General features: G+C 67.7%; 56 protein-coding genes and 2 pseudogenes (2 of these 58 running past the window's edge). 33 read left to right on the top strand and 25 right to left on the bottom strand.

Annotated elements, in window-relative coordinates; genetic code table 11:
• Together OG702_RS19465 and OG702_RS19460 are read left to right on the top strand one after the other, a co-directional pair.
• On the top strand, nt 1-577 hold the 3' portion of the coding sequence (locus OG702_RS19465; protein WP_327290171.1) for a hypothetical protein. It extends 401 nt beyond the left edge of the window; 577 of the gene's 978 nt are visible here — the last part of the coding sequence; its start codon lies off the left edge, out of view; the stop codon is at nt 575-577.
• Between the two features lie 385 nt (nt 578-962).
• Nucleotides 963-1691, top strand: a complete 729-nt coding sequence (locus tag OG702_RS19460) for a restriction endonuclease (protein ID WP_327290170.1) — start codon at nt 963-965, stop codon at nt 1689-1691.
• On the opposite strand, the gene OG702_RS19455 is transcribed toward OG702_RS19460, so the two are convergent.
• The 4 genes from OG702_RS19455 to OG702_RS19440 all read right to left on the bottom strand — a co-directional run bounded on the left by OG702_RS19455 (nt 1692) and on the right by OG702_RS19440 (nt 5085).
• Nucleotides 1692-2534 carry a hypothetical protein gene (locus OG702_RS19455; RefSeq protein WP_327290169.1) on the bottom strand — a complete coding sequence of 281 codons (843 nt, stop codon included), beginning with the start codon at nt 2532-2534 and terminating at the stop codon, nt 1692-1694.
• A 579-nt stretch (nt 2535-3113) separates the two neighbouring features.
• A complete protein-coding gene (locus OG702_RS19450) occupies nt 3114-3536 on the bottom strand; it encodes a PIN domain nuclease (protein ID WP_327290168.1) in 423 nt (140 codons plus the stop codon).
• A complete protein-coding gene (locus OG702_RS19445) occupies nt 3533-3748 on the bottom strand; it encodes a type II toxin-antitoxin system VapB family antitoxin (protein WP_327290167.1) in 216 nt (71 codons plus the stop codon). Before OG702_RS19445 ends, OG702_RS19450 begins: the two co-directional genes overlap by 4 nt.
• A 569-nt stretch (nt 3749-4317) precedes the next feature.
• A complete protein-coding gene (locus OG702_RS19440; protein ID WP_327290166.1) occupies nt 4318-5085 on the bottom strand; it encodes an IS5 family transposase in 768 nt (255 codons plus the stop codon).
• A 542-nt stretch (nt 5086-5627) separates the two neighbouring features.
• Here OG702_RS19440 and OG702_RS19435 point away from each other — a divergent pair.
• From OG702_RS19435 to OG702_RS19425, 3 genes are read left to right on the top strand one after another with little or no spacing between them, the layout of a single operon-like run.
• The gene (locus OG702_RS19435) at nt 5628-6002 is read left to right on the top strand and encodes a hypothetical protein (protein ID WP_327290165.1); all 375 of its coding nucleotides are present in this window, start codon (nt 5628-5630) and stop codon (nt 6000-6002) included.
• The gene (locus tag OG702_RS19430; RefSeq protein ID WP_327290164.1) at nt 5999-7276 is read left to right on the top strand and encodes a WXG100-like domain-containing protein; all 1278 of its coding nucleotides are present in this window, start codon (nt 5999-6001) and stop codon (nt 7274-7276) included. Before OG702_RS19435 ends, OG702_RS19430 begins: the two co-directional genes overlap by 4 nt.
• On the top strand, nt 7276-8160 hold the full coding sequence (locus OG702_RS19425; RefSeq protein WP_327290163.1) for a hypothetical protein: 885 nt from the start codon (nt 7276-7278) through the stop codon (nt 8158-8160). The genes OG702_RS19430 and OG702_RS19425 overlap by 1 nt, the downstream gene beginning before the upstream one ends.
• Nucleotides 8161-9029: 869 nt before the next feature.
• On the opposite strand, the gene OG702_RS19420 is transcribed toward OG702_RS19425, so the two are convergent.
• Nucleotides 9030-9527, bottom strand: a complete 498-nt coding sequence (locus tag OG702_RS19420; RefSeq protein ID WP_327290162.1) for a hypothetical protein — start codon at nt 9525-9527, stop codon at nt 9030-9032.
• Between the two features lie 134 nt (nt 9528-9661).
• On the opposite strand from OG702_RS19420, the gene OG702_RS19415 reads away from it, so the two are divergent.
• Together OG702_RS19415 and OG702_RS19410 are read left to right on the top strand one after the other, a co-directional pair.
• Nucleotides 9662-10963: a sensor histidine kinase gene (locus tag OG702_RS19415; RefSeq protein WP_327290161.1), complete on the top strand. Its 1302-nt coding sequence runs from the start codon at nt 9662-9664 to the stop codon at nt 10961-10963.
• On the top strand, nt 10951-11601 hold the full coding sequence (locus OG702_RS19410; RefSeq protein WP_327290160.1) for a response regulator transcription factor: 651 nt from the start codon (nt 10951-10953) through the stop codon (nt 11599-11601). Before OG702_RS19415 ends, OG702_RS19410 begins: the two co-directional genes overlap by 13 nt.
• 354 nt (nt 11602-11955) lie before the next feature.
• Here the strand turns inward: OG702_RS19410 and OG702_RS19405 are convergent, their stop codons facing one another.
• On the bottom strand, nt 11956-12294 hold the full coding sequence (locus OG702_RS19405) for a hypothetical protein (RefSeq protein WP_327290159.1): 339 nt from the start codon (nt 12292-12294) through the stop codon (nt 11956-11958).
• Nucleotides 12291-12449 (bottom strand): hypothetical protein, encoded by a 159-nt coding sequence (locus OG702_RS19400; RefSeq protein WP_327290158.1) that lies wholly within the window; start codon nt 12447-12449, stop codon nt 12291-12293. The genes OG702_RS19405 and OG702_RS19400 overlap by 4 nt, the downstream gene beginning before the upstream one ends.
• 45 nt (nt 12450-12494) lie before the next feature.
• Between OG702_RS19400 and OG702_RS19395 the strand changes: the two genes are divergently transcribed.
• Nucleotides 12495-12728, top strand: a complete 234-nt coding sequence (locus OG702_RS19395) for a (2Fe-2S) ferredoxin domain-containing protein (RefSeq protein ID WP_327290157.1) — start codon at nt 12495-12497, stop codon at nt 12726-12728.
• A gap of 163 nt (nt 12729-12891) precedes the next feature.
• On the opposite strand, the gene OG702_RS19390 is transcribed toward OG702_RS19395, so the two are convergent.
• From OG702_RS19390 to OG702_RS19370, 5 genes are read right to left on the bottom strand one after another with little or no spacing between them, the layout of a single operon-like run.
• Nucleotides 12892-14058 carry a sensor histidine kinase gene (locus tag OG702_RS19390; RefSeq protein ID WP_327290155.1) on the bottom strand — a complete coding sequence of 389 codons (1167 nt, stop codon included), beginning with the start codon at nt 14056-14058 and terminating at the stop codon, nt 12892-12894.
• Nucleotides 14055-14714 carry a response regulator transcription factor gene (locus OG702_RS19385; RefSeq protein WP_327290153.1) on the bottom strand — a complete coding sequence of 220 codons (660 nt, stop codon included), beginning with the start codon at nt 14712-14714 and terminating at the stop codon, nt 14055-14057. Before OG702_RS19385 ends, OG702_RS19390 begins: the two co-directional genes overlap by 4 nt.
• A 4-nt stretch (nt 14715-14718) precedes the next feature.
• On the bottom strand, nt 14719-15555 hold the full coding sequence (locus OG702_RS19380; protein ID WP_327290151.1) for an FAD:protein FMN transferase: 837 nt from the start codon (nt 15553-15555) through the stop codon (nt 14719-14721).
• 5 nt (nt 15556-15560) lie between these two features.
• The gene (locus tag OG702_RS19375) at nt 15561-16025 is read right to left on the bottom strand and encodes an FMN-binding protein (protein ID WP_327290150.1); all 465 of its coding nucleotides are present in this window, start codon (nt 16023-16025) and stop codon (nt 15561-15563) included.
• A 13-nt stretch (nt 16026-16038) separates the two neighbouring features.
• A complete protein-coding gene (locus tag OG702_RS19370) occupies nt 16039-17340 on the bottom strand; it encodes a ferredoxin reductase family protein (RefSeq protein ID WP_327290149.1) in 1302 nt (433 codons plus the stop codon).
• A gap of 391 nt (nt 17341-17731) precedes the next feature.
• Between OG702_RS19370 and OG702_RS19365 the strand changes: the two genes are divergently transcribed.
• The 11 genes from OG702_RS19365 (at nt 17732) to OG702_RS19315 (ending at nt 27724) form a co-directional block, all read left to right on the top strand.
• On the top strand, nt 17732-18676 hold the full coding sequence (locus OG702_RS19365) for an ABC transporter ATP-binding protein (protein WP_327290148.1): 945 nt from the start codon (nt 17732-17734) through the stop codon (nt 18674-18676).
• On the top strand, nt 18657-19610 hold the full coding sequence (locus OG702_RS19360) for a hypothetical protein (RefSeq protein ID WP_327290147.1): 954 nt from the start codon (nt 18657-18659) through the stop codon (nt 19608-19610). The genes OG702_RS19365 and OG702_RS19360 overlap by 20 nt, the downstream gene beginning before the upstream one ends.
• Before the next feature lie 20 nt (nt 19611-19630).
• Complete coding sequence (locus tag OG702_RS19355) at nt 19631-20794, top strand: sensor histidine kinase (protein WP_327290146.1); 1164 nt, start codon at nt 19631-19633, stop codon at nt 20792-20794.
• Nucleotides 20791-21462 carry a response regulator transcription factor gene (locus OG702_RS19350; RefSeq protein ID WP_327290145.1) on the top strand — a complete coding sequence of 224 codons (672 nt, stop codon included), beginning with the start codon at nt 20791-20793 and terminating at the stop codon, nt 21460-21462. The genes OG702_RS19355 and OG702_RS19350 overlap by 4 nt, the downstream gene beginning before the upstream one ends.
• Before the next feature lie 585 nt (nt 21463-22047).
• On the top strand, nt 22048-22422 hold the full coding sequence (locus OG702_RS19345; protein ID WP_327290144.1) for a hypothetical protein: 375 nt from the start codon (nt 22048-22050) through the stop codon (nt 22420-22422).
• Nucleotides 22419-23303, top strand: a complete 885-nt coding sequence (locus OG702_RS19340) for a WXG100-like domain-containing protein (protein ID WP_327290143.1) — start codon at nt 22419-22421, stop codon at nt 23301-23303. Before OG702_RS19345 ends, OG702_RS19340 begins: the two co-directional genes overlap by 4 nt.
• Before the next feature lie 73 nt (nt 23304-23376).
• The gene (locus OG702_RS19335) at nt 23377-23694 is read left to right on the top strand and encodes a hypothetical protein (protein WP_327290142.1); all 318 of its coding nucleotides are present in this window, start codon (nt 23377-23379) and stop codon (nt 23692-23694) included.
• Nucleotides 23694-24587 (top strand): hypothetical protein, encoded by an 894-nt coding sequence (locus tag OG702_RS19330; protein ID WP_327290141.1) that lies wholly within the window; start codon nt 23694-23696, stop codon nt 24585-24587. Before OG702_RS19335 ends, OG702_RS19330 begins: the two co-directional genes overlap by 1 nt.
• A gap of 604 nt (nt 24588-25191) precedes the next feature.
• Nucleotides 25192-25566: a WXG100 family type VII secretion target gene (locus OG702_RS19325; RefSeq protein ID WP_327290140.1), complete on the top strand. Its 375-nt coding sequence runs from the start codon at nt 25192-25194 to the stop codon at nt 25564-25566.
• Nucleotides 25563-26843, top strand: coding sequence for a WXG100-like domain-containing protein (locus OG702_RS19320; RefSeq protein WP_327290139.1), 1281 nt, complete (start codon nt 25563-25565; stop codon nt 26841-26843). Before OG702_RS19325 ends, OG702_RS19320 begins: the two co-directional genes overlap by 4 nt.
• Nucleotides 26843-27724: a hypothetical protein gene (locus OG702_RS19315; protein WP_327290138.1), complete on the top strand. Its 882-nt coding sequence runs from the start codon at nt 26843-26845 to the stop codon at nt 27722-27724. Before OG702_RS19320 ends, OG702_RS19315 begins: the two co-directional genes overlap by 1 nt.
• A 74-nt stretch (nt 27725-27798) precedes the next feature.
• Here the strand turns inward: OG702_RS19315 and OG702_RS35530 are convergent, their stop codons facing one another.
• Together OG702_RS35530 and OG702_RS35525 are read right to left on the bottom strand one after the other, a co-directional pair.
• A complete protein-coding gene (locus OG702_RS35530; RefSeq protein WP_442814722.1) occupies nt 27799-28284 on the bottom strand; it encodes a hypothetical protein in 486 nt (161 codons plus the stop codon).
• Between the two features lie 199 nt (nt 28285-28483).
• Nucleotides 28484-28687, bottom strand: a pseudogene (locus tag OG702_RS35525) (transposase); the annotation flags it as partial.
• Between the two features lie 154 nt (nt 28688-28841).
• Here OG702_RS35525 and OG702_RS19310 point away from each other — a divergent pair.
• From OG702_RS19310 to OG702_RS19290, 4 genes are all read left to right on the top strand, one after another.
• On the top strand, nt 28842-29165 hold the full coding sequence (locus OG702_RS19310; protein ID WP_327290137.1) for a CU044_2847 family protein: 324 nt from the start codon (nt 28842-28844) through the stop codon (nt 29163-29165).
• Between the two features lie 6 nt (nt 29166-29171).
• The gene (locus OG702_RS19305) at nt 29172-32843 is read left to right on the top strand and encodes a hypothetical protein (RefSeq protein WP_327290136.1); all 3672 of its coding nucleotides are present in this window, start codon (nt 29172-29174) and stop codon (nt 32841-32843) included.
• Between the two features lie 77 nt (nt 32844-32920).
• The gene (locus OG702_RS19300) at nt 32921-33790 is read left to right on the top strand and encodes an IS5 family transposase (protein ID WP_327290135.1); all 870 of its coding nucleotides are present in this window, start codon (nt 32921-32923) and stop codon (nt 33788-33790) included.
• Nucleotides 33791-34244: 454 nt separating this feature from the next.
• Nucleotides 34245-35270 carry a hypothetical protein gene (locus tag OG702_RS19290; RefSeq protein WP_327290134.1) on the top strand — a complete coding sequence of 342 codons (1026 nt, stop codon included), beginning with the start codon at nt 34245-34247 and terminating at the stop codon, nt 35268-35270.
• Between the two features lie 130 nt (nt 35271-35400).
• Here the strand turns inward: OG702_RS19290 and OG702_RS19285 are convergent.
• A pseudogene (locus tag OG702_RS19285) lies at nt 35401-35520 on the bottom strand (IS5/IS1182 family transposase); the annotation flags it as partial.
• 274 nt (nt 35521-35794) lie between these two features.
• On the opposite strand from OG702_RS19285, the gene OG702_RS19280 reads away from it, so the two are divergent.
• Complete coding sequence (locus OG702_RS19280) at nt 35795-36979, top strand: hypothetical protein (protein ID WP_327290133.1); 1185 nt, start codon at nt 35795-35797, stop codon at nt 36977-36979.
• A 372-nt stretch (nt 36980-37351) separates the two neighbouring features.
• Here OG702_RS19280 and OG702_RS19275 read toward each other — a convergent pair whose 3' ends face one another.
• Genes OG702_RS19275 through OG702_RS19265 form a run of 3 tightly spaced genes read right to left on the bottom strand, consistent with a single transcriptional unit; the run spans nt 37352 to nt 38925 of the window.
• Nucleotides 37352-37627, bottom strand: coding sequence for a helix-turn-helix transcriptional regulator (locus OG702_RS19275; RefSeq protein ID WP_327290132.1), 276 nt, complete (start codon nt 37625-37627; stop codon nt 37352-37354).
• 1 nt (nt 37628) lies between these two features.
• Nucleotides 37629-38486 (bottom strand): DUF6907 domain-containing protein, encoded by an 858-nt coding sequence (locus OG702_RS35520; RefSeq protein WP_442814471.1) that lies wholly within the window; start codon nt 38484-38486, stop codon nt 37629-37631.
• Nucleotides 38413-38925, bottom strand: coding sequence for an ATP-binding protein (locus OG702_RS19265; RefSeq protein WP_327290130.1), 513 nt, complete (start codon nt 38923-38925; stop codon nt 38413-38415). Before OG702_RS19265 ends, OG702_RS35520 begins: the two co-directional genes overlap by 74 nt.
• 483 nt (nt 38926-39408) lie before the next feature.
• Between OG702_RS19265 and OG702_RS19260 the strand changes: the two genes are divergently transcribed.
• Entirely contained in the window at nt 39409-39912 is a 504-nt protein-coding gene (locus OG702_RS19260; protein ID WP_327286751.1) for a hypothetical protein, read from the top strand.
• On the opposite strand, the gene OG702_RS19255 is transcribed toward OG702_RS19260, so the two are convergent.
• Entirely contained in the window at nt 39863-40819 is a 957-nt protein-coding gene (locus OG702_RS19255; RefSeq protein WP_442814260.1) for an IS5 family transposase, read from the bottom strand. The two genes, OG702_RS19260 and OG702_RS19255, sit on opposite strands and share 50 nt — an antisense overlap.
• 319 nt (nt 40820-41138) lie before the next feature.
• On the opposite strand from OG702_RS19255, the gene OG702_RS19250 reads away from it, so the two are divergent.
• Complete coding sequence (locus OG702_RS19250) at nt 41139-42119, top strand: transcriptional regulator (RefSeq protein ID WP_327290129.1); 981 nt, start codon at nt 41139-41141, stop codon at nt 42117-42119.
• Between the two features lie 75 nt (nt 42120-42194).
• Here OG702_RS19250 and OG702_RS19245 read toward each other — a convergent pair whose 3' ends face one another.
• The 4 genes from OG702_RS19245 to OG702_RS19230 form a co-directional block, all read right to left on the bottom strand.
• Nucleotides 42195-43925 carry a relaxase/mobilization nuclease domain-containing protein gene (locus tag OG702_RS19245; protein WP_327290128.1) on the bottom strand — a complete coding sequence of 577 codons (1731 nt, stop codon included), beginning with the start codon at nt 43923-43925 and terminating at the stop codon, nt 42195-42197.
• 5 nt (nt 43926-43930) lie between these two features.
• Nucleotides 43931-44458, bottom strand: a complete 528-nt coding sequence (locus OG702_RS19240; RefSeq protein WP_327290127.1) for a MobC family plasmid mobilization relaxosome protein — start codon at nt 44456-44458, stop codon at nt 43931-43933.
• A 423-nt stretch (nt 44459-44881) separates the two neighbouring features.
• Nucleotides 44882-45694, bottom strand: a complete 813-nt coding sequence (locus OG702_RS19235) for a DUF2637 domain-containing protein (RefSeq protein ID WP_327290126.1) — start codon at nt 45692-45694, stop codon at nt 44882-44884.
• A gap of 458 nt (nt 45695-46152) precedes the next feature.
• Nucleotides 46153-47424, bottom strand: coding sequence for a DUF3631 domain-containing protein (locus OG702_RS19230; RefSeq protein WP_442814721.1), 1272 nt, complete (start codon nt 47422-47424; stop codon nt 46153-46155).
• 429 nt (nt 47425-47853) lie between these two features.
• On the opposite strand from OG702_RS19230, the gene OG702_RS19225 reads away from it, so the two are divergent.
• From OG702_RS19225 to OG702_RS19215, 3 genes are all read left to right on the top strand, one after another.
• Nucleotides 47854-48372, top strand: a complete 519-nt coding sequence (locus OG702_RS19225) for a helix-turn-helix domain-containing protein (protein ID WP_327290125.1) — start codon at nt 47854-47856, stop codon at nt 48370-48372.
• Nucleotides 48373-48595: 223 nt separating this feature from the next.
• A complete protein-coding gene (locus tag OG702_RS19220) occupies nt 48596-48901 on the top strand; it encodes a helix-turn-helix domain-containing protein (RefSeq protein ID WP_327290124.1) in 306 nt (101 codons plus the stop codon).
• A gap of 10 nt (nt 48902-48911) precedes the next feature.
• Nucleotides 48912-50147: a tyrosine-type recombinase/integrase gene (locus tag OG702_RS19215; protein ID WP_327290123.1), complete on the top strand. Its 1236-nt coding sequence runs from the start codon at nt 48912-48914 to the stop codon at nt 50145-50147.
• A 92-nt stretch (nt 50148-50239) separates the two neighbouring features.
• On the opposite strand, the gene OG702_RS19210 is transcribed toward OG702_RS19215, so the two are convergent.
• Nucleotides 50240-51028 carry an HNH endonuclease gene (locus tag OG702_RS19210; protein WP_327290122.1) on the bottom strand — a complete coding sequence of 263 codons (789 nt, stop codon included), beginning with the start codon at nt 51026-51028 and terminating at the stop codon, nt 50240-50242.
• Between the two features lie 606 nt (nt 51029-51634).
• Here OG702_RS19210 and OG702_RS19205 point away from each other — a divergent pair.
• Complete coding sequence (locus OG702_RS19205; protein ID WP_327290121.1) at nt 51635-53812, top strand: ATP-dependent nuclease; 2178 nt, start codon at nt 51635-51637, stop codon at nt 53810-53812.
• A 92-nt stretch (nt 53813-53904) separates the two neighbouring features.
• Here OG702_RS19205 and OG702_RS19200 read toward each other — a convergent pair whose 3' ends face one another.
• On the bottom strand, nt 53905-54366 hold the full coding sequence (locus OG702_RS19200) for an NUDIX domain-containing protein (protein WP_327290120.1): 462 nt from the start codon (nt 54364-54366) through the stop codon (nt 53905-53907).
• Nucleotides 54367-54382: 16 nt separating this feature from the next.
• Between OG702_RS19200 and OG702_RS19195 the strand changes: the two genes are divergently transcribed.
• The 3 genes from OG702_RS19195 to OG702_RS19185 all read left to right on the top strand — a co-directional run.
• A complete protein-coding gene (locus OG702_RS19195; protein WP_327293289.1) occupies nt 54383-55162 on the top strand; it encodes a GntR family transcriptional regulator in 780 nt (259 codons plus the stop codon).
• A 465-nt stretch (nt 55163-55627) separates the two neighbouring features.
• Entirely contained in the window at nt 55628-55897 is a 270-nt protein-coding gene (locus tag OG702_RS19190; RefSeq protein WP_327290119.1) for a hypothetical protein, read from the top strand.
• Nucleotides 55894-56351, top strand: the 5' portion of a protein-coding gene (locus OG702_RS19185; protein ID WP_327290118.1) for a DUF2637 domain-containing protein. The gene runs 406 nt beyond the window's last position; only the first 458 of its 864 coding nucleotides appear in the window; its start codon is at nt 55894-55896; its stop codon lies off the right edge, out of view. The genes OG702_RS19190 and OG702_RS19185 overlap by 4 nt, the downstream gene beginning before the upstream one ends.

Here is a 56351-nt window from a genome sequence, read left to right as displayed (position 1 = left end):
CTGGGGCCGGGTCTACATGGACCTGGACCACACGCCGCGCTTCTCGATCCAGGTCCCGCACCCGGTCTTCGACGAGGGCACCGAGCAACTGGGCGTACGGGTCCTGCGTGACTCCCCCGGCGGCATCCTGGTGATAGCGGGAGCACATCGAAAAGCCGGGGTCGGGAACTCCGCGGACGTGGCACATCGCCAGGACACCGTCTTCTACGCCATCTGCGCCGAGCTGGTCCGTCGCAAGATGCCCGGGATCCAGTTGCACGGGTTCGCCGCCTCCACCGCCCCCGGCTACGACGTGGTCGCCTCCTCCGGCGCCGGATCGGCCGGCCGCTCGGACGCCGGCAGATTGGCCGACGCCCTGGGCACGCACGGCTTCCATGTGTGCCGAGCCTGGGTGCGGAAGTGCCCGGTGGAGGGTTACACGAACGCCGAAGGCCGGGCCGCCGACGCAGCCGATGTGCCGTTCCTGCACATCGAGTTGGCCCCCGAGGTGCGCCTCGGCGGATCGGCCGCCGAGCGCGCGGCCACCGCCATGAGTGAAATCACGCACCGCTGGGCGACCGCCCCCGTCACAACCTGAGGGCACGGCAGACGAGGCGGACACCTCTCGACGGCCCTGCCCCTGGCACGCCCCCTGCCGCTCCTCGTCGGCGGTGAGGATACGAGATTCGAACTCGTGAGGGGTTGCCCCAACACGCTTTCCAACTGTTCACAAGGCCGTACAGGAGGAAGCAGAGACGTTCTGGCCTGCGGCGGAATAGGTATCCGGGCGGGTGGTGGACGGCTCCGGACGCGGCTGAATGAGACCAGAACTGAGACCAGCGGACCACCCGATCTTGCTGGTCAGAGCGGGTTGGCTCAGGCGGCGCACGGACCCCGCCACCCAAGCGGGACTCCCAGTGAGGCCGTCTTCCCGGCGAGCGGCCTGCCGGACACACTGGGCAGAATCTATCGAGGGGGAGGCGATGGCCCAAAAGCGCACGCGCCGCACCGCTGCCCGCCGACGTCGGAACGCGGCCTTAGCCGGTGGGGCACTACTGCTGATCCTCCTGGTGGCCTTCTGGTCGGCAATCTGGCCCTACCTGCTGGCCGCCCTCGCCGTCGGCGGGCTCAGCGCAGGGGCGTGGCGTCTTTGGCGCACAGACCGGCTCCACCGCGACGCCGACCAACGCTGGCGCCGCGAAGACGCGATCCAAGGCGGCCACCGCACGCTGGCCGAGGTGGACGCGATGTCCGGGACAGAGTTCGAGGATCACGTCGCAGCGCTGTGCCGCCGCGACGGCTGCACCGAAGTCCGACGGGTCGGCGGAGCCGGTGACAACGGTGCCGACGTCCTCGGTCGACTCCCGGACGGTCGCACACTGATCGTCCAGTGCAAGCGCTACACCACGAAGAGCACAATTGCGGCCCGCGACCTGCGAGACCTTCTCGGTTCCAAGGCCCACTTCGGCGCCGACCTCGCCGTCTTCGTCACCACCACGCGCTTCAGCCGTCAGTCACTCGATTTCGCCGTCCAGAACGGCATCCTCGCCATCCACCGCGACTCCCTCGGCCTGTGGAACAATGGTGCCGCGCTGCAGTCCCTGCTGAACATCAACGGAGCAGGCCAGGGCAACGAGCAGCACCGAGCCCGATGGAAGAACACCTACGGCAAGCCCCCGCAGAGCCGGAACCAACCTCGAGACAGCAAATAGCTAGCCGAGCGTCCGGAGCACCTCGTCGATGTTGGCCCGGTACAGCCGCAGCTGCCGCAGGCCGCCGGCGTAGCCGTCGCGGTGCTGTGCGATGTCCGCGGCCTGTTTCTGCGCCGTTACCGTGTGCCAGGTCTCGACCGTGTGGTGGCGGCGCTTGCAGATGACGTCCGCAACGGCCGTGGCCCGCTCCCGCTGCGTGTGCGGGGTGTTGCCGTCGCTACCGCGGTGCCAGGCGGTGTCCGTGTAGGCCGCGACGGGGTCGGGGTAGGGCGTGAACCCCTGCCCGGCCATGCAGCGGGACCACGTGTTCCAGGCAGCGAGCAGGCGCGGGTCACGCCTGACCGCCTTCTGGACCTCGACGACCCGGGTGCTCGCGTAGAACCAGTCCCCCTTGACGTCTACGCCGCGCACCAGCCGGCGGCCCGCCTCGGCCTCGCAGGCCGGATAGTCCGCGAACTCGGCGCTGGTCATCCGGCGCCCCTTCGGCTGCCGGGCCGCGTCCTTGTCGGGGTCCCAGCCGTAGCCCCAGCGGCGGGCACTGTCCATGTCGAGGACCCCGTAGTCGGTGGCGACCATGGTGGCACTGATGGGGTCGACGGGGTCGCGCGGGTCGAGCGGGAAGTCCGGGTGGCCACGGGCCGCCATGCACTGCCGGACCAGCAGCGCCGACGCCTGCAGGGACCGCTGGTAGTCCTGCGACGTGGACATGTAAGGGTCGGCGGGAAGCGGGCCGGGTTTCGCCACCCCTCCCACGGCCGCCCCGCGCTGCGAGCCGGCGACGCCCAGTGCCAGCAGTACCGCCATCCCCACCGCGACGACCCGCCGCGCGCCCAGTCTCACCACGGCGAAGATGCTAGTAGCTCGTCTCACATCGTTGTCCCGGTAATCGACATGCGGCCTCGCGCCGAGGGTGAGGATGGCTTGCACGGGCACTGTGGCGCCCTGAACGAACAAGGTTGCGCCAAGCCTGGGTCGCGCACCGCATTTCGGGCGGCCGACCAGGCCTTCCCGTTTGCGTCGAAGGGCCCCACCGCGAGCTGGGGCCCTTCGACGTCGTGCCCGGTGAGGCACTGGCGGAGGATACGAGATTCGAACTCGTGAGGGGTTGCCCCCAACACGCTTTCCAACGGGTCACGAGGCCGTACGCGTGGAAGCAGATAGGTTCTGACCAGGGGCGGGACCGGTAATCGGGGTGGCCGTGGACGGCCCCGCACACAGCCGAATGAGAGCGGAACTGAGACCGGTGGTCCTCACACAGCACGCGCAGGGAAGTCGGCTGTGAAGGTGCCACCGTCGGCGGGGTGCTGTGCGACGGTTGATGACCTCGGCAGCCCGGGTGAGCATAGGGGGCTGAAACGCGGCTCGGACTGCACGGCGATCCTGCGTGAAGCTCCGAGGGCGGACAGTGTTCGTGCTGTCAGGTTATTTCCCGGGATCGGGCCCGTACCACTGGAGGGGCTGACCAGTGACGGCGGCGATGCAGTCGAAATCCCGGTCGCGATGGAGCAGGGTCAGCCCTTGGAGTTCCGCCGTCGCTGCAACCACCAGGTCCACTGCGCCCGCGCTGCGGTGCTGCCCTTTGCGGGTCAGCAGTTCCTGGACCCGCCAGGCGCGATCGTAAGCCCGGTCATCCACGGGCACCCAGCCGAAGAGCAGGCGCATGTCCTCAATGCCACGTGCCCGGTCCTCGGCAGAACGCGCACTGTAGAAGAACTCCAGCTCGGTCACCGGGCAGGTCGCGATGAGCCCCGCTGCCGCTGCCCGATCCCAGCCGTACTGCCCAGCGTCCCTCCGGAGGAAGCGGGCGAGGGCGCTGGTGTCGATCAGAAACTGTGCCGCACTCACCGACGGTAGTTCCTCTTGTCCTCGAAAAGATCCAGGTCAAAGCCGCCCTCGTCCGTCGCCGTCCGCAGCCGGGTGAGCGCCAAGGCGCGCCGCCGGTTGTCCAGCACCTCGCGGAGGGCCGTGTTGACTGTGTCTTTTTTCGTGCTCGTGCCCAGCGCCTGGGCCACATCGGCCAGCAGCTCGTCATCGAGGTCGATCACCGTTCGACTCATGGGCACCTCCCTTGATATCAATGATGTGGCCGATTATACATCGCTTGATGCATAGAGCGGGAGTCCAGCGCCGAGCCTTTTCCGCAAGATCAGAAAATGCCCAGTTAACTGTCCTGCCTTCTGACCTCGAAGCCGGGAGCCTGAAGGAGTGGAGCCGACAGGACGCGCAGGCCATTCCGCAACGGGCAGCGAGGAGGTACGGGATGTACTGGCTCGCTTCCCTGGTGGGGATGACCACGGCCGTGCTCCTGGCCCGGTTGCTGCTGGTCCAGGTCCGAAAGCTCCTGGAGGAGGTGGCCGGAGTGGTTCGCACGTGGCGTACGATCCGGCAGGCCCTGACCCTGCAATCCGGATCCGCCGAAGGGCGAGTCCGCTGGCCCGAGCCGCAAGCCGCCGCCCAGGAGTGCGGGACTGAGAGCGATCGCACTCCTCCGAGTCCCGAACTCCCGCGAGGCACCGAAGGCACGCATCCATCAGGCCGATGCGTCACTCCGCAACGCGTCGAAGGGCCCCACCGCGAGCGGGGGGGCCATCAACGTCGTGCCCGGTGAGGCACTGAGCCTTTTCCATCATCGGTCTGAGCTGGCCAGATGCAGGGCGAGGACGGCCTGGACGAGGGCGGTGATCCGGGTGGTGGAGCACCGGATTTTGCGCAGGAGCCGCCAGCTCTTGAGGGTCGCCATGGCCTGTTCGACGAGGGCACGGATCTTCGCGTGGGAGCGGTTCACCGCCTTCTGTCCCGGGGAGAGCGTCTCCCATCGGCCCCAGTACGGGATGCGGACCGTGCCGCCGGCGCCGCGGTAGCCCTTGTCGGCCCAGCAGGTGACGTGGGCCCGATCGAGGGCGTCGATGATGCCGTGCTCGCGGGCCGCTCGGATGTCGTGGACGGCTCCGGGCAGGGCCGGCGAGGCCCATAGCAGTCGGCCGGACGGATCGGTGAGAACCTGCGCGTTCATGCCGTGTTTCTTGTGTTTCCCGGAGTAGAAGGGCCGGTCCGCGGCGGTGCGGTCGATCGGCAGGAGCGTGCCGTCCAGGAGCACGAACGCCTTCGTCGAGGCGGTGCGGACGGCATCGGCCAGGGTGGGAGCGAGGACGGCCAGGAGGTCGACGGCCTCGGCGACATAGCGGTATGCCGTCGTGGTCCCCACGCCGAACCCGCTGGCGAGCTGGGCGTAGGTGTGTCCGACGCGCAGGTGGGCGGGGGTGAGAAGGGCTTGGCGGCCGGCGGTCAGCCGTCGCCAGCGGGAGTTGCTGGCACGGCGGTGCCGCCGCAACTGATCTGCAAGGAAGCGGAGAGCGGAACTGGACACGTCCACGCCGGACGGGTAGACAAGCATGCGAAGCCTCTGGTGGACACGGTTCTCTTGGTCGAAAACCCATTTACCAGGGGCTTCACCTCGTTGTCACCCCAAGTGCGCAGCTACTTTGGCAGGTTGGAAAAGGCTCACTGGCGGAGGATACGAGATTCGAACTCGTGAGGGGCTGCCCCCAACACGCTTTCCAACGGGTCACGGGGCCGTACGCAGAGAGGCAAAGGCGTCCTGACGTGCGACGGAGCAGGCATCTGGGCGAGCTCCGGACGCCCCTGGACGCGGCTGGATGAGACCAGAAATGAGACCGAGGACGCGGGGGCGCCGGACTGGCTTCTGCCCTTGACCATGAGCAGGCGGGAAATTGGCGACTGTTGCCACCCTCGGGCTCTGTGTCGGGCTGCGTGTCGGTGAACACCAGCCAGTGAAAGCAGTGTTCAGGCCATGCTTTTCCTTCCGCCGCGGTTCTTGTCCGGAGCCCGCGCGCGCTGGACCAGAGTGGCAGGAGGCACCAGCTGTCGATCAGCTGGCGCCGCGGGAAATCGTTGATTCATGGGGGTGGATGACGTATGGGCGATGCAAGCGACGGCGAGATACTCGACATCAAGCTCACCGACCTGCAGGCGACGGCACCGCAGTTCCTCACGCACAGCTCGGACCTGGCGACAGCCCTGGTCAAGCTCCAGGGGGGCCTTGCCGCGGCCGGCTCCCCGTGGGGGGCGGACGACCAGGGCAAGCAGTTCGAGGACCAGTACGCGCCGAACGTGACCAGCATGACGATGGCGGCCGAGATCCTGGCCCTCGGCCTGGCCAGCATCCACGACGCCATGGCCGACATGGCGGACGGCCACATAGGCAACGAGCAACTGGTCCGGTCGATGTTCAGCAGGAACGGGCCGAAGCCGGAGCCTCCCCCGCACACTGGCGGGGGAGACCTGCAGTGAGCGTCGCCGGCGAGGCGAAGAAGATCGTCATGAAGCTGACCGGAATGTGGTGGCCGGACGCCGACGAAGGCGGCCTGCGGGACGCCGCCACCGCATGGCGGACCTTCGCCGATGACGTCGAGACCCTCACCGCCGCAGCGAACACCTCAGCCCGCACACTCATCGAGAACAACACCGGCAAAGCCATATCGGCCTTCGACGACCCCTTCTGGCGCCGCTACTACTACGGTAATCGCGGCTGGCTCCAGGACATGATCGACAGCGCCCGCGACCTGGCCACCGCCCTCGACCAGTACGCCGACAGCGTCCACAGCGCGGTGACACAACTGGAGCACAAGCTGGAGATCGTCGGCGGAACCATCGTCGCCGGCACAGCCCTGGCGTTCTTCACCGCAGGACTCACCGAAGCCGCCGCTGCCGCCGCCACCGCCGAGGTCCTGGACCTGTCCGCCGCCCTGGGCGTGGCCGTCTCCACCGAGGTAGCCGCGATCATCGGCACCACCCTGGCCACCGCCGCCATCGCCGGCGTCGAATCCATCACCGTCGACCTCGCCGTCACGCAACCCATCGCGATGGCCACCGGCGAGAGCAGCAGCCTCCACCTCGACGAGGCGACCGACGCCGCGCTCTACGGGGCCGTCTTCGGCGGCACCGTAGGCGCAGCCGGCAGCACGATCAGGACTGTTGCCCAGAACGGCGGCCTGCAGGGCCTCCTCGACAGCCTCCACCTGCCGGACTTCCAACCGGGCCTGGCCCTCCCCAGCGGCCCGTCGGCCGGCCTCGACGATCTCGGGATGGTGATGCGAACCGGGGAGGGCGGTAGCGGCCCGGGCAGGGGCCCCTGGCCCACATCCGACTCGGTTGAAGGGACAGCGAAAGGAAAGTCTCTGCTGCCACCGAACGCACGGCACACCGTTTCCGGCGCGGCGTCGGGCGAGGTCAAGCCGAAAAACAGCGTGATCCTGCGTGGTTACGAGCAGCAAGTGAATCAGGACGTCGCCGACATCGCCGCAGGGCAGGCGAAATACGATAAGAAGACCATGCTCTACGAAATCAACGGACGCACCTACAGGGTTGAACCGACGGGCAGGTTATATCCCGTCAATGGCCCGGGTATCGTCGAACTCGATCGGAACGAGTACGCAGCTCTCCAGCAAATATCCAAGGCCAAGGGAAATGCCGAATCCGTGCAGGCTTTCGTAAAAAATCCACGCTTCATCAACAATCCGGAAGCTATCCAGAAAGCCCAGGCAGTTTATGATGGGACGTACTGATGACCTACAACCTGCTCGTCACCGAGTCCCTGAGCGACGGCGCTGTAGCCGCAGCACTTGCCGAGTGCTTCCGAGTGGCCGTCCGTGATGTCGACGTGGCCGACGAGAACGCCGATCAGGACGCGCGGAACTGGGACGCGCCGGTGCTCTGCGGGACGCGCGCGGTCCGGGGCGATGTGAGGACGTCTCTGGATGTCTACGCCCAGGACAGCGTTCAGCCGCAGCCGAGTGAGCCGGAGCTGGCCGCAGCGCTCGCGCGTGTGCTCGGCCGCTCGGTCCTCTACCCGACGGAGTCGATCCGGCCGAGCGCGTACTGGCTCGCGACTGCCGACGGTACAGTCACCCGGGCCCGACTGCTCGACTCGGACGACGAGAAGCCCGTGTACACGGTCGATGCCGTCGAAGCGCCTGTTGCCGACCTCCCGCGTGCCCGGGTCATCCGGATCCCCGAGATCGTGTACGACCAGCGGAAGCCGACACCGGTGAGCGACCGCTTCGCCACATCTCTGAACGCTCTGGGGACGGGCCGAACCGACGAAACCGGCTCCCCGTACTGGAGGGCTGCGACGAACTTGGGCGCATGGGAACAGCTCGTACAGACGATGACGGACGACTGGGCTCCCGCGGGTTGGTACCCGGCGGACCTGTATGTACAAAACCTCACAGCACGGGACGAGTTGGAGCACCTGCAACAGCAGCCTCCAGAGCAGGCGGCCGAGTTGCTGGAGGCCGCGGTGGACCTGGTGGACCGGCAATTCATCAAGATGACCGTGCCCGATCCCGCCTGGTACCTGGACCTCGGCAAGCAACCAGAGCTGGACGTCCCCGGCACGGATGACGCCGGCTGGTGGTGGGACCGCCGCCCCGACCCCCTCCCCTGGTAGCCCCACGACAGCGCCATCCGACACGGCAGAGGCCCGTAGCCGTCGTAGAAGTGGACGGACAACGGCTTGCGCCCCAGTCAGCGGTGGGCTGCGGATCCACACAGGGCGAGACCATACGCGTTGATGGCCCCCGCTGCGAGCAGCGGGGGCCATCGACGTCGTGCCCGGTGAGGCACTGGCGGAGGATACGAGATTCGAACTCGTGAGGGGTTGCCCCCAACACGCTTTCCAACTGTTCGTCCGGGTGTTCGCGCGAGTTCGCCACCGTCCTGACCTGTAGCGTTGCGGCCAACACCGGAGCGCTCGGACACCCCTGAACGGCGCTGAATGCAACCCGAACTGCAACCCTCCAGCGCGTCAGCCACCCTCTATGGGCTCTGGGCCACCTGGCAACACGCGGTGAGCTGAGCCGTACCCACAGTTCGAGGACGGTGCGGCCGCCGGCCTCGCGGCGGCAGGATCCCACCGCCGCCGCAGGGATCCCGGGACGGATCGCAGCGAGGAGACCCACGCAGGTCGAGGGGCCCCACCGTAGGCGGTGGGGCCCCTCGACGTCATGCCCGTCCGCCCGGGTGGCGGCAGCAGTCCGCTGCCCTGGGATGAGGTCCGCCCCCGGCCGCGGTTGCAGTGCGGTGTCCATCCGGTCGGATGTCAGGAACGGCAACGACACGTCGAGAGGCCGCGTTGGGCGTACGGATAGGGTGCCGTGTCCTCCAAGCCACCAGGCGGCGGCCAACGCGGCGCCCGCGCCGGCGGCGACCGCCCAGCGGGTCCGGGCCGGGATCGGGGCGACGGGGCGGTGGTGATGCGGTGCATGGTGTTCTCCGGCGGATCGATTCCGTCCGTGGTACGTGGTCAGGCGGTCGGCGTCACGCGGGCCGGCTCAGCGCCCGCAGCGCCAGTCGGCCGCACAGCGTGGCGAGCGGCAGCTCGGCGCCGAGAGCCATGGCGACCGCGGTGGTGAAGTCGCCGCCCGGGGCCGCGGTCGTGGTGTCGAACCAGGCGTCCACCACAAGCAGCGTCGCGGTCGCGGCGGCTGCCAGGGCGTGCCGCCGGTCACCGCTGGCGGCGAGGAGGCCGGTGGCGATCAGGCCGAGCGCCTCCAGCGCGTCGAGCCCGACCCAAGCGACCGGCCAGTGCGCCGCGGTCGCGGTGGCCGGCAGGCCGGTGGCCAGCACGTACACCCACGGCAGCAGGGCGAGCCCGCAGGCGACCAGCAGCCACCCGGCCCGCCGCATGCCCCGAGCCGGGCGCGGCTCCTCCGCCTCTTCGTGGAGCGGGATGACCTCGGCGCCGGCCACTTCGTCATCGCACAAAACCAGTTGACGCATCTTCTTCTCCCGCTCCCCGCCGGCTGTCCCCTTCATGTGCTCCACTCTCCGCCGCACACCAGGGCGCCGTCAGTCACGCAGGGTTCCGACCCGGGGTGGAGATAAGTGCACCCCCGAACCGGGCGGGAGCGTCATGGCACGGGGATGGCCTGCGGCTTACCGTTTGACGCATGCAACTCACGACGTGGCGGCGGCTGGTGCTGGGCCGGCCGTTCCGCAGGGCGGGACACCGGACCGCGCTCGTCGCCGCCGGCCTGCCGCTCCACCTCGCCGTGGTGCCACTGTGGCTCTGGCTGGCCGGCGCGATGGCCGGGGCGCCGGCCCTGACTGCGCTGCCCGTGCTGCTCGCGCTCGTGGTGACACCCCTCGTGATTGCGCTGCCCGTGCTGTTCGCGCTCGTGGTGACACCCCTGCTGACCGTCGGGCAGCGGCGGCGCTACCGGGCGCTCGTCGGTAGGGACCTCCCGCGCCCCGCCGTACACGGGTCGGGACGCCACTGGATGTCGGCGGTGCGCCGGCTGACCGGCCGGGCCTTGTGGCGGCAGGTCTGCTACCACGCCGTGGCGGGTCCGCTGCTCGCCGTCCTGGACTTCGCCGTCCTCGCCGTCTGGGCCGCCGCTCTCGTGGCCGCCTCCATCTACGTGTGGATCTGGGCGCTGCCCCCGCAGTGGCGGGTCACCGACCTCGGGTACACCACGCAGGCCGCGTACATCACCGCCGGCGGCCTCGCCCTGCTGTTCCTCGGGCCCCGGCTGACCGGCGCTCTGGTGCGGCTGGACACCCGGGCGGCCGAGGTCCTGCTCGGCCCCAGCCGCACGGAGAAGCTCGCCCGCCGGGTCGCCGACCTCGCCGAGAGCCGGACCGGCGTGCTCGACGCCGCCGACGCCGAGCGGCGGCGGATCGAGCGCGACCTGCACGACGGCGCACAGCAGCGCCTCGTCTCACTCGCCGTCAACCTGGGCCTGGCCAGGGCCACCCTCGGCGACCTGCCGGAGGACGCCCGCAAGGTGATCGACGAGGCGCACCGCGGGGCGAAGGAGGCGATCGCCGAGCTGAACACCCTGGTGCGCGGCCTGCATCCGGCCGTCCTTGAGGACCGCGGCCTCGACGCCGCGCTGTCCGGGGTCGCCGCCCCTCTCCCGATCCCGGTGCGCGTGGCGGTGGACCTGCCGCAGCGCCCCTCACCCACGATCGAGGCCGTCGCGTACTTCGTGGTCTCCGAGGCCCTGACGAACGTGGTCAAACACGCCCAGGCGGCCCGGGCGGACGTGACCGTGGAGCGGATCGGGGAGACACTGCTGGTGGTCGTCGCGGACGACGGCGCGGGCGGCGCGGATCTCGCGGCTGCTGGCGGTGGCACCGGGCTCGCCGGGCTCGCCAAGCGCGTCGCGTCCGTCGACGGCACGTTCTCCTGCCGCAGCCCCGCCGGGGGCCCGACCGTCATCACCGTGGAGGTGCCGTGCGCGCCGTGATCGCCGAGGATTCCCTCTTGCTGCGCATCGGCGTGGTCAAGGTGCTGGAGGCGGCCGGCTTCGAGATGTGCGCGCAGGTCGCCGACGCTGAAGGGCTGCTGGCGGCTGTCGAGGAGCACCGGCCCGACATCGCCGTCGTCGACGTGCGTATGCCGCCCGGCTTCACCGACGAGGGAGTACGCGCCGCGCTGGTGATCCGCCGCCAGTATCCGCGTACCGCCGTGCTCCTGCTGTCGCAGTACGTGGAGGAGCGGTACGCCGCCGATCTGCTCGCCGCCAACACCTCGGGCGTCGGCTATCTGCTCAAGCAACGGGTCGCCGACGTCGAGGAGTTCGCCGAGGCGGTACGCCGGGTGGCGGCCGGCGGCACCGCGCTCGACCCGCAGGTCATCGCGCAGCTGCTGGTGCGCCGGCACAGCGATCCGCTCGATCGGCTGACACCGCGCGAGCGGGAGGTGCTGGAGCTGATCGCGGGCGGCCGGTCCAACTCCGGCGTCGCCGCCGAACTGGTCGTGAGCGAGAGCGCGGTCGCCAAGCACATCAACAGCATCTTCACCAAGCTCGACCTGCCCAAGGCCGACGCCGACCACCGCCGCGTCCTAGCGGTGCTGCGCTTCCTGGGCGTTGCTACCGCATAGCACGCGATCCTCCCGTATGCCCGGTCCACAACGGTGCTGATCGCCATTTGGTAGGGAATGCGGCACCTTCTGACAGGTGCTCCCCACCAGGCTTTGCCGCGCTGGGAGTCGAAGGCGGTGTCCGTCGTGCGCAGGGCCATGGCAAGGCGTGGTGCTGGTCATCACTGGTGTCCTCACGGTCTTCGGGGCTGGGCGCGGTGGCTCGGGCTGGTCGGTCGGCTGTTGTCCGGAGCAGATGTGATGTCAGGGCGGTCGTCGCGTCAGCGCCTTCGTCCCGGGTTCGGCGGCGCCGGTGCATGGGAGTCGGCCGGAGCCGGGGAGGACTGGCCGGGAGCGGCCGAGGCCGCCTGCGGGCTACGCTTTCGGGCGGCGAGAACGCGCTGCTCGGTAAGGTCCGCGCTCATGTCGGCGCAGCGCAGCATGCCGGTGGCTTGCCAGCGCGGTGCGGGCGGCGGTGAGGTGGGTGGCGATCCGGCTTCGGGCGAAGTCGGCGTCGGCACGCGGGTTGGCGTAGGCCGAGGTGAAGTGGTCGATGAAGAGCTGATCGGCCTGCGCACCGCCGAGGGCGTTGATCGCGCGGCCGACGGCGGCGACGGTGTGGGCGAGGTCCGTTGCGGTTCGGGCGTGGGCTTTCTGGGCGGCCGGAGCGCCCGTGGCCGTAGCCGTACGGATGTCTTGGCCCTGGGCGGTCACCAGGGGAGCAATGCGCTGAGTTCGGTGAGGGAGTCGGACAGGTGCTGTATGTCCGGTCCCGGCGCGCTGTAGGAGAGCGGCGGGCGGTGCGAGAGGTTTTCGGAAGCCTCGGCCAGACAGCGCAGTTGGGCGGGCAGGGTCGGTGGGTGGTTCATGCGGGGCTCCGGGTCGGTGGACGGACGGGCGGTGCGGCGGGGGACGTGGCGGGTGTCGATGGCGGTGCGGGGGTGGGTGGGGTGCTGCGGGCGCAGGCGGCTCGGATCTGCGCTGGCGGTGGTCCGGCGGCGGGTGCAGCCCACCGGGACCTCGACGCCTACGCTGACATCGCCGCCTGGATCGAGAGCGGTGGCCCCGGCGTCACCGATGCGCCAGCGATCCTCGGCCTGTACGCGTTCTCGCCTTCGCGCCGCGTCCGTGGCCAACTCGACAGCTGATCCACCACCTGGTGAGCGAAGCCAGCTCGCGTGACCGATGGCGTTCTACGAACTTCCCCGTTCAGCGTGACGGCCTTGCGCCCTCCCGCCGCCAACTCCATCGTCCCTGCGTGCGCGCTGTGCGACCGTGTGCCGGCCCGAGACAGGGGACACCCAGAGGACCTCAGCTTGCGGGCAGCCGCACTGTTACGGTCAGTCCGCCGTCGGTACGGGCGTGTGCGGTGGCCTCGCCGCCGTGGGCGCGGGCGACGGCCCGGACGATCGACAGGCCCAGCCCCGTACCGTCGGGGATGTCCGCTGATCTGGTGCGGCGGCGGGTGTGGGCCCCGCGATGGAAGGGCTCGAACAGGTCCTCCACCTTCCCCGGGTCCAGGACGGGGCCGTCGTTACTGACGGTGAGTTCCACCCGGTCGGGGCCGGGCTGCGCGGTGGTGACCTGCAGCAGGCCGCCGTCGCGGTTGTAGCGGACCGCGTTCTCCATCAGGTTGGACACCGCGATTCCCAGCAGGGCGACGTTCGCGCGCAGTGGCGCGGCGGCCAGGTCGGTCTCCAGGCGCAGCGCTCGTGCCCGGCTTCGGGCCGCGACTTGGTCCAGGGCCTCGGCGGCGATGTCGGCGAGGTCGTCCTCGACTGGATCCGTGACGCGTTGCTCGGAGCGGGCCAGTACGAGCAGGGCGGAGATCAGGCGCTCCGCGCTGTCGGTGGAGTGGGCGACGTCGGCCGCCATGGCGTGCCATTGGGCCTCGTTGACCGCGGGCTTGGCGAGGGTGACCTCGATGGCGGCGCGGGTCAGCGCCAGCGGGGTTCGCAGTTCGTGGCTGGCGTTGGCGACGAAGCGGCGCTGGGCGGCGAAGGCCGCATCCAGGCGTTCGAGCATTTCGTCGAAGGTGTCGCCGAGCTCTTTGAGCTCGTCCGAGGGCCCGGACAGGTTGATGCGCTCGTGCAGCGTGGTGCCGGTGGCCCGGCGGGCGGCGGCGGTGATCTCCGTGATCGGCCGGAGCAGCCGTCCGGCCACCCACCAGCCGACCAGCGCCGACAGCGCGACGACCACCAGGAGCAGCAGTAGCGCGATGATCAGCAGCCGGGAGGCGGCGGCGTCCCGGATCTGGTCGGACAGGCCCAGGATGTGGTCGTGGTCGGGGTCGAGTCGGCTGGGTACGGCGTCGCGGGGCAGCGGGCGGAAGATCTCGTGGTAGAACGCGGTGGTCATGGCCAGCACGAGGACGCATCCGCCGAGGGTGAACAGTCCCGCGTAGGTGAGGGTCAGCCGGGCCCGGACCGTCAGCGCGGGAAGCCGCAGCCAGGCCGGCAGCCGGGCGGCCGGGTTCACCGGGTAATCCGGTAGCCGGAGCCCACCAGGGTCTCGATCACGTCGGGCGGACCGAGCTTGCGGCGGAGCCGGTTGACCGTGACCCGCACGGTGTTGGTGAAGGGGTCCGCGTTCTCGTCCCAGGCCCGCTCCAGCAGCTCCTCATGACTCAGCACGGCGCCGTCGGCGGCCAGCAGGAGGCGCAGCACGGCGAACTCCTTGGCGGTGAGGACGACCGGCCGGCCGGCCCGGTGCACGGTGCGGCGCAGCGTGTCCACGGTCAGGTCGCCACGGACCAGCGTCACGCCGTGTGAGCCTCTGCGGCGCCCGAGCGATTGCACACGCAAGGTGAGTTCGGCGAAGGAGAAGGGCTTTCCGAGGTAGTCGTCGGCGCCGAGGGTCAGGCCGTCCACCCGGTCGTCGGTCCCGGACAGGGCGGTGAGCATGAGGATCATCGGGGCGTCGGGGCGGCCGGCCAGTTCGGCGCAGACCTCGTCGCCGGAGCGGCCGGGCAGGTCGCGGTCCAGGACCAGGATGTCGTAACCCCCGCTGATCTCGACCTTCTCCAGCGCGTCGGCACCGTCGTGGCTGACGTCGACCGCCATGCCCTGGTCCCGCAGGCCCTCCGCGATGCGGGCGGCCAGGCGCCGTTCGTCCTCGACTACCAGAATCCGCATCCTCTCATCCTCTCGCGGAGCTACCCGCGGCCGGCTGCGGCGCCGGGGCGAGCCACGTCAGGTTCGTCAGCGAGGCGGTTGTCGTGGTGCGCCCGGCCGCATCGACGGTCAACGCCTGGTAGCCGGTGTCCGCTGCGATACCGTCGAGCCAGTCGCGGGCACGTGCAGCGGTCGGCTGGGCCATCGCGGCTGTGGCGTAGCCGTCGGCCAGAGCCAGATCCGGGCCGGTTACGGTGACCTGGGCCAGCGCGGTGGCGGGCCGGCCGGCGGCCGGGTGCCAGATGTGGGCGCCGCGTTCGGCGAGGCCGGAGGTGGCCACCGCCCCGTCGCGGACCTCCAGCACCCCCAGCAGGTTGCCGGGCCGGTGCGGGTCCGCCAGGCCGACCCGCCATGGCTCGGCGTTGGTTCCGCCGCCAGACCGGAGCCGGACGTCGCCGCCGGCGTTCAGGGCGTGCCGGGGAAGCCCGTGGGCGGCGAGCATCGCGCTGGCCCGTTCCCCTGCCCAGCCCTTGACCGCCCCGGACGGATCGAAACGTGGCGGGTCGCCGACCTTCCAGGCGTCGAAAGCCCCTCGGCTCGCATGGTGGAGTGCGGCGCACAGCTCCAGCACCTCGTGGATCTCGCCGCCGTCCCGGTGGCCGCCGAGGTCGTGCGGGTCGAGCCGGCCGTCGCGGATCAGACTGACCGGGCTGTCGGACCGGTAGGGGGAGAACACCTCGTCGACGTGGCGCAGGAACGCGAACGCGTCTCCTGTCGCAGCCCGGAAGACGGCGGCGGCCACGGTGTCGGGCGCGGCCAGCGAGATCGCGGTGCCCATGATGTGCTCCACGGCTATTCGCATAGCGCTCACCGCCCCGCCGCGTCGAGGGCGGCCTGGAGGGACTGCGCGTAGCCCGTGGAGGTGTACGTGGCGCCGGAGACGACGTCGACGTCGGCGCTCTGCTTCTTCAGCACCTCGGATTTGAGGATCGGCAGCGCGTATGCGTCGATCGCGCCGCTGCGACCGCCGTCGGTCTGCCGGAGGACGACCACGTCGGTGAGCTTGCCGCCGGCCAGGACGGCCTGCACCTGCACGGCGCCGTAAGGGGTGTCCACCGACGATCCGGTGAAGAGCCCGGAACGGACCGGGGCGGAAGAGCGCTTCCCGGGTGAGGGCGCCGACGAGACGGGCGGGTGGCCGGGTCCCGTCTCATGGGCCGTCGAGCGGGCTCCCAGTGCGGGGCGGGGCGGGCCGGCGGACTGGGCTTTGACTCCGAGGATCGCGGTGATGCACGCGGCGGTGCCGGCCAGGGACAAGATGACTTTTCGCATGGTGCACGGCTTCCTAGAACTCGAACGTCTCGGTGTGGATCCGGCGCGAGGGGACTCCGGCCCTGCGGAGCTCGCGGCCCGCCGACGCGGTCATTCCGCCCGGCCCGCACACGAAGACCTCCCGATCGGCGACGTCGGGCACGGTGCGCCGCAGGTTCTCGGCGCGCAGCGGGTCACCGCCCGCCCGGCCGCGGGATCCGACCACCGGGTGGAGCCCGAAACCCCGTTCGGCGGCGATGGCCTCCAGTTCCCGGTAGAGCACCAGATCCGCCTCCGTCGAGGCCCGGTAGAGGAGGACCACGTCCGCGCCGCGACCCGGCAGAGACTCGTACAGGGCACGGATCGGGGTGATCCCGGCGCCGCCCGCGATCAGCAGGACCGGGCGGCGGGTCCGGTCCCGGCGCCGCTCGGTGAAGGCCCCGTAGGGGCCCTCGAACCACACCCGTGTCCCCGGCCGGAGCCGGGCCAGCGAAGCGCTGGAGTCACCGAGGTCCTTGACCGTGATGCGCATCCCCGACCCGCCCGGTGCCGCCGAGAGGGAGTAGGGGTGGGACTGCCACCAGTGGCCCCTGGCCAGGAAACGCCAGCGCAGGAACTGCCCCGCTTCGGCCTTGAGGAGGTGCAGGTCCCGTCCGGCCAGATACAGCGAGACGGCGCCCGGCCCCTCCGCGACGGCGTGGGTGAACCGGACCCGGTGCCGCAGCGAGCGCCACGCGGGCAGCAGTACGCGGAACGCGAGCACCGCGGCTCCCACCAGGATGTGTGCCCCGGACCACAGCACCCGGTTCCGCAGCGAGGTGGAGAAGTCCGTGCCCACGGCGAACTCGTGCGCGAAGGCCAGCCCGATCGCCGCGTACACCAGCAAGTGGACGTGGTACCAGGATTCGTAGGAGAGCTTGCGGCGCACCGCCCTGGCGGAGACCACGCCGACCAGGAGCAGCAGGCCAAGTGCAATCGCCGACAGCCACACGTCGGCGTAATCGAACAGCACGGTGACGGTCTCCGACGCCGGGTTCGTCCCCGCCTGCCAGGCGTAGCCCAGGACGATCAGCACCACGTGAGCACACGCCAGCGCGACGGTGTACTCGCCCAGCGCACGGTGGTAACGAGCCGTGACGTCGGAGCCGACCCGGTTCTCCAGCCACGGAACCCGCGCCATCAGCGCCACCAGGACCAGCAGCAGGTATGCCGCCAGGAGCCCCGCGATGCGTCCCGCCGCCGTGGTGCAGGCCGCCGCATTGTTGAGCGAGCCGGGGATCGTGTTCTGCCACCACAGGAAAAGCACCGGCGGCACCCAGGCCCAGATCACCAGCACAAGCCCACGGGACCACCACGTTCCCCGGGGCGCCAGAACGGACAGGGAACGTTCCGCCTGCCCCCGGTGCCGGGCCGGGCGGGTGGAAAAGGCGTTCGCCGTCGGCATGGGCTGCTCCCTTCCTTGCACGGGTACAGCCCCAATCTCGCCTGCGCGACCTAACGCCCCGGTAACACGGCGACGAGTGTGTTCTCCACCTCAACGGTCACTGCAAGTGACATTTCCGACACTGTGGCAGTGCCGACCATGTGCGTTGCCGGTGAAGGGTTGGACGCCGAACGGACTCGACGAATGGATGAGGCCGCCTCGTCGCGAGGCTGATGACCAGCGTCGCCCTGACCCCTAACGTCCTGTTCCGACACTTGAGGCGCGGGCTGGAAGGGAGGGCGCTGTGGAGAGCATTCGATGTGAAGGACTCAGTAAGCGCTACGGGAGAGCCGTTGCAGTCGACGACTTGGATCTTGCGGTGGAGGCCAACCAGGTCTACGGCTTTCTGGGGCCGAACGGATCGGGGAAGACGACGACTATGCGGATGTTATTGGGCTTGATCCGGCCGACTGCGGGTCGGGCTTGGTTGAACGGGCGGTTGCTGCCTGATCCGGATGGCCTGGCCGAGGTCGGTGCGATGATCGAGGAACCTGCCTTACATCCGTGGATGAGCGGTCGACGCAGCCTTGAGGTGCTGGCGTTGAGCGGCCCCCCGTTGTCGCCGGGGACAACTGCCATCGGCTCCGTCCTGGAGACAGTGGGCCTGGCCTCGGTCGCCGATCGCAAGGTGAAGACGTACTCCCAGGGCATGCGTCAGCGACTTGCGCTGGCGGTGGCACTGATGCGGTCACCGTCCCTCGTCCTGCTGGACGAGCCGATGAACGGGATGGATCCGGCGGGTATCCGGGAATTCCGAACCACCGTACGGTCCCTGGCAGACAGCGGGACAACGGTGTTCTTGTCCAGTCACCAACTGGCGGAGGTGGAGCACGTCTGCGACCGTGTCGCCGTCTTGAAGTCCGGCCGCCTGGTCGTCGAGGGGAAGCTCAGCGATCTGATGACGCTCGTGGTCCGGGCGGTGGTCGCGCCCGGCGACCAGAGAGAGGCATGTGAGCTGCTGAGGGACTGCTTCTCGCTGCGTACCGAGGGCCCGGACGCGCTGCTGGTCCAATGCGGCGACGGCCACGCGGTGAACGAGATCCTGGGGCGGGGCGGTGTGTGGGCACACCAGATTCGCGTCGAACGCTCCGGCCTGGAGGATGCCTTCTTCGAGCTGACCGGCGAAACGCCCGAACCTGGCGCCGGAACCGGCCATCCGGAGGTGCTCGATGCGACAGATTCGTGCTGAACTAGCCACCCTGAACAGGCCGTTGACATGGGCAGTGATCGCTGCAGCCGGCGTGTTCTGCGTCCTTCTGGCGATCGGTGGAGCGTCCAACGCCCGGCAGGGCATGCTCGGCAGCGGACGGCAGCCGGCGTCCTGCGCGGTCCTGAAGTTGCAGGCCGGTCCGGACTGTGACCACGTCCAGGCCGTGCAGCGGGAGCGGATGGCGGCCGAGCGAGCCAACAGCACGGCCGAAGCGACCGCCACCGCTGCGCAGTTGGACCCCGTGGCAGCCGGCGCCGAGGCGGCCGGCCTGATGGCCTCGCTTCCCGGCGTGATCGCGCTGGCACTGCTGGCCGGTGGTCACGTCGGCGGGGAGTGGTCAGGCAGGACGCTGAAGAACTTGCTCATACAGAACGGAAGGCGCTGGCGGATACTGGCGGCCAAACTGGTCAGCCTGTGGCTCGCCGCGGTGGCCGCCACCTGCGTGTGCTGGGCCTGCCTCGCTGTCGCAGGCCCGGTGATTCGCCGCGCCGACCATCTGCCCGATCCGCACCAGTCGACCGGCGCCGCCCTGGCATGGGCGAGTTCCCACATCGGACGGTCACTGCTGGTGCTGGCAGCCTTCGCCGCGATCGGTCTGCTGGCGGGGGTGATCACCCGGGGCACGATCGGCACGGCAGCGGCGACCACAGGCGCTGTCATCGCCATGCTGATCGCGGCCACGCTGCCCGGCCTCGGCAGATGGACACCCGCCACCTGGGTTCAGGGGTGGATGGGTTTTGCCGTAGGCCAGGGATCGGTCACCACCCTGCCGGACAACTTCTGGTCGAGGTTCATCAGTTCCGGTGGCGCACCCCCCAGTCATGAAGTGGGCCTGGTGGGTGTTTTGGCTCTGCTCTTTACCTGCGCGCTGACGTCGATGTGGGTGTTCCAGAGGATGGACGTCACGGGATGATCCCAGCGTACGCTCCGGTCATGGCCTGTGTTGCCCGTCTGCGCCCTTTCGCTACTCGGGAACGCGCGGACCTGGTGGTCGTCGCCGTACTGCTGGGGTGGGGACTGGCCGATGTGCCGTGGCCGTGGCGTCCACCGGGTCACGGCGGCACGGCGGCGGCTGTCTGCGGGTTCCTGGCGCTGGCCCTCGTACAGTCGGTGCCCTCACTATGGCGTCGGCGCTTCCCGGGGACCGGACTGGCGCTTGCCTGCGGTGCCCTGGCTCTTCGTACGGTTCTGCACCGGCACACCGTCTCGGGGCTTACCGCCGTGGCGGCAACCGGGTACGGGTTCGGCACCTACAGCGATCTCGGGCGCCGTTACGCAAGACCGCTGCTCCTCGGCGCGGCGCTCCTCGCGGTGACGGCGGCGGTGAGCTACCAGGTGCGCACGGCGATCGGCGTGCCCGGTGTACTGCTGGGAGCGGCGTTCGTCGCCGGGGACGCCGCCACGACACGACGCCATGCCGCCGAGACCATGGTGGAGGCCGCACGGGCAGCTGAACGTGGTCGCATCGCAAGGGAGTTGCACGATGTCCTCGCCCACCAACTGTCGGCCATCACCATGCGGGCCGGTGCTGCCAGAGTGGCTGCGAAAAGCGGCGACGCCGCATCCCGGGACACAGCGGCCGCCGAGACGCTGAGCACGATCGAGGGCCTTGCGCGTGAGGCCCTGATCGAACTCGGACACCTCCTCAGCATCCTGCGGCGGGACGCCGAGGAGGCCGCCCGCCGCCCGGCCCCATGCCTCGCCGAGGTGCCGTCGCTCGTCGCCTCCGCACGCGGTGCCGGAACAGCGGCCGGACTGACCCTGATCGGGCCGCCGCGACCGCTGTCACCCGGAGTCGAACTCGCGGCGTATCGGATCGTGCAGGAAGCGCTCACCAACGTGGCCAAACACGCGCCCGGCGCGACGGCCGAAGTCGTGCTGCGCTTCGGGCCTAAGGCGCTTGAACTTTCCGTGGTCAACGACCGGGCGGCGCCTCACCGTTCCGTCCGCCCGCCGGCGACGGGCGGCCGTGGGATGCTCGGAATGCGGGAGCGGGCCGAGCTCCACGGTGGCAGCCTTACCGTCACCGAGCCACCCGAAGGCGGATTCGCCATCCAGGCCGAACTGCCCTACGGTCCCGCGGGAGGAACCTGGTGACGGTCACCGTGCTGATCGCCGACGACCAGGCGGTCGTTCGGGCCGGACTCGCCATGCTCGTGGACAGCCAGCCCGATCTGGCGGTCGTCGGCCAGGCGTCCGACGGTCTTCAAGCGATACGGCTGACAAAGGAACTAGCCCCCGATGTCGTACTGATGGACATCAGGATGCCGCTCATGGACGGCCTCGAAGCCACCCGCACGATCACGGCGGGCAGCGCGCGGCCCCCTTCCCGAGTGGTCATCCTGACGACGTACGACATCGACGAATACGTCTTCGACGCCTTGCGCGCAGGCGCCCGCGGCTTTCTGCTCAAACACGCCCCGCCGGAGGAACTCCTCCGTGGCATCCGGGCTGCCGTCGACGGTGGGGCGCTGCTTTCGCCGACTGTGACGATCCGCCTTATCGAAGCCTTCGCCGCCGGCCGACCGCGGTCCGTTCGGCGGCCCCCCGCCCTGGCCCGACTCACCTCGCGCGAGCGTGAGGTGTTCGATTTAGTGGTGGCCGGCCTCACGAACAGCGAAATCAGCCGAACACTTGCCATTGCGGAAACCACCGTGAAGACCCATATCAGCCACGCTTTGGACAAACTCGGACTACGCGATCGAGTCCAGGCCGTCATCTTCGCCTACGAGCACGCCCTCATCCCGCCCTGGCCACCCGGCTGAAAGAGGAACGCAGGCCGCGCCGGCCACGAGTTGGCGCGCAGCTCACTCAGGTATGCCCGTGTCCACGGGCGTCCGCTTGACAGACCACGGACCACACCGTCGAAGGGCCCCACCGCAGACGGTGGGGCCCTTCGACGTATTGCCCGGTGAGGCACTGGCGGAGGATACGAGATGCGAACTCGTGAGGGGTTGCCCCAACACGCTTTCCAACGGTCACGATGCCTACACGAGGGAGCAGAGACGTTCTGACCTGCGGCCGAGCGAGCACCCAGGCGGGTGGTGGACGGACCCGGACGCGGCTGAATGAGACCAGAACTGAGACCGAGGGCGTGGGGGCACCGGGTCGGCCTCTGCCCTGGGCGACGGGCAGGCGGAAATGTGACGGCCATCACCGTCCGCAAGCCCTGCGCCAGGCCGCGCGTCGCTGAACACAAGCCAGCGATGCCGCTGTTCAGGCCATTCCCTTTGCAGTTGTCGCGGTACCTGTCCGGAATCCGCCCGACCTCCACCAAAGTGGCAGGAGGAAACAGCTGTTGATCAGCTGGTGCTCTGGGGAAATCGCTGAGCCATGGGGGTGGATCACGTATGGGCGACGCCGACGACGACCAGATACTCGACATCAAGCTCGTTGACCTGCAGACGAGCGCACCGCAGTTCCTGACGCACAGCTCGGACCTGGCGACAGCCCTGGCCAAGCTCCAGGGGGGCCTTGCCGCGGCCGGCTCCCCGTGGGGGGCGGACGACCAGGGCAAGCAGTTCGAGGACCAGTACGTGCCGAACGTGACCAGCATGACGATGGCGGCCGAGGTCCTGGCACTGGGCCTGGCCAGCATCCACGACGCGATGGTCGACATGGCGGACGGCCACATAGGCAACGAGCAACTGGTCCGGTCGATGTTCAGCAGGAACGGGCCGAAGCCGGAACCTCCCCCGCACTCCGCCGGGGGAGACCTGCAGTGAGCGTCGCCGACGAGGCCAAGAAGATCGTCATGAAGCTGACCGGCATGTGGTGGCCGGACGCCGACGAAGGCGGCCTGCGGGACGCCGCCACCGCATGGCGGACCTTCGCCGATGACGTCGAGACCCTCACCGCCGCAGCGAACACCTCAGCCCGCACACTCATCGAGAACAACACCGGCAAAGCCATATCGGCCTTCGACGACCCCTTCTGGCGCCGCTACTACTACGGTAATCGCGGCTGGCTCCAGGACATGATCGACAGCGCCCGCGACCTGGCCACCGCCCTCGACCAGTACGCCGACAGCGTCCACAGCGCGGTGACACAACTGGAGCACAAGCTGGAGATCGTCGGCGGAACCATCGTCGCCGGCACAGCCCTGGCGTTCTTCACCGCAGGACTCACCGAAGCCGCCGCTGCCGCCGCCACCGCCGAGGTCCTGGACCTGTCCGCCGCCCTGGGCGTGGCCCTCTCCACCGAGGTAGCCGCGATCATCGGCACCACCCTGGCCACCGCCGCCATCGCCGGCGTCGAATCCATCACCGTCGACCTCGCCGTCACGCAACCCATCGCGATGGCCACCGGCGAGAGCAGCAGCCTCAACCTCGACGAGGCGACCGACGCCGCGCTCTACGGGGCCGTCTTCGGCGGCGGTGTCGGCGCGGCCGGCAGCACGATCAAAACCGTCGCCCAAAACGGCGGCCTGCAAGGCCTCCTCGACAGCCTCCACCTGCCGGACTTCCAACCGGGCCTGGCCCTCCCCAGCGGCCCCGCAGCCGGCCTCGACGACCTCGGAATGGATCCGAACCGGGGAGGGCGGCGCCGGACCTGGCAAGGGCCCTTTTCCCGTTTCCGAGTCGGTAAATGGGCCTGCGAAAGGTAAATCACTGCGGCTACCGAACAAACGACACACCATTTCTGGCGCAGCGTCCGGGAATATCGACAAGGAAAACACGGTGATCTTGCGCGGGTACGAGCAGCAAGTCAACCAGGACATCGCCGACATCGCGGCAGGGCGGGCGGAGTTCCGCGCTAAGACCAATCTCTATGAAATCAACGGACGCACATACAGGGTGAAAGATACGGGTACAGTATTTCCCTGCAGCGGTACAGGTCTCGTCGAACTCGACCGGAACGAGTACGCGGCACTCCAGCAAATATCCAAAGCCAAAGGAAATGCTGAATCCGTGCAGGCATTTGTGAAAGATCCGCGCTTCATCAACAATCCGGAAGCTATCCAGAAAGCCCAGGCAGTTTATGATGGGACGTACTGATGACCTACAACCTGCTCGTCACCGAGCCACTGAGCAACAGAGTCGTCGCCGAAGCACTGGCCGAGTGCTTCGGGGTCCCCGTGAGCGATGTCGACGTGGCCGACGAGAAAACCGACCAGAACACGCGGCACTGGGACGCGATGGTGCTCTGCGGGACGGAAACCCTCCGGGGCGATGTGCGGACGTCCCTGGACATCTACGTCAGGGACAGTGTTCAGCCGCAGCCGAGTGAGCCGGAACTCGCCGCCGCGCTCGCGCGGGTGCTTGGTCACTCGGTCCTCTACCCGGCGGAGGAGTTTCTGCAGGGCGTCCCCAGTGTCGCGGCGGCTGACGGTACGGTCACCCGTGCCCGGCTGCTCGACCCGGGCGAGGACCTGGACGATGAAACGGCCGGCTACAAGGTCGATGCCGTCGAGGCCCCTATTGCCGACCTACCGAACGCCCAGGTCACCCGACTTCCCGAGATCGTGCGCGAACAGCGGAAGCCGACTCCGATCAGCGACCGGTTCGACACGTCTCTGGACGCCCTGGGAACGGGCCGAACTGACGACATCTGCGCCCAGTACCGGACGGCCGCAGACCGCTTGGGGGCGTGGGAACAGCTCGTACAGACGATGGCGGACGGTTGGGATCCCGCGGGTTGGTACCCAGCAGACCTGTACGTGCAGAGCCTCACGACACGGGACGACTTGGAGGCCCTGCAGCAGCAGCTCACCGATCAGCCGGCGGAGTTGCTGGAGGCCGCGGTGGACCTGGTGGACCGGGAGTTCATCAAGCTGACCGTCCCCGATCCCGCCTGGTACCTGGACCTCAGGACCCAGGGACTGGACGTCCCCGACCCGCACGATGCGGCCTGGTGGTGGGACCGCCGCCCCGACCCCCTCCCCTGGTAGCCCCACGGCGCCACCCGACATGGCAGAGGCCCGTAGCCGTCGTGGAGGTGGACGGACAACGGCTTGCGCCCCGGTCAGCGGTGGGCTGCAGATACGCACAGGGCGAGACCACGAATGTCGATGGCCCCCGCTGCAAGCAGCGGGGGCCATCGACGTCGTGCCCGGTGAGGCACTGGCGGAGGATACGAGATTCGAACTCGTGAGGGGTTGCCCCCAACACGCTTTCCAACTGTTCACGATGCCGTACACGAGGGAGCAGAGACGTTCTGACCTGGGGCCGAGCGAGCACCCAGGCGGGTGGTGGACGGACCCGGACGCGGCTGAATGAGACCAGAACTGAGACCGAGGGTGTGGGGGCCGGGCCGGTTTCTGGCCGGGACCACGGGCAGGAGGGAAATTGATGGTCCCCGCCGCCCTCAAGCCCTGGGCAGGACTGCGCGTCGCTGAACACAAGCCAGTGAAAGCAGTGTTCAGGCCATGCTTTTCCTATTTGCCGCGGTTCTTGTCCGGAGCCAGCGCGCGCTGGACCAGAGTGGCAGTAGGAAACAGCTGTTGATCAGCTGATGCTCTGGGGGATTCGTTGAATCATGGGGGTGGATGACGTATGGGCGATGCCGACGACGGCGAGATACTCGACATCAAGCTCGTTGACCTGCAGGCGACGGCACCGCAGTTCCTCACGCACAGCTCGGACCTGGCAACGGCCCTGGCCAAGCTCCAGGGCGGTCTGGCCGCGGCCGGCTCACCGTGGGGCGGCGACGACCAGGGCAAGCAGTTCGAGGACCAGTACGTACCGAACGTCACCAGCATGACGATGGCGGCCGAGATCCTGGCACTCGGCCTGGCCAGCATCCACGACGCCATGGCCGACATGGCCGACGGCCACATCGGCAACGAGGCCCTCATCCGCACGATGTTCAGCAGGAACGGACCGAAACCGGAACCTCCCCCGCACACCGCCGGAGGAGACCTGCAATGAGCGTCGCCGACGAGGCCAAGAAGATCGTCATGAAGCTGACCGGCATGTGGTGGCCGGACGCCGACGAGGGCGGCCTGCGGGACGCGGCCACCGCATGGCGGACCTTCGCCGACGACGTCGAGACGCTCACGGCCGCCGCGAACACCACGGCCCGCACCCTGATCGAGAACAACACCGGCAAGGCGATATCCGCCTTCGACGACCCGTTCTGGCGCCGCTACTACTACGGCAACCGCGGCTGGCTCCAGGACATGATCGACGGCGCCCGCGACCTGGCCACCGCCCTCGACCAGTACGCCGACAGCGTCCACAACGCGGTGAAGCAGCTGGAGCACGAGCTGGAGATCGTCGGCGGCACCATCGTCGCCGGCACCGCCCTCGCGTTCTTCACCTTCGGGATCTCCGAGGGTGCCGCAGCGGCGGCCACCGCCGAGGTCCTGGACCTGTCCGCCGCCCTGGGCGTGACCGTCACCGCCGACGTGGCCGCGATCATCGGCACCACCCTGGCCACCGCCGCCATCGCCGGAGTCGAATCGATCACCGTCGACCTCGCCGTCACCCAACCTATCGCCATGGCCACCGGCGAGAGCAGCGGCCTAAACCTCGACGAGGCGAGCGACGCCGCACTCTACGGAGCGGTCTTCGGCGGCGGCGTCGGCGCCGCCGGCAGCACGATCAAGACCATCGCCCAGAACGGCGGCCTCCAGGGCCTGCTCGACAGCCTCCACCTCCCGGACTTCCAACCGGGCCTGGCCCTCCCCAGCGGCCCGTCGGCCAGCCTCGACGACCTCGGCATGGTGATGCGAACCGGGGAGAACGGCGGCGCCGGACCTGGCAAGGGTCCCTGGCCCACGATCGACTCGGTGAAAGGGACCGCGAAAGGGAAAGCGTTGCAGCCGCCGCACCCACGGCACACGATTTCCGGCACGTCCAACGGCAGGGTCTATGAGAAGAACAGCGTGATCCTGCGCGGGTACGAGCAGCAGGTGAATCAGGACATCGCCGACATCGCAGCAGGGCGGGCAGTGTTCCGCGAGAAACTGGGCCGCTATGAAATCAACGGACGCACGTACGGGGTCGAACCGACGGGTAAGGTGTTCCCCGACAGTGGTCCAGGCATCGTCGAACTCGACCGGAACGAATACTTGGCGCTCAAGGCAATAACCAAGGCAAAGGGGAATGCCGAGTCCGTGCAGGCTTTTGTGAAGGATCCACGGTTCATCGAGAATCCGGAAGCCATCCAGAAAGCTCAGGCAGTTTATGACGGGACGTACTGATGACCTACAATCTGCTCGTCACCGAACCCCTGAGTGACGCTGCTGTCGCCGCCGCGCTTGCCGAGTGCTTCCGGGTCCCCCTCCACGATGTCGACGTGGCCGACGAGCACGCCGACCAGGATGCGCGGAACTGGGACGCGCTGGTGCTCTGCGGGATGGAAGGCGTACCGGGCGACGTACGGACGTCCCTGGACATCTACGCCCGGGACAGCGTGCAGCCGCAGCCGAGTGAACGGGAACTGGCCGCAGCGCTCGCGCGGCTGCTCGGCCACTCGGTCCTCTACCCGGCCGAGGAGGCTTTGCCGAGCGCCAGCTGGGTTGCAGCTGCCGACGGCACAGTCACCCGGGCACGGCTGCTGGACCCTGACGAGGACATGCCGGGCTTCAGGGTCGATGCCGTCGAGGCGCCCGTCGCCGACCTTCCGAACGCCCAGGTCATCCGGATCCCCGAGGTCGTGCGCGAACAGCGGAAGCCGACCCCGGTCAGCGACAGCCTCGCCACGTCTCTGGATGCCCTGGGGACGGGCAGAACCGACGAAACCGGCTCCCCCTACTGGACGGCCGTGGACTGCCTGGGGGCATGGGAACAGTTCATCAGGGCCATGGCCGACGACTGGGCCCCCGCGGGTTGGTACCCGGCGGACCTCTACCAGGAACTCCTCACCGTGCGGGACGAGTTGGAAGCCCTGGCGCAGCAGCTCCCGGATCAGGCCGCAGAATTGCTGGAGGCCGCTGTGGACCTGGTGGACCGGGAGTTCATCAAGCTGACCGTCCCCGATCCCGCCTGGTACCTGGACCTCAGGACCCAGGGACTGGACGTCCCCGACCCGCACGACGCGGCCTGGTGGTGGGACCGCCGCCCCGACCCCCTCCCCTGGTAGCCCCACGGCGCCACCCGACATGGCAGAGGCCCGTAGCCGTCGTGGAGGTGGACGGACAACGGCTTGCGCCCCGGTCAGCGGTGGGCTGCAGATCCATACAGGGCGAGACCACGAACGTTGTTGGCCCCCGCTGCGAGCAGCGGGGGCCAACAACGTCGTGCCCGGTGAGGCACTGGCGGAGGATACGAGATTCGAACTCGTGAGGGGTTGCCCCCAACACGCTTTCCAACTGTTCGTCCGGGCGTTCGACCGAGTCCGTCAGGGTCCTGGTCTGCGGCGCATAAGGTCGATAGCTGACGCTCGGACCGTGCTGAACGGGCACGAATGCAACTGGAACTGCAACTGCCGAACCGCGTTTGCGCAGGTAGGCGCGGAACCTGCGGGAACTGTAGGCCTTGTCGGCGATGACCCGATCGGGCCTGCAGCGGGGACGTCCCCAGGCTGATCCGTGGGACTCGGATGCGTTCGAGAAGGGGGCGTGCGCAGGGGCGGTCGTGGCGCTGGCCGGGTGCCAGCGGAATGGCAAGGGGCAGTCCGCGCCCGTCGCAGGCGAGGTGGATCTTGGTAGTCAGCCCTCACCTCGGGACCGGCCGAGGGCGTGATCGTCCGGTTCGTCCGCCCGATGCTGCCCCCTTTTCGGCCCGCGGCGGGAGCGTGCTGGTGCGCGCGGACAATGGTGGAGTCGATCTGCACCGGCCAGTCGATGTCGCCCGCCGCGACCGCGTGAGTCTGGACCTGCTGGAGAGCCCGGGTGAACACGCCGTCCAGGGCATAGCGTCGGAAGCGGGTGTACACCGTCTTCCACGGTCCATAGCGTCCCGGCAGGTATCGCCAGGGTCCGGAATGAGACGAGCTCGTCGGGAAGGTCCGGCCAGGGCGAGTTGGTGCGATACGTCCACTGGATGGCCTCAGAGTGCGACGCTGGTCGGCCCGTCGCCGCCCGCGGACCTGATCCGCCGGCATCAGCGGCTCGGTCCAGTCCCACATCGCCTCGGCGATCACTAATCGGACGGGCGCATCCGAGCAACTCACCAATCCATCAGAGAGACACGCGCTAGCCGATGGCCCCCCGTCCGCAACTACTATGGCGTCTCTGACACGCGGACGGAGAGCCTACATGCAGGATGACGCACTGGCCTTGGTGGACGCGACGCTGCCGAACGGCGCGGTGGTCAAGGTACACGCGGTCATGGAGGCGGGGGGCGGCGCGCAGGATGTCGGCTTCGCGGACGCGTTCCGCTTCGACGCCGTTCAGGACGCGCTCTCCGGGGTGGCGGACATGGTGCGGGAGGCCGTCCGCAACGCGACACCCGACACAGTCGAGGTGGAGTTTGGGCTCTCACTCACGGTGGAGGGCGGCAAGCTGCTCGGCTTGATCACGAAGGCCGGAGGGACCGCGGCGTTCACGGTGCGCCTCGGCTGGCAGGCTCCGGCCGAGTAACGGCTGGTGGGGCTGAATAATGACCGTGAGAGAAGGCAACCCGCGGCGCTGCTCAGCTTCGCGGCCGACGACCACCCCTGGGTCTCGTGCCAGGACGCCGAGCCCGTGCTGTATCCGGAACCCGATCGGCTGTACACGGCCGGATGGACGGATACCTTCGAGCGCAGAGGACGGCCGCGTCTCATTCCCGCGTCGCTGCGGTACGAGGGCGGCTTCCTGGACACCGACTGGGCAGACGGCGAGGATGACGGATACGACATCGGGGAAGACGCCTGGCGTCTACAGCTACGGGACGGCCGCATCTCCGGCGGGATGAGCGGAGCCCCCGTACTGAACGAGCGCACTGGACGAGTGTGCGCCATGCTCACCCGCACCCGTGACGCGCAGTCCGATCTTGGCGGCTGGGCTGTTCCCGTCGGGCGCGCCCTCGATGCCTTCGTCGGACACATATGGCCCGCGAATGAGCCTGCGGGAGTCCAGCACGAGCGGTGGTTTGCCGTTCGGCAGGATGCCCTGTATGCCCAGACCGGAGCGGAGTTCAGGTCCGCGTATCGATCGCTCACGACCTCGCGTGATATTCGTCCCAGCGTGCTGCTGCGGCCCGAATACGGAGTCGTGCCCTTCTTAGGGCGGAAGTCCGAACTCGATGAGCTGATGGCATGGTGCACGTCGGGGGAACAGGCGGCGGTCCGGTTGCTGGCCGGCCAGGCCGGGGCAGGCAAGACACGCCTGGCGGCCGAGCTGTGCGACGCCATGGCGCGGCAGGGCTGGACCGCAGGGTTTCTGTCGGGTGACGGCAGCCCGAAGGTCCTGGACCGGCTGAGAGAACGAGGTGATCCGGTACTGGCCGTGCTGGATTACGGCGACACTCATACCGGCCTGCATGAGTTGCTGAGCCGACTGGACGCACCCGAAGGGACAGCGCCTCCCACCCGTTTGCTGGTTCTCGCACGCAACCGTAAGACGTGGTCACGTCGGATCCGGGAGGCGGCCAGTCACATCCCGGTGGTGCAGGCCGACCTCGCCCCGCTCGTCGTGACCCGGGAAGCCCGCCGCGACGCCCACGCCGCTGCCGCTGCCGCCTTCGCCGCCCGGCTCGGTGCCGCTGCCTCTGTGTCCGCGGGGCGAATACCGCAGATGGGGACGCAGCCCATCCTCGTGCTGCACATGTCGGCCCTGCTGCAGGTACTGGACAACGGCAGCGCGGTCCGCCACGGCGTCGGGGACGGAGACACGCGCCGGGGCATCGTGCGGAGTGTGCTCGACCGTGAGTGCTCCTACTGGAGCCGCAGTTCGGCGGCAGCCGGTCTGTCCATCGACGACGAACTACTCAGACGCGTGGTGACGTCGGTGGCCCTGTTCGGGGCTCAGAAAGAGGTCCACACCGCCCAGTTACTTAGGGCCATCCCGGATCTCGCCGATGCGCCCGCGGAGCGGTTACATGCAATGGCGCGCTGGGCGTTGAGCTTCTTCCCCACGGCGGACACGACAGGGGTTGCGCACGACACAGAGATCCTCCAACCCGACCTGCTGCTCGAACAGTTGGTGTCCGACACACTCATCGACTGCCCCACGATGCTCAAATCGCTGGCCACCGTGCAGCCAGAATCGGCAGAGCGGGCGTGGCTCATCCTGGATCGTGCCTGCACCAGCGACGCACGATTGATCGTCTTCATCGAACAGGTTCTGCGCAGCGCACCCGTGGGCCTGCTGCGCTCGCTGGTTTCCGTCTCCGAGCGTTCCGAGGGGCCTCTGCAGGATGTGTTCCTGAAGGTCGTGGCGGGGATGGGTGAAGGCGACGCTCCCGACCGTGCAGCGATATTGGAACTGGCGGAGGCCATCCCCGTGCACAGCGTGGTACTGCAAGACGCCGGGATCACGTTGTGGCGGAAGGCGATCGACTCTGCCAGGGAGAGCGACGGTTCGTCCGTCGCCGACCTCCTGAACCAGTTGGCGGTTCGGTTGTCCACGATCGGCCGCCGCTCCGAGGCCGCCGACACAAGCATCGAGGCGCTCTCCACCGTACGCGAAAATGCCATGGCGGGAGGCCCGCCGCCGACGCGCCTGCTGGCAGAGCAGCTCCTGCAGACTGCCGAACGACTAAGGGACGGTGCACGGGAGTGGGAATCGGTCGGCATCCTTGATGAAGTGAGGGAGATCGTCGAGGCCGACTCCGACGAGGATCCTGCGTGGCGCATCGAGATGCTTGCCGACACGTTTCCTAAGCTGTCGAAGTTGAGCGCCGTCCTGGGCAGGGGCGAAGATGCCAAGAGGTATGCCGTCGCTCAGTTGGCCCTGCTACGAAGGCTGGAAGAGATCGACGATCCCCGGACACGGGCTCATGCCGCTCAGAAGATGCAGGAGTCGTTCACTGTATTACGTCCGTACGTCGATGGTAACCAACTGATCACAGCCCTCCAAACCCTTCACCAAACACGCATGGAAGCCACCGCCACCGGAGAACGCCCCGAAGCCGAGAGGATCCGGGTCTTGCGGGCTTTCTCGTTCAACCTCATGAGGCTGGGCAGGGGAACACAGGCGATGGACGCGCTACGGGACGCGGAGTCTCTAAGCCGCTCATTGCTTGACATCGATCTCCCGAGCTACGGGCTAGAGTTGAGCACGACGCTGGCCGCAAAAATAAACCTCGGCCACGAGATGAATCGGGAACAGATCGTCGACACACAGAAGGAGATTGTTCGTCTGCGCCAAAGAATCGCAGAACTGGACCCGACGTCCGAGAACGAAGCGGCATACGCCAGGGCGCTCACGGTGCTCGGATCCCGTCTGAGCTCGGCAGGTTACGCCTTCGGAGCTGTCAATCCGACCGAGGAAGGGGTGGCAATCCTCAGAGGGCTGGCGGAGAAGGAGCAAGGAACTCGGTGGCGTCAAGTGGCGAGTGCTCTGGCCACGCTGGCCTCGAGGCTGGCCTCGGCGGGGCTCCGGCAGAGAGCCCAAATCGCCCAAGCCGAAAGCCTCTCCATTGTCCAGCGTCTCGCCGCATCGGACTTCCGCCGCTACGGTCAGGTCCTCGCGGGCGCGTATATCAACGCGGCGCGCCTCTATTCCATGGCTGGGGCCAAGCGCAAGGTCAAGGAAGCGGCCTGTCAAGCCGTGAACACCGCGCGGCGGCTTCGTGGGCAGTCCGGCACGGAGGCGGACAGCGACTTGTCGGGAACACTGGCGGGTGCCGGCCTTGCCCTGGCCGCCGCAGGCTTGTACTCCGATGCGCTCCCAATGCTGGCGGAGTGCGTCGAATTGCGCAGAACAGCGGATTCCGCACATGCGCCTGACGTCCGCGCGGCCGAACTACTGCGGGGGCTAGGCTACCTTGCCGACACCTACGCGGCGATGGAGAACTGGGACAGCGCGGTGCCGCTGGCGGATGAAGCGTTCACTCTGAGTGTTCGTGCGCTGCTTGAGTTCCCCGAAGACCGAAGCACCGACACGAGACGCAGATCCGACACGGAGCAGTTCTACGCCTCCCTCATACGGCTGCACGGCCTTCTCCGGGAACGGCGAAGATTCACTTCCGCGTATCGCATCTCCACACAGGGACTTGAGATTCTTGATCGGCTCGCAGAGAGAGGCAACGGCACCGCGAATCGACTACGAACCCGCCGACTTCCGCCGTACGAGCCAGTTCGTGGCCTGCGCAACCCGAGTCAAGTTGGCTAGCGGACTCGTGCACGAGCTCGTTGGATCCCGGCCATACGCCGCCGCCCGCGCTAGGGTCCGTTTTCAAAGATCATCGGATGGTGGATCATAGTGGCGTGATACGTCGCCATGAACTCACCTTTCGCGAGTGCGAGTTGCTCGCTCCGCTGCTACCGCGGACCGTGTCAGGGCGTCCGCGTGTGGAGGATCGGCGGGTCATCAACGGGATGGTCTACAAGATCCGGACTGGAGTCTCCTGGCGGAACCGCTACGGACCGTGGAAGTCGGTGTCACCCGCTTCCGACGCTATGCCGTGGACGGCGTGTTCACCCGGGCTCTCCAGCAAGTCCAGGCTCACGCGGAAGCGGCCGGCGACATCGACTGGCTGGTGCAAATCGGCTCCACCATTGTCCGCGCGCACCAGCACTCTGCCGCCACGGGTGAAAAGGGGGCAGCATCGGGCGGACGAACCGGACGATCACGCCCTCGGCCGGTCCCGAGAAGGGCTGACTACCAAGATCCACCTCGCCTGCGACGGGCGCGGACTGCCCCTTGCCATTCTGCTCACACCCGGCCAGCGCCACGACCGCCCCTGCGCACGCCCCCTCCTCGAACGCATCCGAGTCCCACGCATCAGCCTCGGACGTCCCCGCTGCAGGCCCGATCAGGTCATCGCCGACAAGGCCTACAGTTCTCGCGGGTTCAGCGCCTATCTGAGCCAACGCGGCATCGCGTGCACCATCCCGGATAAGAACGACCAGCAGCGGCATCGCCACAACCGTGGCCGTCACGGTGGCCGGCCACCGGCATTCGACCGGCAGATCTACCGCCAGCGCAACGTCGTCGAACGCTGCTTCAACCGACTCAAAGGCTTCCGCGGAATCGCCACCAGATACGACAAGACCGCCACCTCATACGAAGCAGCGATCAATCTCGCGTCACTCCTTCTCTGGGCAAGATCCGTTTGAAGATGGACCCTAGCGCTGCGACCGCGGGTTCGCCGGGTTGGTGGTTGTGGCGGTTGCGGGATGCCATGGCTGTCGGTGAGAACGTAGCGCTTGCCGTCCGGCCCCGCACGGTCGACCAAGGTGTGCCCCGGTTTTGGGCCGCGCTGAACGTCGCGCACGTGGGAGGAGCCGATCACCACTCACGCCCGGTCGACCTACTTCGCCACCGACAGTTTCTTCAACATCCCCAGGTGCAGTTCGTCCCACACGCCGGCGTCGTTCCACATAGCCGGACGACGGCAGCACGTCATCCCTGACCTGAATCCCAGTTCCTGCGGTAGTACCCCACTGGGTGCCCATGTAACGGCTGGACGAGCCAACATAATCCATCCGTCACAATTCGTCTCCGAGACGTGTCGTTTCCCCATGACCAAGCCAAAGACCACACAAGTCACAACTAGCTCAAGAGGGTTCCATGCGTATCGCCGCGATGATGCAATACTACTTCGACGCCCAGCTACCGCGTGATCCGAGCTGGGCGTCGTGGGGAGGGCTCAACCTGCAAGCTCCTGCGTTCAGCGCAGAGGTCAGCCCATGGAATCCGTCCACGCAGCCCCTTTTCCCTAACGATATCGACAACTCTCTCGCCGGTACGTCGCTGTCCATTGTCCCGCTGGGGATGCACCGTGGCGCGATCTCCAGGACGATCGCCGACACGGTGATTGACCGCATCCAAGTGGTCCTCCGGTGGGAACAGGACCTTGCCCCCAGCGACACGCCAAGTATCGACTTCGATCTCACACAAGAACGAGGCGTCAACGCGGCCAACGTCCTGGTAGAACACCTGCGCAGTGCTGGCCGGGCTGCTTGGATGCCCCGGGTGAGAAGGGCTTGGCGGCCTGAGGACGGCCGTTTCTACCTTCTGTCGCCGTGGACCGTGACTGTCCTCGATGCTGACACGCAAACCGGGTTACCGGTCTTCGCCGGGGCTAACGCCCAGTTGTCGTCTGGGGCCGTACGCAGTCCGGGCACCGGGTCGATCCCGGTCAGCGGACTGGAGGCATCTCTACAAGGCGGGACCGAGCCACCACTTCACAACGTTCTGCTCGTTGACGCCGAGACCGCTGTTCAGTCTCTCGCCCTGCGCGAGGCGATCCTTGCCATGGCCTCCGCTAGCGAGACCGCGGCGCATACCTACATCGCCACCCACGTCGGGGACAGAACCAAGCGCTACGAGCAGGGTCTGGCCTCGGTTGGCGGAAGCTTCGCTGAGAAGTACTACGAGCGTGCACCGACCGATTTGTCTTCCCGGTCGCTGCGCAGCGACGATCCGTCCGCGTTCTCCATGCTCGAGGAGATGTATCGGGAGCGAAACGCGCTGATGCACAGTGGCCGAACAACGGTTCGTCTGGCGACCTTGGACTCCCGTGAGCGTCAACGGACGGTCTACGGGTTCCTTGGTGCTGCTGGCCGCGCGGTCGACTGGATCAGTGCACTCTGACACGCGGCCGGACGCCGAACGATGAGCTCGCCGTCGCTCGGATCCGTCCCTCATGGCCAGCCGTGACAAGTACCTGAGGGCTGTCCCGTAGATGATTTACATCATGCCCGCTAGCCTGCTCGGTTCTCGATCACCCGGCGAGGGCGAGGTTGTGCAGGCATGCAATGCCGAGCACGGCGGGGCGGACGCTCTCGCCTTTGAGACGGCAGTCGCGCAGGATCCTCCAGTTCTTCATGCGGGCGAACGCGACGCGTGTTCGACTGGATGAATCCGACGCCGTGATCACACCAGCCGCGACAAGATCACCTCAACCGTGAGCAGCAGTTGCGGGACCCCCTGCAGACACGGGCAAATAAGCGCAGCCCGATACAGCAGATAGAACGACAACAAACTCCGCTGCCTGCTGGGAGCTGCGGGAAACACGAAGGCGCCAGGAGCACCCCTCATCTGAGCTTCGCGGCCCACTGCACCGCGGTGGGAAAGCCAATAGGATTAATCGGCAGAACAGTCTACGATCGTTGGCCATGGCGGTATACATGAGTTGGGATCGTACGGATGCGTCGCCGAAGCGAGCCGCGGAGACGGACGCCGAGTTCTTCGGGAGGATCGCCGGTCCTTTCTGGGACCAGGTTCGGGATGTGATCAACGAGTGGTGGTCGCACCTCCCGGACCATGCTCAGCCCGGCGTGCGTAGCCGGCTGTTGGACCGGAACTCCGACACGAATGTCTACTCCGCGCTGTGGGAGCTGTACCTGCACGAGATGCTGCTCGGTTCCGGATGCACTGTGGAGATCGAGCCCGGCATAGGCACCCGTGGCAAGAACCCTGACTTCCTGGTCACCCGCGACGGCGAGCAGTTTGTCGTCGAGGCGATCTGGACGGCCCAGCGCCTGAGTGGCTCCGCGTCCAACCCGCTCCCGCCTCAGCTGGCCGACGCCATCGATCGCCTGCCGAGCCCTAACTTCTTTCTGTCCTATGAGCTTGACAGGGTCGGGCTGGCAACGCCGCCGCAGAAGCGGCTGAAGTCCGAGCTGACGCGGTGGCTCGCAAGCCTGGATCCCGACCAAGTCATTGCCGAACACGAGCGCAAGGTTCCACTGCCGAAACACACCTGGCAGGACGGCGACTGGAGCGTCACGTTCCAGGCCTTCCCCCGCGATCCCGGCGCGCGAGGTAACCCAACAAGCAGGACGATCGGCATCCATCCCGTGTCAGACGGGCTCGACGACCAGCCGGAGCGGGTGCTTGACGCGGTCAGAAGGAAGGGTGGGAAGTACGGCGACCTGGCGCTGCCATTCATCGTGGCAGTTGGCCATGCGGCCTTCTTCCCTGAAGATGAGGACACCGAGACGGCACTGTACGGAACCTCCGTCGAGTATGCCCACGGTCGCACACCAACCTTCGGCCGAAAGCGCGACGGCTACTGGACCGCAACCTCCGCCCACGGCCACGGCCGGGTCAGCGGCGTACTCACCGTCCACAACCCAGCGCCCTGGACTTGGACGAAGAAAACACCTGTCCTCTGGCAAAGCCCAGACCCCAGCTCGCGTCCAGCCCCCATCCTTCCTAGCTGGGCAACCGCACAGCTGGTCGACGTCCAAGTCGTACGCCAGCCAGCGACGTGCTCCGCCAATGCTGTCCTCGGTCTGCCAGAGCTTTGGCCGGTCGGCGAGGCCTTTCCCCGACATCATCCGAGCAACGCCGACTGACTGCACCCACGAGCTGGCCGAAGATGTCGAAGACGACACGACTTCGTCGGCGTAGGCCACCAACCCGACAAAGACATCCCCCGCTCAATCCATCGCCGCCGCACGTCTTCGCGGCGAGGAGGTGCCATGCGCGCGGGCGAGGGCGTACAGCACACCGGAGATCGCGACGAGTTGCCGATCAATGGTGCCGAACCGCTCGGCGAGCGGGTGACCGGCCCATGCGACGGCGACGTCAGCACTGGTGCCCCGTAACCGGTGCCTGCTGCGCGTGTGTAGCCGCTAGCTGTTCCCCATGGCGAGCGAGGGTGCCAACGGTGAGGAACGCTGCCGCCTCCAGGCCGCGCAGACGTTGGTTGTACGCCGTCGGAGTCGTCAGGACGAGCGGGCCTCCACTTGTTGATACAGCGGCGCTGCCGCGCGCTTGCGCTCCAACACGACGATCGGGCAATTGAGTGCCGCGGCGATCTTGATCAGGTTGGCCGGGGTGGCGCTGCGCCAGCCGGATTCGATCTCGCCCATCAACTGCTCGCTGATGCCGACCATGTCGGCGAGTGCCCGCTTGGTCAGGCCGGCCTTCTCGCGTGCCCAGGTGACTGCCTCGGGTTCCTGGTGGAGCCTGCTCGGCCGGGTTCGGCGGCGGGCGGGCATCTCAGCGCCCCTCGGGGTGATCGGTGTGACGGACATAGTGGGGCGGCGATGAGGGGCGTGCGGTGGACTCTGCCTGGGTCAGCCCTGGCGGCAGGACGGATGTGGTGAGCGGTTGCTCCGGATGGTGGGCGGACCAGTCCTCACGGGCGGCGATGAGTGCGGGCAGGACTTCGTCGTGGAGTAAGTCGGCCTGGGCGCGCAGCTTCGACGCGGTGTCGGCGAGTTCCTGCGGGTTCAGGCCGAGGATCCAGTGGTTGGGACTGACTTGGATGTTCACGACGGGTACGCGCAGGCGTATCTCGGTGTCGTAGGGGTTGCAGTCGATGCTTCCCGCGAAGACCGCGTCCTCCTCCGCGTCGTCCCTGCTGTTCGTCGCGGTGAGGGGCATCATCGGGCCCTCGAAGAAGTTCCGGTGGTTGATGCCGCCGAGCCGAAGCGGCAACCGGTCGAGCGGCACGCCGGCCTCGCTGGGGTCGTCCTCCGCCCAGTCGGGCAGATAGCCGGACGTCGCGAAACCGGACGTCGTGGTGATCGTCCACGAACCCGGTGTGCTCCACGGCTTCGGCTGCTCGGTTGCGTCCGCAGGCTGCGGAGCCTGGGCAGCTTGCTCCTCGTTGATCGCGGTCTCCTTGAGGGGAAGGTGTGCGCTGGCGGGTGCGGCTCCGTAACCTCGCCTTGCAGGCAGAAGATCCCGCTCCGCGTTCGACTCCTTCGCCGTCTCTTGCGGTGCTGGACGGTGGAAGGCCTGCGGGCAGCGATACGTGGCCGCTTGCTGAATGCGGGGGTCAGCTGGTGTGGGCGTCGGCGGAGATCGGGCGGCGTCGGGGGCCGGTGAGCCGGGCGGTGACGGCTCGCGCAACTCGGCCGGGACGAAGGAGGAACTGGCGGCAGCTCAGCGGCTGTTCGGGGATCGCGATCGTGGCCCAGACGCGTTTGCCGCGCCTGGTGTGCTCGGCTCCGCTGGCCAGGGCCAGTTGCTGGATCAGCCACATGCCCCGCCCGTCCTCCGCATCATCCGTGGGCGCGAGCATGCGCGGGAGGACCGCGGAATCGTCGCGGACCTCGACGACGATCCGTCGTGCGGCCGAGCTGGCCCTCAGCCGGATGGTGAACTCCCGCCCGCCGCTGTGCTGCAGGGCATTGGTCACCATCTCCGATACGACCGTCTTCAGCGCGATCGTGCTGTCCTCGTCCAGGCTCAGCCCCCAGCCGGTGGTCAGTTCATCGACGCGTCGGCGGGCGGCCGGGACCGATGCGGGGTCGCTGTTCATGGAGAAGCGGGTGTTGTAGGCGCGCATGACGGATGGCCCTTCGACCGAGGTGTGGCCGTATCGGAGGAGTGGGAGTGGCGCGCGAGGGGCACTATGGGAAGTCGTCCGATCGCGTGCTGTAGTGGTGGTTCGAGCCCTCAGTCAACCCTCGGCCGTCGATGATGGCGGGTGCCGGCAGGGGGTGCGTTTCCCGTCGGGGGGCCGCTTTGCGGGGCCAGGATCGGTCGCGGGACTTTGAGACACTGGAGAGGCGGGCATGATGGCACCAGATGGCATCGGCGCCATGCTGCGGGCGGCGCGTGAGTCGGCCGGACGCACCCGCGAGGAACAAGCGCTCGTCCTGCAAGACGCGCAGGACGGGCGGTGGTTCGATCCGGAGAACCTGAGAAGGTGTCCTCTTTCCGCATCTGATGTGTGGGTTTCCGCAGGTCAGGGGTGATGTCTGTGGGGCTGGGGCAGGCTGGTCGTGTCGTGTTCTCCTGGCGGGTGTGGAGGTCGTGGATGCCATCGATGCGGGCAGTGCTGGAAGGTCGTGAGAAGGCCGCCCTGGTGCGGGTTGAGGAGCTCCGGGCCGACCTCGTGCGGGCGGAGGAGGTGCTGCGGCGTCGGGCGATCGGCCTGGAGGAGTATCTCGAGGCGCTGGCCGGGACTTGTGATGCGGTGCCTGTCGTTGCGGAGCACGGCGGGCCGGCTGCGGCCGGGGGGGCGGTGTCGCGTGCTGGGCGTGAGCCGCGCAGGTTGGTGGCCCGCAGGGACAGCGGGGTGTCGGTTCAGGTTCTGGGGCAGGACTACCGGCGGATCATGGAGGCCTTCGACGGCCCGGGTGGGCCGGGGCTGACGGCGAAGCAGGCGGCGGTGCATCTGGGCTGGGACACGGGCCTGGCCTCGCGGGTCGAGGGCGTGCGGGGCAGGATGAAGCGGCTGGTGGAACGGGGCTGGCTGTGTGAGGACCGGCCGGGTGTGTTCACGCTGCCGTCGCCGTCGCCGTCTGGGCTGGGTGCTGCTGCCGGATAGTGGTGGTGCGGCGGGCCAGGCGGCGGCTCATGAGCATGGTCATGGACCACAGGATCACGGCCTGGGCGCTGGTGGTGTGGGTCTCGTAGTCGCGGGTCAGGCGGCGGGAGCGCATCAGCCAGGCGTTGGTTCGTTCCACGACCCATCTGCGGGGCAGGACATGGAAACCGTGCAGGTTGTCGGTGCGTTTGACGATCTCCAGGGTGAGGCCGAGCGTGTTGGCGGCCCAGTCGACGAGGTGACCGGTGTAGCCACTGTCGGCCCAGACCAGCCGTAGGGTCCGGAAGCGGTTGCGCAGTGCGGGCAGTATCGCTGTGGCGGCGTCCCGGTCGGTGGTGGACGCCGGGGTGACAGCCGCGGCCAGCAGCAGCCCGAGGCAGTCCACGACAAGGTGCCGCTTGCGGCCGTTGATCTTCTTGCCGCCGTCGAAGCCGCGCGAGTCGTTCTTGACGGTGGCGTCGGCCTTGACCGACTGCGAGTCGATCACGGCCGCGGTCGGTTCGGTGTTGCGGCCCTCCGACGCGCGCACCTGCTCGCGCAACCGGTCGTGGAGTTCACCGATCAGCTGGTTGTCACGCCAGCGGCAGAAGAACGCGTAGACGCGTTTCCAGGGTGGGAAGTCCGCGGGCAGGTTCCGCCACTTCACACCGTTGTCGACCAGGTAGCGGATCGCATCGAGCATCTGGCGGTGGCAATAGCCTTCCGGACGGCCGCCGCGCCCGTCCATCCACGCCGGCACCGGCAGCACGGCCCGGACCACCGCCCACTCCGCGTCCGTCATGTCGCTGCCGTAGCGGAGCCGGCGGCCGGGATGGTCGGCCGCGTTCCCGAACCGGTGCGCGAGACAGTCACACTCCCGGGCCGGCCAACTGGACTGCGCGGATCCGACCACGTACAACTGCGACACGGGGCCTCCTGTGGTGCCAACGGATTCGACACCCGCGTACTACCAGGAGGCCCTTCTTTCATGCGCGGAAGACGATCAACTCACCCGATCCATCACGCCGTTCCGAACACCAGCACCAACCCACACGGTAAGAGGACGCCTTCTGAAGCGCTGGGAGACCGAGCGCCGCTTACCGATTCCCGCTTGGCACGCGCTTCTTGCCGAGGTCTACGGGACGCCGGTCGAGGAGGTCGCCAAGGCCGTGAGACTCAGCAGGCAGCGGCGCAGGCTCCAACGTCTCCCCGGGTCCGGCATCGCAGAAGGAGAGGAGGGCACGGAGGTGGATCGACGACGCTTCCTCGGCGCGGCAGCCGCCGCTGCGACCGGCGCGGTCGCGCTGCCCGGTCTCGCGGAGGCTAGGCAGGGCATCGACGCGGCTCTGTCCGGCTCCGACGCAGGTGATCTCGCCTACCTGGACGGGGCGTTCGAACGTCACCGCGGTGGCTACCGCGGTCGTCCGCCGGCGGTCGTTCTCGCGGAGATGCGAGGTGACCTCGACCTGCTGCGGGACGTGCTCAGCCGCCCCCACGCGGCCGGGACTCGCGCTGACCTGGCCCGTACAGCCGCCGGAATCACCGGCCTGGTGGCGATCATCCAGCACGACCGCAGCGACCAGCGCGACGCACACGGCTGGTTCGCGACCGCCGAGCAGGCAGCCCGCGAGTCAGGCGACCGGCAGATGCTCGCCTGGGCACTGGCCCGTCATGCGATGGTCCCCCTCAACTACGGTGCCCCGCGCTCCGCAGCCGACCTCGCCATGCGCGCCCGCGCCGAAGCCGGCCAGGCACCATCAGCGGCTGCCGCCCTCGCCGCGGCCGTCACCGCTCGGGCGCTTGCGTCCGCCGGGGACCACCAAGGCGCGCTTCGTTCTGTGGCCGACGCTCGCCTGATCGCGGAGCGCATCGACGGGAGTCAGGCCGCCGACACGTGGTTCGGGTACCCGCTCCAGAAGCACCACGTCCACCTCTCGCAGGCGTTCACCCTCATGGGGCGTACGCGCGAGGCCTACGCCGAGCAGGAGGCGGCGCTGGCCCTCACCACATCGCCTTCCGTGATGACGCGGGCGCTACTGGAGATGGACGCCGCGACCTGCCTGCACGCCGACGGCGATCCGGCAGCAGCAGCCGACAAGGCGGTCGGCATCTGGGAGCGGCTGCCGCAGGCGTACCGCGAGGGGCTCGTCCGCTCGCGGGCCGAAGCCCTGCACCAGACGCTCCCAGGAGCCGCACACACCCGGCTCGGCGAGGCGCTGGCCAGCTGACCTCGGCGTCGCGGCGTGCTAACCGACTTCGCTGCATACGGCGGTTCTCCGCCCTTTGCGTGTCGGTAGACGGTGTCACCGTCGACGGCGGAACCCAGCAGCCTCAGACAGCGGGTTGGGAGTCGCAGCCTGGGGAGCGTGCCCCTGAACTGCACGAGACCCCCCGGTCGCTGGGGACCGCAGGCGGGCGGCTTCGGCCCGGGGGTTGGGGGCGGGGTTGCGGCTCGTGTGTTGGATGCGGCTGAGCAGGACACGGGCTGGCAACCGGGCGGTGTGGAGTTCGCGTTGCTCGGCTGCTTCTTTCAGGAGGCGGGCTGGCTGGTGGCCGCCTGCTTCGGCGTCGGCGAGGGCGGTGGCGAGGGCGGGCCAGTCGGGGTCGGCGAGGATGCGGGCGGCGTGGTCGGGGATGGCGGTGCGCACGTCGTTGGCGAGGGTGGCGCGGGTGTTCGGGTTGGGCTGGCGGCGGGTGAGGGCGGCAAGCAGGGGTGGGGCTGCCTGGTCGTAGGCGGCTTGGAGGTGCTGGACGGACTGGTGGGCGGCGGCGGCCTGCTGGGCATGGCTTCGGGCTGTGTGCCAGCGTTCGGCGAGGATGGCGGACCAGATGAGGGCTGAGAGCAGGACGGCGAGAGGGCTGGCGTCCTTGCCGGTGCCCGCGTTGACGAGGTCGCGTGCGGCGGTTCGCAGTCCGGTGGCGGTGTGGTGTTCGGCGCGGATCTGGGAGCGCTGGGCGTGAGCGAAGGCTCGTGCTGCTGAGCGGAGTTCGGCGCACAGTTCCGCGGGGGCGGCCTGGGCGGTGGCTTCGATCAGCTCGCCGAGGGCGGCGATCTGAGCCTGGCCCCGGGTGTCGGCGCTGTCGCCAGTACCGCTGGTCTCGTAGGCGAAGGTGTCGAGGACTTCGGTGGCGTGCTGCCAGGGGGTCCCGGGCCGGTTGCGGCGGGCGGTGGGGTACTCCTCAGATGTGCTGGCTTCCAGGCGGGCTTTCAGCTTGGGCAGGGTGAGGTCGGGGGCGATCTTCCCGCCGGGGTAATAGATCTGCTCGCCGTCCTCGTTGAGGTCGCCGGGGCGGCCGACGGAGTAGCCGAGGAGGTCACCGGACGGGCCGCGGCGCGGCTTGACCATGACATCGCCTGCTTCGAGGTAGGCGAGGAGTTCTTCGGCAGTGGCGGCGTGGGGGATGGCGGCGCGGATGCGGTCCTGGAGCCAGGCGCGGCTGGTCTGCTCCCAGCCGAGGCGGGCAGCCTTGTGCATCTCGGCCTGGCTGGGGGCGCGGGTGGCGGTGCGGTCGCCCTTGTTCAGGCGGCGTAGGCCGTAGTCCTTCTCGATCTTGCGGCATTCGTTCCCGACGCGGACGCCGCTGTCGTGGAGTTTGGGGCGGCGGCCGTCTTCGCGGACCGTGGTGGCGAGGATGTGGATGTGGTCGTCGGCGTGGCGGACTACGATCCAGCGGCAGGCAAGGTCGTCGCCTGCCGGGGCGATGCCAGCAGCCGCGACGATGCGCTGAGCGATATCGCCCCACTCGGCGTCGGAAAGGAAGCGGTCTTCGGGCGCGGCGCGGACGGGGCAGTGCCAGACATGGTCGGTGACCGGCTTGCCGAACTCGCTGTTGCGCAAGTCGACGGGCGCGTCGAGGTAGTGGCCGAGTTCGGTGAGGGTGCCGTTCTCGTCGCGTCCGGGATCGGGCATGCCGAGCATGGCGAAGCCGGCCACGATGTGCGGGTCGAGATGCTCGTCGTGGCGGCCGGGGCCGTAGAGGTAGGCGAGCAGGCCACGGGTGTTGGCACCAGCGGGCTTGATGGCGGCGATCACGGTGGTCAGGCCTCCGCCCGGTCGGCGGGCTCGCGCAGGGCTTCAGCGATCGCGGCGAGCAGCTGGTGCAGCTCGTCGAGGCGCTCGCGTACATCGGGTGGGGTGTAATCGCTGTTCAGGGCTCGGGCGATCTGGTTGACGTTGTTGCCGACGCGGTTGAGGGCGCGCAGGACCTGGGCGCGGAAGACGTGCGTACGACGCCGATCCTCGGACAGGGGGAGATTCGCGGTGAACCGGCCCGCGACGAAGGCGAGGACGATGTCGGCCGCGAAGCCGGATTCGCCCTTGTAGCCGTGCTCTGCGGCGGCTTCGCGGAGGCAGCCGTGTTCGTCGGCAGTGAAGCGCAGGGGGCCGACGCGAACGGTGCGCTTGTCGCCGGTGAAGCGGCGGATCGTGGGCTGCATGCCGTGGGCGGCGGGTGCGGTGGACGCAGGCTTGATGACGGTGCGCTGGGTGGCGTGGAGCGTGTCCGGATCGGGTGCGGCCCCGATCTCCCAGCCCTGCGCGCCCTCGCGCTGGGCAGTCTCCGCCACCCCTGGGGCGGAGATCCCCCCGATCCGGCCGCAAGTCGGACTCGGGGTACTACTGGCTCCGCCAGGAGCCGGGTTGTTGAAGGCACGCCTCCACAGACCAGCCACTTTACGGGCTTTGGCTGCGGGCTCAGGGCTTTCCTCGTTGTCCTTGGCGGTGTCGGGGGTGGGCTTCACGGTGTTCTCCAGCGGGGCGTTTGCGGTGTGGCGATTGACGGGTTGAGTCCTTTCGTTGCACGGGTCATGGTTCGGGGGGTTGGCGGTTTGGCCGATCCGCGTTCGGGGTGTAGACGGCGGTGGCCTGATGTGCGGATGTCGGGGTGGTGGGGACTTCCGCACATCCGTGTCGGGTAAGGCGGCAAGAGGTCACCCGCCCGAACCGGTGGGACCGGTTCGGGCGGATGGCCGGCGGCACAGCTCCTTGGTTCAGGCGGCGGGGTGGGCTCGCTCTGGCTCGTGCTCCGCCTGCGGCGTTTCCGCTCGGGAGTGTTCGTCCTTGAGGTGCTTCATCAGCTGGGTGAAGCGGGCGCTGCTGACTGGCGTGCTGGCGTCGCGCAGGGCCTGCTTGACCACCGCGACGCTGACGCCGTGCTCGGCGACGGCCGGGCGGGCCGTGGCGATGAGCTGGTCCATGGTTGCTGCCGGGGGTCGTCCGGTGCGTTTGCCCGGTGCGGCGGGCTTGGCCTTCCCCGGCCGGGCTGGGAGTGAGGGGTGGGCTGGGGCGGTTGCCTGTACGCGTGCCCGCTCGGCAGGTATGAGGGCGGCAGCCTCCGGGACCGTGATCTGTTGGTGCTGCCCCGCCGGTTCGGCAGGTGTGTGGAGATGGCGGAGCAGTGTGGGGCCGACAGCTCCCCAGCCGAGCAGCAGAGCAGGGGCGACCGTGTCGAGGGCGGCGCGGCCGTAGTGCCTTGCCAGCAGCGGCTCGGCGGTGTTCAGGGCGAGGGTCAGCAGGCCGCACAGGTGCATCAGACGGGTGGCTGAGCGCAGGTCGGCGGGGTCGGTGCCGTGGGCGGCCAGGTGGTGCAGGGCGACGAGCAGGCCGACCACGGACAGGTCGACCATCGGGGCGATCAGCGGTGCGATCGGGCGCGGCACCCCAAGTCGGAGGGCCAGCGCCCAGACGTTGCCGAAGGAGAACACGAAGGCGAGCGCGGCGATGACCGCCATCACGACCGTGATCGTCGTCCGGGCGAACGCACCCGTGGCGGCCGGGTGCGCGTCCGGCGGGGTGGTGGGCATGCGGGAGAACATCCTTACGGGCGAGGGGTGTGCTGGAAGATCCGTCTTGGCGTCTTGGCCGTTGCAGCCGCAGGTCAGCGCGGGCACGGCACGGGCACGCCCGGCGGGGGCGTGCCGTGGTGTGGCGGGCTGCTGCCGTCTTGGTGGCGGGACCGGTTCCGTCTTGGGACGGCGAACCGTCTTGGCGGAAGGTGCGCTGAGCTGCGGTTATGCGGCAGGGACGGTTGGGACGGCACGAGACGGAGGTGTGTGTCGTCCTGGCCCGGTCTGCCGCCCGCACGGGGTGGTGGGTGCGGGCGACAGGCCGCCTGCTGGCTGGCCGGGCGAGCGCCTGCGTTCAGTGTCTGAACGGCGTCGTGTTCAGTTTCTGAACGGCCTCATGTTCAGCCTCTGAACGGTGCCCTGTTGGCTGCGGCGTTACGGCAGGGACGGCTGGTACGCGTCCTGCGGGTGGCGGGTCAGCGCGGGGTGCCCTCTCTCGGGGTGGGGCCGAGGGGATGGACGGTGGGGCAGTAGCGGCGCCAGGCGTCGGCGAACTTGTTGCGCATGTAGCCCTTGCGCTGGGTGCCGTCGCCGATGCGGACGTTGCCCGAGCAGATGCCGAACTCGCGCAGCATGCCCGCGAGGCCGCGCGGGGTCAGGCCACCTCGCCCCCACTCGGCCCAGGGGGCTTCGGGGTCGCCGTTGAGGGCGAACAGGAGCTGGTCGGTGGCGATGCTGTCCGGGTCGCTGGCGGAGAAGAAGATTCGCCGGATGTCGGCGAGGATCCGCGCACCGCTGGGCTGGTCGTCCTCGGACTCGGCCTCGCAGGTAACGAGGCGTGTGCATGCCTGGCGTGCCCGGCGGGGCCAGGAGCCGCCGGCGAGGTCGGCGACGATGACCAGCGGTTCCCACGTGTCGGCGGCGCGGTCCTCGACCGGCATCTGCGGTTCCAGGTGCAGGGCCTGGTCGGCCAGGGGCTTGGTCCAGCAGGCCAGTTCGGCGCGCATCGCGCGAAGGGCGGGGCTGTCGCGCTTGGTGCGGTACGGCGAGACGCGCTCGCCTTCGGCCCGGCGGCGCATCCGGATCACGATGGAGCGGTCCATGATCGTGTCGGGCAGGTCGCCGATGCCGGCGATGGCTGCCATGGCGAAGGTGTGGAACCTGTGCGGGGTGTGGTCGCTGCCCACGACCCGCAGGACGTAGCGGTCGCGCTGGTGCCCGGCGTTGAGCAGGCCGCGCATCTCCTCGTTCTTCTCGGCCATCTTCGGGCTCCCGAAGATCGTGTCAGCCTCGTCCACCAGGAGGGTGGGCGGCTCCTCGGTGATGGACCGGAAGACCGCCGCGGGTGTGGAGTTGACGGTCAGGACGGGGCTGTGGACGGTCTCGGCGAGCACGTCGAGCAGGCGGGACTTGCCGCACCGTTTGGCGGGGCCGACCACCGCCAGGCGTGGGGCGTGCTGCCAGGCGGCCTGCAGGTGGGACGCCGCGACCCACAGGGTGACCGCGTCCAGCGCCTCGTCCGAGGGCAGGACCACGAACCTGGCGATCAGCGTCTGCAGCCGCCTGAGCAGTTCGTCGCCCTCGGTCGGCGGTATGTCGGGTATCTCCGGTGGCCTGGTCGGCTCCTCTGGCCGGTCCGGTGCGGGTGCCTGCACGGGGGCGGGGAGCGGGGGCACGGCGTCGGGTTGGGGTGGCCGGTGGCCTCCGCCTGGCTGTGCGACGGGTGGCCAGGTGCTGGCCGGTGGGATGGGGCCTGGGGCTGCGGGGCCGTGGCTGGAGGCAGTACCCTCGTTCACGGAGACTCCTTGCTCGGCGGGTTCCGGGGGGCAACCCGGTCCGCCGTTGGCTGACTGTCCTGGGATGGGCGGTGGCGTGGTTTCCGTCAGGCCCCCGGTGTTGGTAGCGCCGGGGGCTTTGTGCTGTGCGGCGTCAGTCTCGACGCTCAACCTCCTTCAGGTTGGGATCCTCATGCGGCGTTAGAACATTCATATCACTGGCGCGCGCCGCCAGTCAAGCGCTTCTGGCATTCTTAGAGCATGCGATTTCAGCATGTCAGCTGGTCCGGCCATTGTCACGATCACATAACGAACAGCTCAACCGCTTGCAGCATGGGTTCTTCATGCGATATTGTTTTGGTCTATCCCGGCGCGTCGAGACCGGGTCGAAGGGAGGTCGACATGTCCAGTCCGGACGCGCACCGCTACACGCCCCTTGAGGGCGAGGCTCTGGTGGCGCACAACATGAAGGTGCTGCGGAAGGCCGCACGCCTGTCGCAGGAAGACCTGGCCGAGCGCATGACCCAGCTTGGGTTCAAGTTCCACCAGACCCAGATCGCCAAGATCGAGAACGGCACCCGCCTGCTGCGCTTCGACGAGGTCGTCGGCCTGGCCAAGGCCCTCAACGTCCCCGCCGCCCACTTCATGACCGAGGCCGTCGCCGGCCCCGACGAGCCGGACTACGAACTGCAGGAGGCCGGCTACCGCGTCCAGAAGGCCGAGCAGGAGTGGAGAACCGCCCACGACATCGAGCAGGGCGCCAGAGCCCGGCTCGAAGAGGCCGAGCGCGAGTACGACGAGATCGCGGAGCGCCTCGCGGCCCAGGGCGTGAACGTCGGCGGGGGCACCGGACCCGAGTGGTACCCGGCCCCGAACTCCCCCGGAGACCCGCTGCGCAAGGGGCCCTCCACCGACCAGTAGAGGGAGAGCCCCTCTCTCCGCTGCCGTCGACCATGCCCGGCCCTCCGCACGGCGTAGGCCGTCTGCCTGTCGCCGCCTCGCACCGGCCCAGCCTCGTCACACACCCGCATCGGTCCTCGGCGCTACCAACGCCGAGGACCAGGCACGCGGGATCGCTTCATTCACCGCCCATCCCACCAGTCAGCACGGCAGCGCGTTGCCCCGCGCCGCCGAGAGGAACCCCATGCCTGCAACACCCACGCCCATTGCCTTGCTGGCGGACGCACTCGGCGTCAGCCAGCAAGACCTTCTGCGCCTCCTGCACGCCAGCACATCGACCGCGTACGACCCCACGCTGGTCGCGCTCACCGTCGAGGAAGCCGCCCGGCGCCCGAGCGTCGGCCGGACCACCATGTACGCGCTGCTCGCCTCCGGCGAGATCCCGTCCGTCACCGTCGGCCGCTTGCGCCGCATCCCGGCCGAGGCGCTCAACGACTACGTCGCCGCCCGCACCCGGCTCACCCGTTCAACCGTCGCTCTCGCGGCCTGAGGGGGCAGCCATGGCAAAGTCCCGGCAGCCCAACGGCGCCTCCTCGATCTACCTCGGCAAGGACGGCTACTGGCACGGCTACGTCACCGTCGGCGTCAAGGACAACGGCAAGCCCGACCGCCGCCACGTCATGCGGAAGACCCGCGCTGACACCACCAAGGCCGTCCGCGCGCTGGAGAAGGAGCGCGACGCGGGCCGCATCCGGAAGGCCGGCCAGACCTGGACTGTCGAATCCTGGCTGACCCACTGGGTCGAGAACATCGCAGCCCTGCACGTCTCCGAGAACACCATCGACGGCTACCGCGTCGCCGTCTACCACCACCTGATACCCGGCCTCGGCGCCCACCGCCTGACGAAGCTGGAGCCCGAGCACCTGGAGCGCTTCTACAAGAAGATGCAGGACAACGGCAGTTCGGCCGGAACCGCGCACCAGGCACACCGCACCGTGCGCGCCGCCCTCAACGAGGCCAAGCGCCGCCGTCACCTCACCGAAAACCCGGCCACCATCGCCAAGGCCCCACGCCTGGTCGAGGAAGAAGTGGTGCCCTACACGGTCGAGGAAGTCCAGCTCCTCCTGGAGGTGGCCAACCGCGAGCGGAACGCCGCGCGTTGGGTCATCGCCCTGGCGCTGGGCCTTCGCCAGGGCGAGGTTCTGGGGCTCAAGTGGACGGACGTTGACTTCGAACTGGGGGTCCTCGTCGTTCACCGGGGCCGGCTGCGGCCGCGGTACCAGCACGGCTGCGGCGACACGTGCGGTCGCAAGCCCGGCTACTGCCCGCAGAAGGTCAATGTCCGCCGCGAGACCAAGGAGACCAAGTCCCGCGCTGGGCGGCGGCCCATCGGTGTCCCCGACGAGCTGATGAAGCTCCTCGCGCAGCATCGCGACGAGCAGGACCGTGAACGTCGCCTCGCCCGCGACCTGTGGGTCGAGAAGGGGTACGTCTTCACCTCACCCACCGGTCAACCCCTCAACCCGAACACCGACCACCACAAGTGGAAGGAGCTGCTGGAAGCTGCCGGTCTACGGGACGGCCGACTGCACGACGCCCGCCACACCGCAGGCACCATCCTGCTCATCCTCGGTGTGCCCGACACCGTCGTCGACGCGATCATGGGCTGGGAACCCGGCCAGTCCGCCCGCATGCGCCGCCGCTACCAACACCTGACCAACCGGGTGCTCACCGACACGGCCGGAAAGGTCGGCGGCCTGCTTTGGCCGTTGGCTGAGAAGCCGCCCGTCGGCTGACGCCGCAGATTCCAATCCGGCAATGGGTCGGCCCGAACGCAGCTGGGTTCGGGCCGATCCCTTCGAGTCGGCAGTGCACGCCCACCGAAGTCTTACTCTTCGGCGAGCTGCTCTTCGTCTTGCTCGGTGGTGAAGGGCCGACCATCCTGGCCCGCGACGACGGCATGCGAAGCAGGCTGAACCTCGACCCGCAGCATGGGCCATGCCATGGGTTCGCCTCGACCATCGACGTAAAGCATGTGGCGCACATGTGCGCCCACGAGAAAATCCTTCTCTCCCAGGCCGCGAATGTAGTGCCCCAGCGACTTCTCCGCGTCCCGGTTCTCCCGCACGCTGTGGAGCTCCGGGGCGATGTCCAGGTAGTCCCGGAGGAGGTCCAAGAACTCCACGATCAGCGACTCATCATCGTCAGGAAGACCGTCTGGCAAGGCGTACTCGAACGTCACGCTCGTCTTGATCATGTTCCACAGCGGGTTGCCACGAGTGATCAGTGCCAGCACCCGAGGCTGTGGGAAGGCTGGATCGGGGACGAGCCTCGGGCCGCCACCAGCCTTCTTGTCCAACGAGCGACGGACCCAAGCAGCGTGCTGCTCCTTGATCTCTCTGAGTCGCTTAACGGTGAAGTGGTCTGGTTGATCATCGATCTGCTTGTGGTGCTTGCTGCATAGCAGCAGCAGATTCGTATGGCTGTGCCTGGAGTCGTCGTCGAGGTTCCCCGCCCGTGGACCGCCCTTGGAACGGGCCACGATGTGCGCTTCTTCACCGAACACGGACGGATCGTCACAGCCCGTACCTGGGGTGATCACTTCGCCGCGGCAGATTGCGCATCTCCCGCCGGCTTCAGCCCACACGATCTTGCGCGTCTTCTCGGAGACCCCCATGCGTGGCACCTTGCCAGAGCATCCCGGCCGGTGCGGAAGAACCAGGCCAGTTTCTTCTGCGCGAAGGGAGCCGTCGAGCTGCCTGGTTGGGGCAACTGCAACTAAAACTGCAACTACGCACGTCGAAGGGCCCCACCGCGAGCGGTGGGGCCCTTCGACGTCGTGCCCGGTGAGGCACTGGCGGAGGATACGAGATTCGAACTCGTGAGGGGTTGCCCCCAACACGCTTTCCAACTCTGCATGCGGCTGGCCAGACCGGTTCACAGCCGTCCGCCACGCTGGTCGGCGAGGTCTGAGGCCCGGCCGCGTACGGGCATGGACGCGGATGGATGAGACTGCGGATGAGACTACGCCGCCGGGAGAACCGGCGTCTGATCCGTAGGCGCGTGTCGCTCCCCGCGAACTCTCGCCTGCCACGTCGCCGAAGAGCCCAGCGCTGTACGCCTGCGTTGATGTCAGCAACTGATGTCACCTCAGCAGCGCGTTCGCGAGCTTTCGACTAACGATCAGTCGACCGGAAGGCCGCTTGGTCCCTTCTGCAGAGTGCCTGACAGAGGGGAGCCCGAACGGTACCCTATGCCCCAAGATGTCAAATAAGGGGGTCCCGTGCGTATCACGTCGGTCAGAATTACGGCCTTTCGCAGCATCCTGGAAACAGAGCTCGAAGCATGCGGAGAGCTGAATGTCCTGATTGGCAAGAACAACTCGGGAAAATCCAACATACTGACAGCAATCAGAACATTCTTCGATTTTTTCAAATCGGATGGGTCTGTCATTACCGTATCTCCCGACATCAAATCTTTGGACGACTGGCATGGGAGAAATTCGAGCAGGCCCATTGACATCTCCCTAAGTCTACAACTAGAAGAATCCGAGATTGACCTCCTACTTGGAATGATTGCTTCTGAAGCACCACAAGTGAAGAATGCCGTATCCAAGGAAGAACTAGGTAATATCATCTCGGTCGGGCTAAAATTCTTGCCGCCGCCTCAGCGAATTGGCTACATCTCTATCATAAAATTCGGCGAGGCGGCGGGTACCGGTCGCACAATTTTTTCCGTGAGCCCAGAGAGCGCCCAAGACATGCGGTCGATTGCTTTGGAGCTCGCATCCTATGCACAAAAAATCGAGTCGCTTGAAGTGGTGGAATCCTACGTAGATGAGGACGACTGGAGGCGAAGCAAAGAGAGAGGAGGGTTTATTGCACTTCCCCCATCTCTAAGAAACACAACCAACAGCTCGACTCTCGCAGAACTCATTAGCGCCGGCTCTACTTACGCTGACTTTCAGGAGCGGGTACAGGGACGCTATGAGACTTTGGCCAGCGGAGTCGAAGCAGTCAAGGCATCCGAAATCGCGCATCCAGTGACAACATTCTCGGGTGAATCAAAGTCCGTACCCGCATATGTCACAACCTTTTCCCAGATAATCGCTGGGATGACAGTGCACAATCTGTCCGAAGAACGCAAGCCAATTGGCCAGGCAGAGGCTAGCAGGATTCTCAAGCTCAAAACAAGTCGTGGCCAGGGAGCCGTACTTCAAGCAATCCAATCGGTCGTTCGCAGTCTGTTGGGCGTAGAAATTGATGCTTTCAGCGCAGACGTTCAGCCGACGCGGCGCAGTAGCGGCATTTTGGCTGAGCTCGATGTGGATGACTTCCTTATTCAGATGAACGGGTCAGGCATCCGCGAAGCCTTGCGACTGATCTTGGATCGCGAATTTGAGAGGCCAACGGTCCTCCTTGTCGAGGAACCAGAAGTTCACCTCCATCCGGCCCTAGAGACGGCCCTCATGCAGTACTTGAAAAGTGTCAGCTCAGACTGTCAGATCTTCCTCACGACGCACTCTACAAACTTCCTGGACGTCGGCTCTCTGGAGAATGTCTACCTGATTCGAAAGTCCGGAGACACACTCGTGCATCGCCTCGACGTTTCGGAGGCCGAGGAGGCGATTCCGCATGAACTGGGGATCCGCCTCAGCTCTCTATTTATGTTCGACAGGCTGGTGTTCGTCGAAGGGCCCTCCGATGAGCAAATTCTGCGAACATTCGCTGACACACTTGGTGTCAGTTTCGGCCAGGCGTCACTCGGCTTTGTCACCACTGGCGGTGCGCGTAACTTCACGCATTATGCGACTGGGTCAACCCTTTCATTCCTCGGAAAGCGAAAGGTTAGGACCTTCTTCGTCCTAGATCGCGATGAGAGAGACCTTCGAGACTTGGAGAGTTTGCAAGATCGAGTACGAGGTATGAGCGAGGTAAAAGTCCTTGAACGTCGCGAAATCGAGAACTACCTTCTCGCTCCCACAGCTCTCTGCAGATTCATAGAAGAGAAGTCCGGAGGTGAACACTCCCCCACCCCAGAGGAGATGGAATCTGCCCTTAATGAGATATGCGAGCGACTCCTCCCAATTGCGGTTGAACGTCGAGTCTTGAAACACGCATGCAAGCCTATTATTCCCAAGCGGGAGGCAGTTCTGAAGAGGCCCGAGGGGACGGATTTTCAGGCTTCTCTCACCGGACAACTTGAGGCTGCCAAAGATTCATTGCAATCTCTTTCGGATTCTCTTCCTGATCTGATCAAGGAAGTCGAAAGCGAAGTTGGGTCACGATGGGAAAATGAGAAGAGTTCGATGATTCCCGGCGATGAGCTTATTGACGGGATACTTCAACTCTATGGCCTGCGCTTCAATAAGCGCACCGATTCTCAAAAAATCGCCTCAGGTATGACTGCCGCCGAAATACCTGAAGAGATAAAGAATCTACTGAACGAGCTCGTTCTCTGAAGGATGGAGACTGTTTTCGGTCTATGACACCCCTTATTTGTCTCCGTTGCTCCTGGGCGGAGACGAGCCCCTGCAGCAGGCAAGTACCTGGCTCAGGGGATAAAACGGTGGCCATCATGACTCCTAACAGGCACATGGCCCGCATTCAAGGCATCTAGAACCCGGACCGAGTACACCTCGGTCATGCGGTCTTGCACTTCGCTGCGCGTGAACCACCGCACGTCAGTGCTCTCACTCGACGTCTGCTCCCGGCCGCCGACTGGTCGGCACAGGAAGACCAGAGCCAGGACGCCGCGCGCCATGTTCTTGTAGACGCCGGTCAAGCGCAGGGCGTCCACCTTTACCCCGGTCTCTTCCAGAACCTCGCGGCAGGCTCCGACGCTCGGTTCCTCGTCCAACTCCAGAACTCCGCCCGGGGCTTCCCACGCACCGTTGTCCGCGCGGCGGATCACCAGGACACGGCCGTCGTCGCGGACCACGACGCCGGCGACTGAGACCGAATGGAGCGACATTGACGGACTCACCTCGGTAGCGTTACTCATGTACATGAGCATAGGAGGATTGAAGGACATGGGCTCTACTGCCTCGCGTGACTCTGGCAAGGCACGATACCTACAGATCGCCGAAGACCTGGCAGACCAGATCAGGGCGGGCGTGCTTAAACCTGGTGAGCAGGTACCCAGCGAAGCTCAGCTCATGACCCGGTACTCCGTCGCGCAAGGCACTGCGCGCAAGGCGGTTGCCGAGTTGCGGCCGATGGGCCTGGTCGACACGCTGCACGGCAAGGGCACGTTCGTGAAGAGCAAGCCACCCGTCCGTCGTAAGTCATCGGACCGCTTCCGCCGCTCGCACCGGAACGCGGGCAAAGCCGCGTACATCGCAGAATCGGAGCAGGCGGGCAAGACTCCGGGCGTGACCGTCCTCTACGTCGGCCCGGTCGACGTGCCAGCGGACATCGCCGAGCGCCTGGACGTGACCGCGGGAAGCAAGGTGCTGGCACGGCGGCGCCTGTACTTCAGCGACGGCACACCGACCGAGGAAGCCACGTCATACCTGCCGTGGGACATCGCCAAGGACATCCCGGAGCTCTTCGAGGACAACCCCGGCGGCGGTGGCATCTACGCACGGTTGGAGGACAACGGCCACACTCTCAGGGAGTTCACGGAGACCGTGCGCGCCCGCTTGGCCACCAAGCAGGAGACCAGCGCGTTGCGGCTCAGCCCCGGAGCTCCTGTCATCCATCTGACCCGAAGCGCCGAAACCGAAAGCGGCCGCGTGGTGGAGGTATGCGACACGATCATGGCGGCTGACCAGTTCGTTCTTGACTACCGCATCCCCGCCGGAGACTGACAGCATCACCCCACCCGCAGCCCGTCGCGAACGAAGTTCTCGCGGCGGGTTGACTCATGTACAGGAGTCATGCACTCTTCTAAATGTCACTCCTGCACATGAGTGCAGGAGTGACCGAGTGGCCCTCATAGGGCTGCTCAGGCACGCCCAAGGGGTCCGGAACAGAGCGGACCGAGGTCACCGGCGCCTTGTCAGCCGGATGGCACGAGACCGAAAGGTCACGTCTCTGCCTACAACGGGCTTCGGCGGCTCTACCTCGTACGGGAGCTGCTGACCCGAAGGAGACATGCACGTCAGCCCCGGTATCCACGCCGTGAGGGCGCCGGATCAGATCCGGCCCGGGGTTTTCGCACCATCCATTGCCCGGTTCGGCGGCTCCCGACCAAGGACATTCCGCCGTTCCGGGCCCCTCCATCCATCGTCAGGAGACGACCCGTGTACGACTTCGTTGGGCCCCATCGGGCCGTGAGTACGACTGAGTTCATCGAACTCGCGTTGGGCACCCCGCTTGACCTGTGGCTGGGTGTCGAGGGCGAGAGCGAGCAGGACCGGGCCGCGCGTGAGGCGGCGGCGCGGGACATCCTCGCCGACGACCCGGGCATGGTGGACCGGACCACCGCGCTGGCGGTGGAGACCATCGGCCGGACCATGCCGGAGCTGCTGCACCTCGCCCCGTCGCCCCGCCCCGCCACGGTGGTCCGCCGCCGGTCGGGCAGGAAGGGGCTGGCGGCATGAACCGCAAGGCCAAGGTCCTGCTGGTGGCCGCGCTGGTGGTGGTGGTCGGGATGGCGTTCCGGGTGTCCTGGAACGCGTTGCGCGACATCGCCAGCACGGTGGGCGCCGACCACACCGCCGCCCTGCTCTACCCGTTCGTGGTCGACGGCTTGATGGCTCTCGCGCTGGTCGCGACGCTGGTTCTGACCGGTGACGACCGGAAGTTCGCGCTGCGGGTGCTGGCCGGCTACACCCTCGCCTCGCTGGTCCTGAACTACGTTCACGGCCTGGTGCCCGCCCTGCACGAACACGCCGCCGGTCGACTGCACCTGGTCGACTACGCGCCCGCCAACTGGGTTCTGGTGCTGCTGGCCACCTCGCTGCCGGTCGGGTCGATTTTCTTCGGCTCCGACCTGGTCGCCAAGGTTCTGCACCACCGCCCCGCACCGGTCGCAAACCAGGATCAGACGATCCT

This window comes from Streptomyces sp. NBC_01198 (assembly GCF_036010485.1).
In the GTDB taxonomy this organism is placed as follows: domain Bacteria; phylum Actinomycetota; class Actinomycetes; order Streptomycetales; family Streptomycetaceae; genus Actinacidiphila.
This window is presented reverse-complemented; position numbering and strand designations above follow the sequence as displayed.

Bases quoted from the DNA above. Each gene is read 5' to 3' on its own strand.
- OG702_RS19460 (WP_327290170.1), top strand. From the start codon at position 963: ATGGCCCAAAAGCGCACGCGCCGCACCGCTGCCCGCCGACGTCGGAAC.
- OG702_RS19445 (WP_327290167.1), bottom strand. From the start codon at position 3,748: ATGAGTCGAACGGTGATCGACCTCGATGACGAGCTGCTGGCCGATGTG.
- OG702_RS19440 (WP_327290166.1), bottom strand. From the start codon at position 5,085: ATGCTTGTCTACCCGTCCGGCGTGGACGTGTCCAGTTCCGCTCTCCGC.
- OG702_RS19435 (WP_327290165.1), top strand. From the start codon at position 5,628: ATGGGCGATGCAAGCGACGGCGAGATACTCGACATCAAGCTCACCGAC.
- OG702_RS19425 (WP_327290163.1), top strand. From the start codon at position 7,276: ATGACCTACAACCTGCTCGTCACCGAGTCCCTGAGCGACGGCGCTGTA.
- OG702_RS19420 (WP_327290162.1), bottom strand. From the start codon at position 9,527: ATGAAGGGGACAGCCGGCGGGGAGCGGGAGAAGAAGATGCGTCAACTG.
- OG702_RS19415 (WP_327290161.1), top strand. From the start codon at position 9,662: ATGCAACTCACGACGTGGCGGCGGCTGGTGCTGGGCCGGCCGTTCCGC.
- OG702_RS19400 (WP_327290158.1), bottom strand. From the start codon at position 12,449: ATGAACCACCCACCGACCCTGCCCGCCCAACTGCGCTGTCTGGCCGAG.
- OG702_RS19385 (WP_327290153.1), bottom strand. From the start codon at position 14,714: ATGCGGATTCTGGTAGTCGAGGACGAACGGCGCCTGGCCGCCCGCATC.
- OG702_RS19380 (WP_327290151.1), bottom strand. From the start codon at position 15,555: ATGCGAATAGCCGTGGAGCACATCATGGGCACCGCGATCTCGCTGGCC.
- OG702_RS19375 (WP_327290150.1), bottom strand. From the start codon at position 16,025: ATGCGAAAAGTCATCTTGTCCCTGGCCGGCACCGCCGCGTGCATCACC.
- OG702_RS19360 (WP_327290147.1), top strand. From the start codon at position 18,657: ATGCGACAGATTCGTGCTGAACTAGCCACCCTGAACAGGCCGTTGACA.
- OG702_RS19355 (WP_327290146.1), top strand. From the start codon at position 19,631: ATGGCCTGTGTTGCCCGTCTGCGCCCTTTCGCTACTCGGGAACGCGCG.
- OG702_RS19345 (WP_327290144.1), top strand. From the start codon at position 22,048: ATGGGCGACGCCGACGACGACCAGATACTCGACATCAAGCTCGTTGAC.
- OG702_RS19330 (WP_327290141.1), top strand. From the start codon at position 23,694: ATGACCTACAACCTGCTCGTCACCGAGCCACTGAGCAACAGAGTCGTC.
- OG702_RS19325 (WP_327290140.1), top strand. From the start codon at position 25,192: ATGGGCGATGCCGACGACGGCGAGATACTCGACATCAAGCTCGTTGAC.
- OG702_RS19320 (WP_327290139.1), top strand. From the start codon at position 25,563: ATGAGCGTCGCCGACGAGGCCAAGAAGATCGTCATGAAGCTGACCGGC.
- OG702_RS19315 (WP_327290138.1), top strand. From the start codon at position 26,843: ATGACCTACAATCTGCTCGTCACCGAACCCCTGAGTGACGCTGCTGTC.
- OG702_RS19310 (WP_327290137.1), top strand. From the start codon at position 28,842: ATGCAGGATGACGCACTGGCCTTGGTGGACGCGACGCTGCCGAACGGC.
- OG702_RS19300 (WP_327290135.1), top strand. From the start codon at position 32,921: ATGGTGGATCATAGTGGCGTGATACGTCGCCATGAACTCACCTTTCGC.
- OG702_RS19290 (WP_327290134.1), top strand. From the start codon at position 34,245: ATGCGTATCGCCGCGATGATGCAATACTACTTCGACGCCCAGCTACCG.
- OG702_RS19280 (WP_327290133.1), top strand. From the start codon at position 35,795: ATGGCGGTATACATGAGTTGGGATCGTACGGATGCGTCGCCGAAGCGA.
- OG702_RS19275 (WP_327290132.1), bottom strand. From the start codon at position 37,627: ATGCCCGCCCGCCGCCGAACCCGGCCGAGCAGGCTCCACCAGGAACCC.
- OG702_RS19265 (WP_327290130.1), bottom strand. From the start codon at position 38,925: ATGCGCGCCTACAACACCCGCTTCTCCATGAACAGCGACCCCGCATCG.
- OG702_RS19260 (WP_327286751.1), top strand. From the start codon at position 39,409: ATGCGGGCAGTGCTGGAAGGTCGTGAGAAGGCCGCCCTGGTGCGGGTT.
- OG702_RS19235 (WP_327290126.1), bottom strand. From the start codon at position 45,694: ATGCCCACCACCCCGCCGGACGCGCACCCGGCCGCCACGGGTGCGTTC.
- OG702_RS19225 (WP_327290125.1), top strand. From the start codon at position 47,854: ATGTCCAGTCCGGACGCGCACCGCTACACGCCCCTTGAGGGCGAGGCT.
- OG702_RS19220 (WP_327290124.1), top strand. From the start codon at position 48,596: ATGCCTGCAACACCCACGCCCATTGCCTTGCTGGCGGACGCACTCGGC.
- OG702_RS19215 (WP_327290123.1), top strand. From the start codon at position 48,912: ATGGCAAAGTCCCGGCAGCCCAACGGCGCCTCCTCGATCTACCTCGGC.
- OG702_RS19210 (WP_327290122.1), bottom strand. From the start codon at position 51,028: ATGGGGGTCTCCGAGAAGACGCGCAAGATCGTGTGGGCTGAAGCCGGC.
- OG702_RS19200 (WP_327290120.1), bottom strand. From the start codon at position 54,366: ATGCTCATGTACATGAGTAACGCTACCGAGGTGAGTCCGTCAATGTCG.
- OG702_RS19195 (WP_327293289.1), top strand. From the start codon at position 54,383: ATGGGCTCTACTGCCTCGCGTGACTCTGGCAAGGCACGATACCTACAG.